Below are 57,671 nucleotides of genomic sequence, written 5' to 3' on the forward strand. Positions count from 1 at the left end.
TGAACGGCATTCTGGCATCCCGTACGCCGTCTGCCCTGCTGGGCGCGCTGAGCACGCAGGGTTATCAGTTTGGCCTGTTCTCCTCTGAGGGCTTTAATCCGCCGCTCTACCGACAGGCGCTGCTGACCGACTATTCACTGCCGGCGATGACCAGCCAGCCGAACGCCAGCACCGTCGCGCAATGGCAGAACTGGCTGGAGAAGCAGACAGGTTCCCAGGCGCCCTGGTTCTCCTGGATCGCGCTGAACGGCCCTGACGTCACCGGCGACAGCGCCAAAGCCCGTCAGCGCAGTTATCTGCGTCAGGCACCCGCCGTCGATCAGCAGATTCATGCCGTTCTGAGCAGCCTGCAGGCGCGTGATTTGCTGAAGAACACAGTGGTGGTGATCACCGCGCAGCGCGGTCTGGCGCTGGAGGGTAACCCTGACAGCGCAGGCAATCGCCAGACATTGCAGGTGCCATTAGTGATTCACTGGCCTGATACGCCCGCGCAGACCGTTGATCGTCTCTCCGATCATCAGGATGTGATGACGACGCTGATGCAGCGCCTGCTGCATGTGCGAACCAATCCGGTGAACTATTCGCAGGGTGAAGATCTGTTTGCTGCACGTCGTCGCCATGACTGGGTCGCCAGCAGCGAAGAGAACAAGCTGGTGATCACCACGCCGCAGGTGACGCTGGTGCTCAACAACAACGGCAGCTATCGCGCTTATGATGCCGCGGGCAATGCGCTGAAAGATCACAAGCCGGAACTGACGTTGCTGTTGCAGGTATTAACTGAGGAGAAGCGATTTATCGCTAACTGATTAATTATCAGGCAAATAGTCAGCTGGTATCTTGCATTCATGCCGATAACCAGTAGACTAATCCTCCAGTGTTCGGCACGTAGCGCAGCCTGGTAGCGCACGGTCATGGGGTGTCCGGGGTCGGAGGTTCAAATCCTCTCGTGCCGACCAAATTACTCTAAAAGCAGCCTCATCGGCTGCTTTTTTCGTTTCTGCTGTCAAATCCCCCTTTCCTCGCGTCCCCGCCAATCCGATCTATACTTAACAGCCTGTGGGTAACAAGAGGAGAGTTTATGACCTTTATTGAAAAAGACGATCCAACAGAAGCACCTGAGTCAGGCGATAAGCAACCTTCCCCGCCAGACCAGAAGTAACCCACCAGGGCCGCGCGTGACGCGGCCTTTTTCTTACAGCGTAGTCCCTGTTCGTATATTCAGATTAATCCTGCCAGCCGTTAACATTATCTCTGCAATCAGCCAGTTATGGCTTGCAGCAGAGGTGGATCCGCCTCACAGAAATTACCTCCCGCTACGCTTTTTCATCAAACTGAAACAAAAATGTCACAGAAACGCCTTACCCTGAATTCCCCTGAAACTGACGGATAATGTGTATGGCGATTAAAGCAAAGAGCCTGAAAGATGCAGAAACGTTATTGCACTCAGGCATCAGCAAAGTGGAACTGGCGTATGACATCGGCAGCGACGATTTCTTTCGCCTGGCAAGCCACTGGTGCGACCGCGGCGCGCGTATCAGCAAAGGTCATCACCATTTTGTTGTTTCTCTGAAGAGTTTTGCCATCCCGCCCAACGACTGATCCCGGCAGGCTGCTTGCCCTGTTTGCATGCACCTGATTTAATGCCGTTTTGGCATCCATTATGGTTCCGCATGCGCTATCCCGACCTGCCGCTGCCGCCTGTTGCAGGCGGCTTTATTCTCTCTTCGCACCTGAGCCACAGCGATCCACTGCTGGCGGTGAGTCACTTTAATCCGCACGCTTACGATGAGGCACTGGCTGCTGCCTGGGGCATCACGCTGCCTGCCCGCCTGCAACAGGCTGTCAGCAAACGTCGTGCCGAATACCTGGCCAGCCGGATGCTGGTAAGGTCGGTCATGGCAGAACTGGGCATCCCTGATTTTATCCTGAACAATGCCCCCGATCGCTCTCCCTGCTGGCCAGCGGGTATCCAGGCGTCGCTGTCACACAGCGCGGGTGTTGTGGTCGTCGCGGCAACGCGTCAGTCCTGCGCTGTCGGGGTCGATGTTGAACAGATCATGCCGGAGATGACGGCGAACGACATGGCCGGGCTGCTGATGAATGCGCAGGAGCAGCAACTGCTGCGGTCGCTGCCGGTCAGCTTCAGTGCCGCCGCGACCCTGCTGTTCTCTCTGAAAGAGAGTGTTTACAAGGCACTCTGGCCCCAACTGCATCAGCCGATGGACTTTCTTCAGGCGGCGCTGGTGTCGGTGGATTGTGCCCGACAGCGCGCCACGCTGCGGCTGACTCAGCACTTCAGTGAGCGATTTCCGGCGGGCACATTATTACAGGCGACATTTTTGTGGCGGGAGAATCTGGTGATAACGCAGGTGGTGCATCCGGTTTAAAAAACCGGCTAAACAACGCAGCTTAGCCGGGGGTAAACACAGACGAAAGAAGAAGTTTCAGGATCGCAGAAACCGCTGTTTCTGCTGTCCGCTACAGTAACCGCTTTCAGGCGCGGCCTGCCAATACGCTTTTTTGCTAAGTTTTGCCATCTGCCGCTAAAGGCCAGTGTCGGTGCGTTTTACCGAGTCGAGCGTGGCGAGGTCGCGCTCATTACCGGTCAGCTCGGTTAACTGCCCTTCGCGCATCTCCAGCAGCCGGTCAGCGTGAATGAAATAGTGATCGTCATGGCTGATGGCAAATACCGTTTTGCCCGCCTCCTGCAGCCACGGCAGCAGCTCACGATAGAAGATGCGACGGAAATGGGGGTCCTGATCGGCCGCCCACTCATCCAGCAGCAGCACATCCCGCTCTTCTGCCACCGCCAGCAGCAGTGCCAGGCGCTTGCTCTGTCCTTTGGACAGCCGGAGGTTCAGCACCTTATTACCGGCAAGTTTCAGCTTATCCTGCATCTTCAGCCTCTCCAGCCACTGCTGAACCAGCGCCGGATTGGCCGGACCCCCTTCCCGCCCGATGAGCCGATCAAACAGGTGCAGATCGGTAAAGACCGCCGAGAACTGACTGCGCCAGCGATCGAGTTCATCTGCCGTGATCGGCTGGCCATCCAGCAGCAGCGTGCCGGACTGTGGCTGATAAAGCCCGGTCAGCAGCATCGCCAGCGTCGATTTCCCGCTGCCGTTACCGCCAATCAGAAAGACCAGCTCTCCCCGGCGCAGCGTCAGGTTGATCGGCCCGACCTTAAAGCCGTTGTCGCCGTAGTGGAAGGAGACATCACGTAACTCCAGCGTCTGCCACGCCGCGGTGGCGGCTGGCGCGTGGAAGCCGGGCTGATAAGGAGCGAGATCGAAGGCGTTAAGCTTACGGAACGCCACCTGCGCGCTGAGCAGCGTAGGCAGCGCGCCGACCGCCGAGAGCAGCGGCGTGCGCAGAAACAGCAGCGTCAGGGAGAAGGTCGCGGCGACGGCGGTGTCAGCCCAGCCCAGGCTGTTGGCCATAAAAAAGACGATGCCGATAGCGCCTAAGGTCATGATGTTCGACCAGTTAACCGCACTGAGATGATAGGTGTCGGCCCGCACAATATGATGACGCCAGGCGCGGGCATCTTCCTGATAAACCGTGTCGTAGACCTGCTGAGCGCGCGACCGGTTAAGCTGCAGCTCTTTACGCCCTTCTATCACCGTCTGGTAATCGCGATAGAGGCTATCTTCGATGTCCCGCAGCTTCGCCATATGCTGATAGACCCGCGAGACCAGCAGCCAGCCGCCTACCAGCGTGACAGCCATCCAGAGACTGGTCACCAGTAACATCTCCGGCGAGAGCCAGGCGAGATAGATCGCCGAACCGAGGGTAATGATGACGCCCTGAAATAGCTCCGGCAGCCGCACAAAGGCCAGCGTAATGGCACGCACATCGCTGGTCAGCCCGGCCAGCAGCTGGGCACTGCCGAGTTGCTCAATGCGCTCGACCCGGGTGTCGAGAATACGTTTGATAAATTCACCGCGCAGCCGCCAGACAAACTGATGGCCGAGCGTTGTCAGCGCCAGCTGCGAGGCGAGCGTGACCGCCATCAGCACCACCAGCTGCAACAGGAACTGCGGCAGCACCGCAAAAGAGGTGTTAATGGCGACAATCATTTCGCGGTTGATGAAGGCGATCATCCCGATGCCCAGCACTGCGCTTAACAGCGTCAGGGCAATCACCCCAATGAAAGGCCAGCGGAACTGGCGAAAAACAACGTGTAGCAACGTCATGCAGGCAATCCAGCAGTCAAAAAACAGCCTGCAGTGTAATGGGATGCGGAATGATAGCAATAGTTATTCTCACCACGCCGTCCCGCGCCCAGGGCTCAGAAGGCGCGGCGGAACGTGAGGTTATAACGCCAGGCGCCCACCAGCGGATGCACGCCGGGCTTGAGCGGCAGGATACCGTGATAACGCAGGCGTGACGGCCCGCCCCACACCACAATGTCGCCATGTTCCAGCAGCACCCGCTGGGTAGCGTCGCCACGCTCAAAGCCGCCAAACTGAAACACGGCCGGTAGCCCCAGCGACACGGAGACAATGGGCTGGCGCATATCTTTTTCATCTTTGTCCTGATGCAGCGTCAGCTTTGCGCCCGGTTCATAGCGATTAAGTAAACAGGCATCCGGATTAAAGCCGGGAAAGCCCGCTTCAAGGGCGGCCTGTTGCGCCAGGGTGCGAAACAGGGGCGGCATCGGGGGCCAGCGGCGGCCATTAAGATTGTCCTGCTGCTCATACTGATAGCCGCGCGAATCCACCGACCAGCCAAAGTCGCCGCAGTTGGTCATCGCGACCGACATGCGGTGCCCGCCGGGCGTAATGCGATGGGCAAACGGATTCTGTTCTGCAATCGCCATCACCTGCTGATACAGCGTTTCTGCATCCTCACGCGCGCGGCGGCGCAGGATCACGGCGCCTTCTGCCAGCGGCTCCTGCCAGGGTTGCTCTTCACTAAAGAGATCTAACATCAGGGTTCTCCGGTCGTTTCAGCGGGGATCAGGAAAGCAGCAAACTGCGGCGACATCCAGCTGACAAATTTATCGCCCTGTTTGCTGATCAGATAGACCGCCAGATGCTGTTCGAGTGCCAGCGCTTTGGCTTTCTCCGTGCCGAGTACCATCAGGCCCGTATCCCAGCCATCCGCTTCCAGCGCCGTGGTGGCAATCACCGTGGCGGAAACCAGCTTATGCTCAATAGGCCGTCCGGTAACGGGATCGATGACATGAGAAATCCGTTTGCCGTCCAGTTCATAATAGTTGCGATAGCTGCCGGAGGTGCTGATGCCGTGCCCCTGCAGATCAACGCGCGCCTGAACGGCATTCTCGCGGTCAGTAGGTTTCTGGATCGCCACCCGCCAGGGCTGCTGCTGCGCATTCAGCCCGCGGCTCAGCACCGCGCCGCCCACCGACACCAGATAGTTGTTGATGCCGAGCTGCTCCATCAGTCGCGCCAGATGATCGGTCGCAAAGCCCTCGCCGACGGTTGAGAGGTCAACATAGAGCCCCGGCAGATCTTTCTGCAGCCACTGCCCCCCGGCACCCTGCACCACCCGCAGATGCTGCAGACCGGTCTCCGCCCGGGCGGCCGCGATCTGTGCAGCATCGGGCGTGTGGACGGGCTGTTTCGTCGGGCCGAAGCCCCACAGATTGACCAGCGGGCCGACGGTGATATCCATCGCGCCACCGGTTTTACGGCCAATCCGCAGTGCGGTGGTGACAATGTCTGCCATGTTTTCACTCACCAGCTGCGGTGTGAGATCGCGGCTTTGGTTAAAGCGTGACAGCGCGGAGTCCGGCTTCCACGTCGAGAGTTCCGCATCGTCAGCATCCAGCCGCTGCTGAATACGCTGCTGCAGTTCCGCCTTGCGCGCCTGATCGACACCCGCCAGGCTCACCCGCCAGACGGTTCCCATCGTTTTCCCTTCCAGCACCAGCGCCGGTTCAGCCGCAGGTTTATCGCAGGCCACTAATGACAGTGCCAGCACTGCTGTAAGCAGCAGATTAGTCTGATAACGCATCCTTCCTCACTTGTAACACTTTATTCCGACCTGCTACAAAGCATAAACTTCGGGTAAAGACGCTTAAAGAGAGTTGAATCTCTCTGTTAAGCCCCTCAAACTTGACCCGTCATCTATCCTCTGCCCGCCTTTAATCAGGCGATCGACATTCATTTAATAAAGGAGCAGCAGATGATCTATCTGATTCTCGCCATTGCCCTGGGGCTGTTTGTTTTCAGCACCTATAAAGTTCTGCATCAGCGTCGTCATCGTCACATGCTCCCTTCCCGGCCGCGCCATTAACAGGCTGCACTGCACCGGCGTGGGGCAATCTGCTCCCGTCGGGCGCAGCAAGTGTATCAAAGCAGGCGTAAAGTCTGTGGCTGTGAGAGCGGTTAAGCTGGCATGAATTCTGCACTGTTGAAACAGTGTTTATCTCTGATGAGAGGTGCAGAATGAAAAATTCCGGATGGCAGGCAGCCTGGCAGCACTGGCTGAGCTTTTCAGCTTTCACCCTGGCAGGTGTAGCCTTTGAAGGTGCGCGATTTGGCAGCGTGGTATCGCCAGAAACCACGGTGGCGGAACCGGCAAAATGGCGCAAGGCTGACGCGGTCAGCCCACAGGGTCACGCAGGAGCACAGCGGTAACTGCGCTCCCTGTTGACTCAGAACTGGTAAACCAGACCCAGTGCCACCACGTCGTCGGTATTGATACCGGCTGCGTCGGTGAAGTCGTTGTCGTCCAGCAGGTTGATCTGGTAATCAACATAGGTGGACATGTTTTTGTTGAAGTAGTACGTCGCACCGACATCAACATATTTTTTCAGGTTCTGTTTGCCCCAGTTCTGCACGTCGGTGCCGCGTGAGGTCACGTAGGCCAGAGAAGGACGCAGGCCAAAGTCGAACTGATACTGGGCAACCAGTTCCCAGTTGTCCGCTTTATCGGCATAACCGTAGGCTGAAGAGCTGTCACTGCTGTCGCCGAAGCGGGTGGCGTTGTAAGAGCGTGAGTACATGGCCGCCAGGTAGACGTTGTTGGCATCATATTTCAGACCACCGGTGTAAACTTCCGCCTTATCACCCCGTCCCAGGATACCCTCTGATCCGCCATTCTGGCGGTTCGTGCGATCGGACTGGAATGCGGCTGCACCGATACCGAAACCTGAGCCCAGATCATAGGTGGTGCTCAGACCCCAGCCGTCACCATTCTCACCCAGCACGTCGCGGCCACCAGCCGACTCGGTGTTGTTATCATTTTTGCCCTGATACTGAACCGCAAAGTTCCAGCCATCCACCAGACCAAAGAAGTTATTGTTACGGTAGGTCGCCATGCCGTTGCCGCGCTGGAACATGAAGTTATCAGCGCCATAGGTATCCCCGCCGAACTCTGGCAGCACGTCGGTCCATGCGCCGATATCGTAGGCGACACCGTAGTTACGGCCGTAGTCGAATGAACCGGCATCACCGAACTTCAGTCCGGCAAAGCCCACGCGGGTATAGCTGTCGGCGGTGCCTTCATCCTCGGAGTTGTTCAGCGCAGCCTGATATTCCCACTGACCATAACCGGTCAGCTCGTTGCTGATCTCCGTTTCACCTTTGAAGCCAAAACGAACGTATGACTTGTCACCGTCAGAGCCGTCGTTGTCAGAGAAGTAGTGCAGACCGTCAACCTTACCGAACAGATCCAGTTTGTTGCCGTCTTTGTTATAAATTTCAGCTGCGTTTGCTGATCCTGCTGCTGCCAGCAATGCAGGGATCACCAGGGAGAGAACGCGACGTTTCATTTTATTACCCTCTGTTATGTGCCTTTATAATTTGCCACTGCTAACTGAATGTTTAAAATTCAGCCGGCAGGCCATTGTTCTTTTATAACGGGTAATAATCCACCTGGAAAATGCTACTAAATTTCCAAAAGTGTTACACGAGTCGAAACAGTTATTTCATAATGTAAATTTCGGGGAACTAATAACCAGCACAGATCGATAAAAATTGCCGCACGAATCGCTAAACCCATTCAGATTCTTTGGTTATCAATGAGTTATTTCAGATCATTCCGAAGCACTGAATGATAAAACTTATGACGCATCTGAGAATAGAATAGTCCCCGCTATCATCATTTATTCCATTATTACCTTCATTCTCCCCGAATGAGATGTACAACTTATTATTTCCCGCCGGACAGTTTGTCCGGCTTTTTTTTTGCTGCGATTTACCGTTTCGCTATATCTGCGTAAACTTTCTTAAGTGGGTTAAATTAACATCCGGTGGTTACCGCACAGAGTGGTAAATTTCGCCCCCTTTTCCCGCCTGAATGCTGAAATAACCGCCATGTTAATTTATCACCGTAATTAAGCAGGCGGTTAGAGTGGCTTCAGAAAAGTCTCAGCGCTCCCGCAGCGATTCTTTGACTTTATTCAGGGGCTTAATCAGATAATCCATCACCGATTTCTGACCGGTTTTGATCTCCACGTTGGCCACCATACCGGGCACAATCGGGAATTTTCGCCCGGCCCGGTTGGTCAGCTCCGCTTTCCGGGTGCGCACGTAGACCCGGTAGTAATATTGATCGCGTTTTACCTCATCCTGCAGGGTGTCCGGCGAGACCGTCTCGACTTCACCCGGCAGGTCGCCATAGATAGAGGAGTCGTAGGCCGTCACCTTGACAATGGCTGCCAGGCCAGGCCGGATCCAGGCGATATCGCGCGGGTTGATGCGCGTTTCAATCAGCAGTTGATCCTCCAGCGGAACGATCTCCATCAGTTTGCCACCCGGCTCCAGCACACCCCCCACCGTCGTAACCTGAATATCTTTGACGATGCCGCGCACCGGCGAGTAGAGCGTGGCGCGGGTCAGCTGATCCTCTTTGCCCGCGGCCACCTGCAGTTGCGCATCCAGTTCCGCATTGTTTTTCACCTGCTCTTCGTGCGCACGAACCAGATAGTCATTGCGCGCCTCATCGATTTTGCCGCGCAGATCGCTGACCTGACGGCGCAGACGAATCACCTCCACCTGCCCGGCCGCGCCTTTGGCCACCAGCGGCTCCGTCAGCCGCAGCTCATCCTGCACCAGCCGCAGCGACTGCTGCAGATTGCTGATCGTTTCGGTGAGGTTGCGACGTCGCGACTCATAGAGCTGGCGTTCCCGCGTCACCAGCTGCGGCTCTTTAAGGGTCTCTGCGCTGAAGGTCAGCGGCGTGCCGGAGAGCTCCGCCTCCAGCCGCTCGGCAGAGGCGCGCAGCGTGCGCACCTTCGCCTGCGCCTCGCCGAAGTTCGACTGAAAGCGCGTAGGATCGAGCGTTGCCAGCACCTGCCCTTTCTCAACGATGTCACCCTCATGAACGTTAAGCTGCTTGACGATGCCCCCATCCAGGCTGTCGATCACCTGTGCGCGGCTGGAGGGGGTGACTTTGCCGGTGCCGACCGTGACCTCATCCAGAATGGCGAAGTGCGCCCAGATGAGAAAAAGGGCCAGCGCGGCGGTGCAGAGCCAGATAATCGCCGAAGTGCGGCGCTCATGGCGGGCAAGATCTTTATCAACAATCACCAGGCTCATGCGGCACCTCCTTTACCGGGCGCCGTTGGCGTCGCGCGGCGCAGAATGTCGTCGCGCGGGCCATCGGCCACAATCCGTCCGTTATCCATGACGACAATACGATCGACCATTTTCAGCAGCGCCGGACGGTGAGTCACCAGCACCAGCGTTCGCCCGCTGATCCAGCCCTGCAGCTGCCGGATCACCTGCTCCTCCAGCTGTTCATCCATCGCCGCGGTGGGCTCATCCAGCAACACCACCTGCGGCTGACGCAGGATCATCCGGCTCAGCATCACCATCTGTCTCTGTCCGCCCGACAGTCCGCGTCCCCCCTCATTGATAATGCGATCCAGGCTGGCGGCATCCTGCTGCACCAGCGACAGCGCGCCGCTGATGCGCAGCGCCTGCAGCATCTCCTGCTCACTGGCGTGGGGATTGCCCAGCATCAGGTTCTGCCGCAGCGTGCCAAAGAAGAGGCGGGAGTCGTGTGACAGCCAGCCGAGCTGACGGCGCAGGTCGACGGGATCGATGCGTTCGATGTCGACGCCATCCACAATCACCTTGCCCTGGGTCGCCAGTGCCTGACCCGCCAGGATCTTCAGCAGCGTCGACTTTCCGGCCCCCACCTTGCCGAGGATCGCCACCTTCTCGCCCGGCTTGATCTGCAGCTGCTGCACGCTGAGCACCGTTTTTTCATTCTCTTCGTCATAGCTGTAGTGCACGTTGCGCAGATCGTAATGGCCGGTCAGCGTCGGACAGTGCGCCAGCGTGCTGGCTTCCGGTTGATCCAGCGGCTTCTTCAGCAGCTCATCCAGCCCTTTCATCGCCATTTTGGCGTGCTGCCAGCGTGAGAAGACCATCGTCAGCTGCATCAGCGGGGCGATGGTCCGTGAGGAGAGCAGACTACAGGCGACCAGGGTCCCGGTGGTAATTTGCGAATCGAGCACCAGGTAGACGCCAAAGACCAGCATGCCCGCGTAGGTGAGCTGCTGCACGGTCGCCGCCCAGCCGGTCAGACGCGCGCCCCAGAGGCGCTGCTGATTGCTGATTGAAGCGCTGACTTCATGCGTCTGTTCCCACTGGCGCTGAAAATAGGGCTCGGCCTGCAGAGCCTTGATATCCTCAATGCCTTCGATGGTCTCCACCAGCACCGCGTTGCGCAGCGCCCCCTCACGCAGCCCCTCTTTCGCCAGCCGCGCCATCGGGATCTGCACCAGCAGACCGGGGATCACGATCAGCGGAATGGCCGCCAGCGGAATCAGAACCAGCCAGCCGCCGACAAACGACATGATAAACAGGAAGAGAATAACAAAGGGGAGATCGGCAGCCGCCCCCACGGTGGTGGAGGTCAGCAGCTCGCGCACCTGGTCAATCTCGCGCAGTTGCGAGATAAACGAACCGGTCGATTTTGGCCGCGCCTCATTGCGGATGCTCATCGCCCGGGCAAACAGCATGGCGGAGACTTTCAGGTCGATCCGTTTGCCCATCAGGTCCGACACCTGGGTGCGCATCAGCCGGATCAGATACTCGATAGCCGCCGCAATCAGCACGCCGACAAACAGCACCCAGAGCGTCGACTGCGACTGCGCCGGGATCACCCGATCGTAGACCTGCATCGAAAAGAGGATGCCGGCCAGCGCCAGAACATTGCTGACCACCGAGGCCAGTGAAATCTCCGTGATGCGGCGTCCCATGCCACGAAAATTTTTCCAGAACCAGTGCGGCTCATAGGGCTGGATAAACTCATCAATGCGCGCATCCCGGCCCCGCGCCGCGACGCCCGTGACCCCCACATCCCCCTGGGCACGCGCCAGCAGTTCAGATAACGGACTTTCCCGCACCACGTCGCCGCCTTCACTCAGCCAGTAGCGCGCGCTGCCCTCTTTATCGATGCTCTCCAGCACCGCCACGCTGGCATTTTCCAGCACCAGCACTACAGGGGTGATCTCCTGACGCCAGCGCAGTTTATTCTGGGGCACCATTGTCAGATGCAGTCCCAGCAGACCGGAGAGGCGCTCCAGCTGCTGGGACACCGGCAGATGTTCAAACCAGCGCATCTGCTGTCGCAGGGTTTTGCCATCGGCCGGTTTACCGAATCGCGCGGCCACGCGCAGCATGGCGGCAATCCAGTTTTCAGTGTTCAGGGTGGCTGTACTCATTATTATTGCCTTATCGCTATTGCAGCGAAGGAAGAAGATCGCCGCTGCTCTGCTGGCGATCGATACCCATAATATCCAGCAGATTGTCGACTGCGGCGGCGTAGCGAACGGTGGCATCCCAGCCATCATAAAGCGCGGTGATCCGCGAACTGTCGGCCTGGAACACATCCTGCTCCACACTCAGGAGATCGTTCAGGCTGCGCTTGCTGAGGCGATATTCGTCGGCGTAGACGGCGCGGGTATGATCGGCACTGGCCAGCTGTACTTCTCCGGCAGCCTGCCGCTGCTGCGCGCCGATCATATCCGCATAGGCCGTTGAGGCGTTCTGATTGATGGCGAGTTTGGCCTGCTGCACGGCCGCCTGCGCCGCCTCACGATCGCCCTCGGCTGAGGCCGTTTTCGCATTCACCATGCCCCCCTGGTAGAGGGGAGCTTCCACCTGAAGCTGCACTTCGTCATCCCAGTAGGACTGGCGATCGTTTTCATAACGGGTCCGGCCCGCCTGCACTTTGATCGTCGGCCAGTGACCCGACTGCGCCTGACGCACCCGTTCGCGGGCCGCTTCCTGCTTAGACTGGGCGCTGCGAACCGCAGCGCTGCTTTCATAGGCGATTTTGTCGAGGGTAATCTGCTGTTTCAGCAGCGCCTGCGGCAGTTCCGGCAGCGTGGCGGGCACCACGCCGGTCAGCACGGTCAGCTGGGCCGTGGCAGAGCGCAGCTGGGCGCGATACTGCTCCAGCGTGGCCTGCATGGCGGCGATGCGGGTTTCCGCCTGCAGCACATCGGATCGGGAGTTGAGTCCGGCGTCGGCGCGCAGTCCGGCAATATCCCGCACCCGCTGCAGTGAGGCAATATTGGTGTGCGCCGTTTCAGCCAGCGCCTGATAGCGTTTGACTTCGAGGTAGGCCTGCAGCGTATCTTCCGCCACGGTGGTCATTGCGTCGAACAGGCCGTAACGATAGGCATCCGACAGGGCATGCTGCTCGTCGATGGCACTGCCGGTGCGACCAAAGTCGTAGAGCAGCTGACTGAGCGTGATGCCGCCGGAGCCATTATTGTTCAGGCTGCCTGCGGAGTCGGTCTGATGCGAACGCCCCGCCGCGCCCTGCAGTGAGATTTGCGGATACCAGGCACTGCGGGCGGCGTCGAGATCGCCCTCACCGACATGGATTTGTGCCGCGGCTTCCGAGATTTTTGGATTACGGGCGAAGGCCCGGAGGATAGCGTCGCGCAGCGTTAAGCTGGCAATCTGCTCTTCGCTGGGCGCGGCGCGCCAGTTAAACTCCGCCTTCGGTAACGGTGCGGCCCAGGCCGCCGGGAGTGCCACGCCACTCAGGGCGCATATCAGAAAAGTTAATCGTGCTTTGTTCATTATCCATACCAACAGGCGTTCTTATGATCATGGTTTTTTTCCTGGTGAACAAAGCAGGCAGAAAAGGCGTTACGGTGCCCTTAAAGGTTTTATTGCGTTATTTTATTTATGTTTTACAAGCCGGAGCCTGAATAACCCTTAACATTATTAGATCATATTCTGCACCGAGTCCTGTTAAAAACTGATGAAATCTTTCATCTTTCTGCCGATTGCATAAAAAAACGCCATCTTAACAGCCTGAGCCACTCCAGACAGACTGAACAGACCTGTCCGGAAGGCCCTGCCTTTCTTAATGTTTCCGCATCAGGCCAGGGGATGCGCTGCCGGATGCTGTAACAGGTGATCGGCCAGGGTGTAGGGCATGCCAGAGACGATCACCCCTTCGGACGCAGAGGACGCCTGCGCCTCCGGCGCGTGCTCCGCCGTCACGCTGAAACTGTCGAGCAGCCGATCCACCGTCTGCGCAGGCAATGTGCCGGCGCTTTCCATATGGGAGGCCACCCGCACGCTCTGACTGGCCGTGGCCAGATTCCCGGCGCTGTCCTGGCCGCTGACCGTCATCGTGTAGTCACCCTCCTCCAGCGGAGCCAGCTGTCCGGCCAGAATGGTCAGCGCCCAGCCGCCATCGGCCTTCACACTGGCGCTGTAGTGCTGGTCACCAAGCGTCAGCTGCACCAGGCTGCCCGGCTGCAGATGGCTGGAACTGCCCTGAATCAGATGCCAGCTGTTCACATCGGCGGCATCAATGACGTTATCGCCAAAGGCGGTCTCCAGCGTCAGCGTCGGCCGCTGATGCACAGCGACGGTAAAGAGCGCATCCTGGGTCTGGCTGTCGCTGTTGCCATATTGATCCCAGCGATGAAACGTGGCGGCAACCGGGCCATCCGCCAGCGCCATCAGCTCGGCGGAAGTCAGCGTCACCATTCCCCCGCTATCGGGCTGGTAAGTTATGCCGTTGATCTCAACGGTGTTGCATCCCTCAACGTAGAAGCTCAGATCGTGCTGCGCCTCCTGATAGTTAAGCGTCATGTCACCGCCGATATTCATCTCGGTGTAAACCGGGATAAACCCGGTGTGGATATTCAGTACATGCGTGACGTCGGTGTAGTTGCTGGCCCCGTCGATCGACCAGGCGCGGATCTCACCCACGTTGATGAAAGCGTTCACCTCTGCAGCCGGGATCACCACCTGCCAGTGCCCGCTTTCGTCCAGTGTGGCAGCGTAATCTTTCTGATTCGCACCGGTGATCACCAGCCGATGACCCGGCATAACCGTTGAGAGAGTCCCACTAAGCAGCAGGTCCTGCTGGGTTTCCGCCAGATTGATCACATCATCCGGCGTCACGTTGTCGAACGTAATGAGTGGCAGGCTGCTCAGGTGCGTGATCAGCGTCAGATCGTGATAGTCGGTTGCGGTTTTCCCGTTGGGATCGGTCGCGGTCACTTTCAGGCTGTAGACGCCATCCTGCAGCGCCTGCATATCGCTTTCAGAAAATGTGCCAGACCACCTGCCATCCCTTCCCATGGTGGCGGTGGTCGTTTGCGTGCCCAGGGTTAATTTGAGCACGGACCCCACCGGCAGGTGGGTTGCGCTGCCGCTGATCTCAACGCCGTAGATGCTTTCAGCGATATTCACCGCATTGTCACCGCTGACCGTGTCGATGGTCAGGGTCGGACTGAGAGTGCGGTCAGTATAGAGACCAAAACCCACCTCAGTCGTGGTGCTGTGGCCTGCTTTATTGGTCAGGGTCAGCGTCAGCGTGTGATTGCCATCCGGCACCCCTTTCAGCGCCTCCGCCGGCATGGAGGCGTTCCAGTAGCCCCACTTGTTGACGGTGCTGTACCAGCTCTGGTCGTTGAAGGTGAGTGTGACGGTCGAACCCGCTTCGCCTTCAGCCCGGCCGCGCAGATGCACCCGCTTTTGCGCTTCCCAGCCAGCGATCACGCCATCGGCAGCGACAGGTTCGTAGGGCCGCAGGGCTGCGGGTGGCGCACTCTCAGCCGCACTGACGGTGCGGGCGCTGTCAGCGGTCGCCAGGGTATGGGGGGTTTCGGCGGGCAGCGGGTTTATGGGCAGGTTCAGGCGCGGCGTGGCCTCAGGCGGCACAGCGGGCACGGCGCTGTCGGCGACGGCAAAGTCGCTGACTGCCGCCTGGAAAATGGCGTCGAGCCGGGTGGTACGAAACGTATCGCGTGTTGACATCGGTCACCTCAGTTCATAACAGATCAGAAACGCAGAGCAAAACCGTCGGATAGCCCGATAGCTGACTCTGACAACGTGGTAGTGAGTCAGCCGAAGCTGCCCGTTTCCGCTGGTCTGAACCGGTTACCCGCAGGTAACAGGGCGTGATGAACAGGACGCGAATAACGCGTCAAATAAGATCAGAAGCGTGATTGACGGCGTGTCGCCGTTTGCTGCGCCTACCCTAAGCTTTCATTCCGCTAATGAATAGTGGCGAAAATCTGGAAAGTGAAATTATCACGGGGCTGACGCAAAAAAAGCGGGTGCTTTCGCACCCGCGCCTCAGAACCGCCTGACAGACAACGTCGTGGCTACATCACATGGACCTGCAGGTTCTGCTGTACCAGCACATCCCCCAGGGTGTTATCACTGGTCAGCGCCGAGTTGTGGTAGATCTCAAAGACTCTGCCATCCACCGTCCGTTCGCCGGTCACTTCCCAGATACCGCCATTGCTGTTAGCCAGAGTCACCTGACTGCCGTCCGCGCCTTTGATCAGCAAATCGTCACTCTGTTTATCCGTCAGATTGAGTGCCTCATTGAGATCGAGTTTCACCGAGTTGGTGCCGGTTTTACCCAAATCGAGCACTTCAATGTGTTCGACTTTCAGGCCCAGCGCGGTGAGATCCAGAGTGAGGTTCTCACCGTTCAGCACCAGGGTATCGGTGCCTGCGCCGCCATCAATATGGGTAAAGCTGAGGTCACTGACCGTCACGGTATCCGCGCCGCTGCTGCCGGTAACCGAGGCTCCCTGCGCCGTGCTGCCATCCGCCAGCGTAATGACTACCCCGCCGATGGTGTAACCCGCCTCTTCGGCCGGGGCTGCAGCCACCGCGGTGTCACTGACCACGGCGCTCTGGCTGCTGCTGACCGGCGTCGCAACATCCGCGTCGGTCACCAGCGTAGAGGCCACGGCCACATGGGCGCTGCCGTCATCGCTGCTGGTGCTGCTGTTGTGCTGCGTCTCCGTGCTGGCCACCGTGGCGCTGTCATCCACCACCGAGAACAGGGCCACGGACTCGGTAGCGGCCAGGGTGACCGGCAGGACAGAACCCAGCAGCAGGGTGTTGGTGGTGGTGTAGCTGTTACCCGCCACGTCGGTGATCGAGACTTTTGCCAGCGTGTTGAGCGACAGCAGCAGGCCACCCACCGACAGCAGTGACGGTGAGAAGTTGACGGCATAACGCCCCAGCGCGTCGGTGGTGGTATTCAGCGTTGGGCCGTTGCTGCCGTTGGCGAGCAGCAGCGTCACGCTGACTCTTGATCCCTGCGCCGCATTGAGCGATCCGCCCTGCACCACCAGACCGGTGAGCAGCGAACCGACGAGGCTGAGCACCGGATCGACCCCCACGACCGGCTGATTGTGCGACAGCGCGGTGAAACTGCTGGTGCTGGTGGCGGTGTTACCGCCAATATCCGTCACCGTCACCGTCAGAGGACGGCTGCCATCGGGGATGCTTTTCAGCGTCGCTGACGGCACGCTGACGCTCCATGCGCCATTGGCACCAATAGTGGTCGTGAGAATGTTACCCGCCACGTTTACCGTCACCGTGCCGCCCGCCGCGTTAGTGCTGGTGCCTCTGATGGTTTCTGCCGCACTGGCTTCCGCGATATTGAGGTAGCCATCACCGCCAAAGAAGCTGCTTACGCTGACCGTTGGCGTGGTGTGGCTGACGACACCCAGCGACGCGGAGATGGTGCCGCTGCTGCCCGCGCCGTTGGTGACGCTGGCCGTCACGGTCTGCAGACCATCCGCGATGGCGGCGAGGCTGGCCGCCGGAACCGACAGGCTCCAGTTACCGTTGCTGCTCACCGTGGTGCTGTAGGTCTGGCCGCCCAGCGTGACCCGCACCACCGATCCCTCGGCGTTACTCGCGGTGCCGCTGATGGTCTGTGCCGTTTTCACATCTGCCGCGCTGAGCGCACCGTCGCCAAACAGCGAGGTAATCGCCACCACCGGCGTCGACTGGCTGATGACGTTCAGCGAGCCGCTGGCATTCGCCACGTTGCCGTAGGCATCTGTGCCGGTCACCGTCACGGTTTTGCTGCCGTCCGTCAGCGCAACCAGATCCGCTTTCGGCACGCTGATGCTCCAGTTACCGCCGCTGGCCACCTTGGTGGTGTAGGTAATGCCATTCAGCGTGGCGCTGACGGTTGACCCCGCAGAGAGGCTGGAACTGCCGCTCAGCGTCTGGTTTGAGGCCAGATCGGCCGCGCTCAGCACGCCATCGCCGAATACCGTGTTAACTGAGAGGGTCGGCTGAACCAGTCCCAGCGAAACGCCTGCACTGGTGCTGCTGACGTTGCCGACCGGATCGGTGACCGAGGCGCTGACGGTGAAGTTACCGTTCAGCAGCGTCGAGAGCACGGCCGGTGAGACGGTGGTTGAGAAGGTGCCGTCGGCGTTGACCAGCGCGGTCGCGGTGGTGTTACCAATCGCCAGCCTGACGCTGCTGCCCGCGGCCACGCCGGAGACGGTGCCGCTGATGGTCTGCGTGACCAGCGACTCGGCCAGGTTGAGCACCCCGTCACCAAACAGCGGATTGAGCGTCACTTTCGGCACGTTGTGAATGCCGACCAGTGCCCCCGCCGTGGCGCTGCTGGTGTTACCGGCGCTGTCGGTAACGCTCACGCCCACCGTGAGATTGCCGTCCGCAATGCCCTGCAGCAGCGTCGGCGTCAGCGAGACGTTAAAATTACCGTTCGCATCGGTCGCCGTCACAAACTGCTGGGCGCCTACGGAGACCACCACGCGCGAGCCCGCTTCCGCGCCGCCCACCACGCCGCCGATCACCTGGGTGACCAGCGCATCCGCCACGTTCAGCAGACCGTCACCAAACAGCGGATTGACGGTGATGGTCGGCAGCAGCGTGTCGACGCGGATGCCGGCGCTGGTGCTGGCGGTGTTACCCGCCGCATCAGTCACCGATGCCCCTACCGTCAGGTTCCCCTGCGCCAGGGTGCCCAGGATATCCGGTGTGACCGTGGCGCTGAAGGCCCCGCCCGCGCCGACGGTAGCCGTCAGCTGGCTGTTCCCCACCGAGAGTGTGACGACACTGCCCTGGGCGACGTTATTAACCACCCCGCTGATCACCTGCCCGGTCGCGATATCCGCCAGATTAAGCACCCCATCCCCGAACAGCGAAGTCAGCGAGATGGATGGCGTCTGGGTGAAGATGCCGACCGTGGCACTGCTGGAAGCGACGTTACCCGCCACATCCCGGACGCTGACGCCCAGCGTCAGGTTGCCATCCAGCAGGGAGGTGAGATCGCTGGCCGGCAGGTTAACGCTCCAGGCACCGCCCGCCTGCACGGTAGTGCTGTAACTTCTGCTGCCCAGGGTCACGGTGACCTGTGAACCCACCGCCGCATTGTCGATGACGCCACCCACCACCTGTCCGGCTGCGGCTTCCGCGATGTTCAGCTGGTTATCACCGCCAAACAGCCCGGTGAGCGCGCCGACGACCGGCACCGCATCGACAATCGCGGTGACGGTTTCACCCACGGTACGGGTGTTGCCTGCCGCATCCGTCAGCGTGACGTCAACGTCCAGCTGACCATCGCTTAACAGACCCAGCACCGACGGCGGCACCACGATAGCCCATTTACCATCCTGCCCCACGGCTGCCGAGAGCGTCGTACCGCCCAGCACCACGGAGACCGTCGCACCGACGCCCGCCGAGGTCGCCACCCCGGAGATGGTCTGCGCCACCGTGGTATCCAGCGCGCTGAGTGTGCCGTCGCCGAAGACCGAATCGACGACCAGCGTCAGCGCACTGTTGACCACTTTGTTAACCGTCAGCGTGGCATCGGTCTGGTTCCCCGCGGTGTCACTGACCCGCACGCCAAAGACCAGCGCGCCCTCAGCGAGGTTCGTCAGCACCTCCGGCGTCAGATCGATACTCCAGCGGCCGTCGGCTCCGACAATGGCGGTGGCAATCGGCGCGGCATCGCCCAGATAGAGGCCGATGGTCTGACCTTCTGCGCCCTGCGCACTGCCGGTGAGCACCTGCGTGGTCACCAGGTCCGTGGCATTGAGGACGTTATCGCCCGCCAGGGCATCCACCTGCAACACGGGCGCCCCGGTATCCACCGTGACCGTCTGTGTCGCCGTAGTCACGTTGCCCGCCACATCCGCCAGCTGCGCGGTGATCTGCAGCGAACTGCCACTGGTGAGCGCCTGCATATCGCTGGCGGGCACCGTGGCCGACCAGCTGCCATCCCCCTGCACCACCGCGTTGTAGGTTTTGTTGTTAAAGGTCACCAGCACCGTGCGACCGGCTTCGCTGACATCGGCGCTGCCGCTGATGGTCTGACTGGTGGCACTTTCACTGCCGTTGACCTGATTGTCGCCTGCAAACGCATCCACGTTCAGCGTCGGTGGCGTCAGGTCAATCACGATGTTATTGCTGACGCTGACGGTATCCGTGCCGTTCGTCGCATTTACCGTGACGGTCGCGTTGCCATCTGTTTCGCCAAACGCGCTGACCGGCAGGGTCGCCGTTGACCAGTTGCCTGACGCATCCAGCGTGGTGGGGTAGCTCGTGCCATTGATCACCACCGTCACCGTGCCCCCGGTGCCGAGGTTGGCCGAGGTGCCACTCACCACCACGCCCCCCGCGACATCCTGGGTGCTGATGATGTTATCGCCCGACACGGTGCCCAGTGTCACCAGCGGGCCTGGCGGTGGGGTCAGATCGACCGTCAGCGGAACGGAGCCGGTGGCGAGGTTGCCTGCCAGATCGGTCACCGACAAGGCCAGCGTGGTGGAAGGCCCGAAGGTGGCCATCTGCTCTGGCGTCAGCGTCAGACTCCAGTTGCCGTTGGCCGCCACTATTGCCGTGCCAAGCGGGGTATCATTCAGCGAGACGGTGACCACTGCGCCCGTCCCTGCTCCCGTTGCGGTGCCGCTGAGCGTCTGCGGCTGAATGCTCTCCGCGTAGTTCAGTACGTTGTCGCCGGTGAACGCCGAGGCTGTGAGCACGGGTGGGGTTTTGTCCAGCACAAAGGCGCTGTTAAGCGTCGTGCTGTTACCCGCCGCGTCCGTGGCCGTGATGATGACCGGATAGGTGCCATCCGTCAGCGCGGAAAGCTGCGCCGTCGTCAGCGGCACCGACCAGTTGCCGTTCTCATCCGCAGTCGCGGTATAAACTGTGCCTGCCAGCGTGAGCTGCACCGTCTCATTGACACCCGCGGTGCCGCCCAGAGTAATGCCGTCTGCCACATCAGCCGCATTAACATAGCCCCCGAAGTAGTCCGGATTGAGCGTGGGCTGAGGTGCGCTGAGATCGGCGGTGAACGGCAGCTGCGCCGAGGCGCTGTTGCCTGCCGCATCCACCACGTTCACCGTCAGCGTCTGCGCGCCATCATCCAGGGCACTCAGCGCGTTAGCAGGGATCGTGACGCGCCAGTTCCCGTTACTGTCGACGACACCCGAATAACGGCTGCCATTGAAATCCACGGTAATGCTGGCCGCCTGGTTTGCCCCGACGCTGCCGGTGGTGCCGGTCAGGGTCACGCCAGCCGCCGCTTCACTGATGTTGAGCAGGCCGTCGCCGCCAAAGGCATCCGGGCTGAAGGTCGGCACCGGCACCGCCACTTCCGTTACCACACTCAGCGCCGTCGTGTCGCTGTTACCGGCGACATCGGTGGCGGTCACGGTGATGGTGTGCGCCCCGCTGGTGAAGGTGCTTAACTGCGCAGGCGACAGCGCCAGAGACCAGCTGCCATCGTCCTGCACCGTGGCCGTCAGCGGCGCATCGCCGTTAAAGCCTGAAATCAGTACCGAGACCGTCTGCCCGGCACCGGTAATGCCGGTGGTGCCACTGAGCGTCTGTTCACTGAGCGCTTCTTCAGCATTCAGCGCACCATCCCCGAACGGCAGGTTCAGCGTGACGTCCGGCAGCGCGTTAACGGCGACCAGCAGGCTGCCACTGGTGCTGGCAATGTTGCCGACCTCATCGGTGACGGTCACCGTCACCGGCCAGCTGCCATCCGGCAGGGACTGCAACAGCGCCGGTGACAGCGCCAGCGACCAGCGCGTCCCATCCTCGCTGAGCTGGGCGGCGTAGACGGAGCCATTCACATTTACCGTCACCGACGCCGCGTTATCAATGCTGACCGCGCCGCTCAGAGCCCCCCCTGCGGCCGCCTCATCCGCATTGAGCCTTCCATCGGTAAAGGGCGTGTCCAGCGTGGGCGCCGCAATCGGCGTAATCGCCGAGACAAATGTCTGGGTCGTGACGCTGGTATTGCCTGCCCGATCGGTGGTGGTGAGGGTCAGCGTCTGTTCACCCGCCCCCAGGCTGGCGATCACCTCTGGCGTCAGGCTGGCCGTCCAGTTGCCACTGGCATCCACCGTTACGGACAGCGGGATGTTCTGATCGCCCACCGTCACGCTCAGGGTCTGGCCCGGGAGAGGGTCCGATGTCCCGGTAACAAGCTGAACGACACCCGCTTCACTGATGTTAATGATGTTGTCGCCGAACAACGTGCTGTCAAAGGTGGCGTTATCCGGCGCAGCCTGCAGGATCTCAACCCCGGCGGTCACCTGGGCCGGATTGCCTGCTGCATCGGTGGCAGTCACTACCACGTCGGTCACGCCATCGTCCAGCCCTGACAGCGCGCCCGCGGCCAGATTCAGCGTCCAGTTGCCGCTGGCATTGGTCGTGGTGCTGAAATCCAGCCCGCCAATGGTGATGCTAATCAGGCTGCCCTCCGGCAGATTGGTGCTGTCGCCGCTCAGCGTGAGCGCGCCCGCAGCGTCCGCAGCACTGACCAGCGCATCGCCAAACGGCGTATCCAGCGTCAGCGCAGGCAGCGTATTAAACGCCACGTCCAGCGAGGTGGTGGTATCCGTGGTGGTATTGCCCGCCGCGTCGGTGACGGAAACCGCGATCGCGTTAGCACCATCTGCAAGCTGCTGCAGATCGGCTGACGGGATGGTGACGGACCAGTTACCGTCGGCATCGGCCGTGGTGCTGTAGCTGACATTATTCAGCGTCACCGTCACCGGCAGGGCCCCCGTGGTGGAACCGCTGACGCTGATATCCTCCAGCGACTCCGCAAAGTTCAGGGTGTCACCCGTACTGACGGTGATCGCCGTCAGTGCTGGCGGTGTGGTGCTGAACGTCACCGTCTGGCTGGCGGTGGCCGGATTCCCGGCAATGTCGCTGGCGGTCACGGTAAGGGTCTCCGTGCTGCCCGCCGTCACGCCGGCAAAGGCGGTGGAGGGAAGAGTCACCGTCCAGTTGCCGTCAGCGTCCAGCGTCGTCTCATAGTCCGTGCCGTTAAACGACACGGTCACCGGGGTGCCCGCGGCCAGCTGGGTGCTGCTACCGCTGACCACCACATCCGCGGCGGCCTCGCTGGCATTGATCACATCATCCCCTGCCACCACGTCCAGGGTCAGCGTTGGCTGCGCCTGGGCGCTGGCCAGCACCACCAGTGAGGCGCTGCTGCTGGCCGGGTTGCCGGAGGCATCCGCAGAGACCACCACCAGCAGCTGATCGCCATCCGGCAGCGCGCCCAGATCGGCGGCCGGCACGGTCACCGTCCAGCTGCCATCCTGTGTCACCGTGCCGCTGTACTGAACGTTGTTCAGCGTCACTGTGACCAGCTGGCCCTCGGCCAGATTGGTGCTGCTGCCGCTGATGCTCAGATCCTGCAGCGACTCAGCCTGATTCAGGAAATTGTCGCCGCTGATCGGCCCGATCGTCAGGGTCGGCAGGCCGGCACTGTCTGCATCACGCGTCAGGGTGGCGGTCGCGCTGCTGCTGTTGCCTGCCGCGTCCGTCAGCGTCACGCTGACCGGGTAGCCGCCATCGGTCAGCCCCTGCATCACACTGGCCGGCAGCGTCACCTGCCAGCTGCCATCAGAGAGCACCAGGGTGGTGTAATTACTGTTCTGGAAAGTGACGGTGACCGTCTGTCCGGCATCCTCCGCTGACGCGCTGCCGCTGATGGTGACGGCTTCCAGCACTTCCAGAGCGTTAACAATATTATCGCCACTGATCGGATCCAGGCTCAGCGCAGGCGGCGTCCGATCCACCGTGACCGCACTGGTCAGCGAACCGCTGTTTCCGGCCCCATCGCTGGCATTCACCACCAGGGTATTCACCCCTTCGTCCAGCGTCTGCACCGCCTCCGGCGTCAGGGTCAGCGTCCAGTTGCCCTGTGCATCCACCGTGGCGGGATAGTCTTCGCCACCCAGGGAGACGGTGACCGTCTGCCCCTCACCGGTGACGCCGGTGCTGCCACTCAGGGTCTGACTGACGCCGGTCTCACTCTGGTTCAGATAACCGTTGCCGAACGGGGTATCAATCGTCACCGACAGCGCGCCGGTCGCCAGCGTAATGTCACGGGTTTCCGTCACCGGATTACCCGCCGCATCACTGACCGTTACCGTCAGGGTATAGGCCCCGGCCGGGATACCGGCCAGCGCACCGGCTGGCAGCGTCAGGCTCCAGTCGCCATCCTGAGTCACGGTGGTGGTATAGCGCTGGTTGTTGAGAATGATGGAGACCGTCTGTCCGGCTTCGGCACTGGTCGTCCCGCTGAGCACGATCGGTCCGGTGCTCTCTGCGATATTCACGATGTCATCATCCGCGACGGCCGCCAGCGTCAGCGTCGGTGGCGTCAGATCCACCGTGACGCTGCCCTGGGTGCTGCCTGTGTTACCGGCGGCATCCTGCACCGTGACGGTGTAGCTGAGAGTCTCTTCCGGCAGATCAGCCAGCGCCGTCGCGGGAACGGTCACCAGCCAGTTGCCATTGCCGTCGACGGTGCCGGTGTAGGTCACGCCATTCAGCAGCACGCTGACGCTCTGTCCGTCGCCCGTTACGCCGGTGGTGCCGCTCAGGCTCTGTGCCGCGGTAACGTCGCCGCTGTTGAGCGCGCCATCACCAAACGCCGAGACGATGAGCGGTTCCGGCAGGCCGGTCGCCAGTACGCTGAGCGTGGCTTCACTGCTGAGGGTTGCTCCGCCGCTGTCGGTCGCGGTGACCGTCAGCGTGTAAGGTCCATCGGCGAGCGCCGTCAGTGCCTCCGCCGGAACGATAACGCTCCAGCGCCCGCTGGCCGAAACCTGGGAGGTGTAAGCGGTGTCGTTGAACAGCAGCGTGACGGTACTGCCCGCCGGCACGTTTACCGCGGTGCCGGTGACAATCAGCGGCTGACTCAGCTCCTGCGCATTGAGGTAGTTATCTTCGCTGATGGCATCCAGCGCCAGACCAGACGCGTTGCTGTTGACGTCAAAAGCAAGGTTGCTGGTGGTGGTGTTACCCGCCACGTCGCTGACCGCCACGGTAAATGTGGCGCTGCCATCGGCAAGCGCAGCCAGCGCGCCGGCTGGCACAATCAGACTCCAGGCCCCGCTGGCCTGTACGGCGGCGCTGTAGACCGTTCCGTCAAGCGTGACGGTCACCAGCTGGCCCGCCTCGACATTGGTTGTCGTGCCGCTCAGCCGCTGGTCGGTGAGGCGTTCCGCGCCATCGACCACATTGTTGCCGGCAAAGGCATCCAGGGTCAGCGTCGGCAGCGTGCCCGCCTCCACTTTCAGCGCCAGATCGCGGCTGGTGGTGGTGGCGTTGCCGGCCGCATCGCTGGCGGTAACCGTCAGTGGATAGCTGCCGTTAACCAGCCCGCTGTAGACGGTGGCGGGCAGCGTCAGCGACCAGTTGCCGCTGGCGTCAGCGGTGGTGCTCAGGCTGGTGCCGTTGAAGCTGGCCACAATCAGTGCATTGGCTTCGCTGCTGCCGTTCAGCGTCAGCGGCTGCTGACTTTCAGCGGCGTTGATGATGCCGTCGGACGGCGTGACAACGGTCAGCACCGGCGGCAGCGTATCGACCCGCAGCGTGCCTGTCGCCTGGCTGCTGTTGCCCGCCACATCACTGACCACGACGTTGTATGCCGTGTCGCCCTGCGGCAGCGCAGCGAGTGCGCCAGCCGGAACCGTGACCTGCCAGTTACCCGCAGCATCGACCGTGCCGCTGTAGCTGACGCCATCCAGCGTAATGGTGACCGTCTGACCGTCACCCGTTACGCCGGTGTTACCGGTGATAGCCCCCCCGGTTGCGGCTTCGCCGCTATTCACAATGCCATCATCAAAGGCCACGCCCGGTGTCGCGACCGGCAGCGCGCTGGCCACGACCGTCAGGGTGGTGTCAGTAGTCGCCAGCGGCTGGCCGTTTGCATCGCTGACGGTGGCAGTCAGGGTCTGCGGCCCATCCGCCACGCCGCTGAAGGTGCCTGCCGGTAATGTCAGGCTCCAGCTGCCATCGGCGTTAAGCGTGGTGGTGAACGGCGTCCCGTTGGCGTCAACGGTGACCAGGCTTCCCGCAGGCAGACCGCTGCTGCTGCCGCTGACGACGACGGGGCCGTTCAGCTCGCCTGCATTCAGATAGTTATCGTCGCTGACGGGTGCCAGCGCAATCGCGGGCAGTGTGTTGTCCACACTGAAGTTAAGCGGCGCGCTGGCGCTGTTTCCGACGGCATTGTTCACGCTGACAATCAGCGTCTGACTACCCTCGCCCAGATCCGCCAGCGCGCCCGCGGGCAGAATGATGCTCCAGTTGCCACTCGCCTCAACCACCCCGCTGTAATCGGTGCCGTTCAGTGAAACTGTGACCTGCTGACCCGGCTCGACGTTGAGGCTGCTGCCGCGCAGGGTAATCGGCTGTAACTGCTCCGCGGCGGTGACGATACCGTCACCGGCAAAGGTGCTGCTGTCGACGCTCAGTTCCGGCTGCACCGCTGGCGAGGTGGCTACATTGAGATCCACCACCTGGCTGCTCTGATTTCCGCTGGCGTCCGTTTCGGTCACCGTGACGGGATTCGGGCCGGACGGCAGCGCTGCCAGATCGCCAGACGCGATCTCCAGCGTCCACTGACCGTTCACTCCGACGGTGGTGCTGTAAGTCTGACCATTAAGCTGAACCGTCACGAGGTCGCCGTTCTGTCCGCTGCCGCTGACCACCAGCGGCTCTGCCAGTTCGCCGACGCTCAGCGCGTTATCCTCGCTGATCGGCGCAACCACCAGCGGAGGCGGCGTCGTGTCGACGGTCAGCGAACTGTTCTGGCTGCTGCTGTTACCGGCTGCATCGGTCACCGTCACCACAACCGGATAGCTGCTGCCGCTGGCCAGACCGGCCAGTGCCGCAGGCGGCACGGCCAGAGTCCAGAGACCGTCTGCGCCGACGGTGCCGGTGTAGGTCACGCCATTCAGGGTCAGGCTGACCTGGTCGCCCTCACTGCCTGCCCCACTGAAACTGAACCCGGCCGCCTGTTCAGCAAGGTTCAGCACACCATCGCCCGCTGGCGGATTGATGCTGAAGTCCGGCACGCTGGTGTCGACGGTAACCGGCACCGGCGTGGTGGCGACGTTGCCGCCCACGGTGGTTACGGTGACGCTGAGATCGTAACGGCCATCGGCCAGCTGACTCAGATCGTCGGAGGGCAGCGTTGCACTCCAGCTGCCATCGGCGGCCACGACGGCGTTATAGGTTTCGCCGCCCAGCAGAAGGCTGACGCTGCTGCCCGGCGCAGCGGTACCGCTGACGATCAGGTCGGCGGCGGCTTCCGCCGCGTTAATGACGCCATCGGTGGCAATCGGGTTCACGGTCAGCGCCGGTGTGCCGGTATCCACCGTCAGCGGTTCACTGATGCTGGTGCTGTTACCCGCGCTATCGCTCACCGTTACGGTAATCGGGTTGCTGCCCTGAGCAAGGGCCTGCAGCGCTTCCGGCGGCAGCGTGACGCTCCAGGTGTTATCCGCCGCGACCGTTGCCGGATAGCTGACGCCGCCCAGAGTGACGCTGACGGCCTGGCCTTCCGTGACGGAACCGGTCAGGGTCTGCGGCGCAGTGACCTCGTTATTGCTGAGGATGCCGTCAGTGAAGGGGGTATCAATCTGCGGGGCTGCCAGCGGTGTGGTTGCCACCAGCAGCGTCTGGCTGCTCTGCACGTCGCCGGAAGTAACGGTCACCGTGGTGTCACCCTGCGACAGGTTCGCCAGATCGGCGGCGGGCACGGTAACCGTCCAGTTACCGTCCGGATCGATGGTGGTGCTGTAAACGGTCCCGCCCGGCACCAGCGTCACGCTGACCGGGCTGCCTTCAGGCAGGCTGGCGGAACTGCCGCTGAGGATCAGATCGCTCTGCGCTTCCAGTGCATTCAGCGCGTTATCTTCACTTATCGGCGCAATCGACAGCAGCGGCGTGTCGCTGGTGACCACGGTGATCAGCCCCTGCGCGGGCTGCGCCGGGTTGCCGGCCACATCGGTGATCGCCACGGTAAAGGGCTTGTCGCCCGCGCCTCCCAGCGATCCGGCAGGCAGCGTCACGCTCCAGCTTCCGTTTGCCTGCACCACGCCCTCATAAGACTGGTTATTGATGGTTACCACAACCGGCTGGCCTGCCGGTACGCCGGTCACACTGCCGGTAATGAGTGTATCAACACGCTGTTCCGCGCTGTCGATCTGGTTGTCGCCGGTCACAGGATCCAGGGTCAGGACCGGCGATGCGGCCGCCAGTACCGTCACGCTGGAGGCGACGCTGCTGCTGTTGCCATACGCGTCGCTGAGCACCACCTCCACCGGATAGCGGGCATCGCCCAGCTGGCTGACGACCGCCGCAGGCACCGTAACCTGCCACGCGCCGCTGGTATCCACGGTGGCAGTGTAGGTTTCACCATTGAAACTCACCGAAACCGTGTCGCCCTGCACGCCTCCGCGCCCGTCAATCGTCAGATCCTGGCTATGTTCCGCGATATTAATGTAACCATCACTGCCCGGTGTGGAGACGGTCAGCTGCGGCGGCGTGGTCGCAAAGATCGGAGCACTGTTGATGAGCGTGGTATTCCCGTCACCATCCGTTGCCACCACTGCCAGCGGCTGTGTTCCGTCAGGAACAGCGGCCAGGTCGGATGCCGGAATGGTCACACTCCAGCGGCCCCCCTCCGCCACGACGGCGGTGTAGGTCTGGTTATTCAGCGTCACGCTGATCGTATCGCCCGCGTCGCCGCTTCCGCTGACGATCAGCGGCTGTTGTGCATCGATGACGTTGATGACGCCATCGTCGCTGATCGCATCCAGCGTCAGCGCAGGCACTGCGCTGGCAACCCGCAGTGACGTGTTCTCTACGCTGCTGTTGCCCGCCGGATCGGTCACGGTGACCGTCACCGGATAGGTCTGACTGGTCAGCGTGCCCAGATCGGCCACCGGCACCTGCGCACTCCAGTTGCCATTTTCGTCAACCAGCGCGCTGTAGGTTTTGTCGTTTAACTCAACCGTGACCTGATCGCCCGGGGTGCCGGTTCCGCTGATCAGCAGCGGCTGGGTCAGTTCATTACTGGTCAGCACACCGTCACCGCCCGGCGCGTTAACTGAGACATCCGGCGACAGGGTGCTGACGGCCAGCGTCTGCGACTGGCTGACCGTATTGCCGCTGGCATCCGTCAGGGTGACCACCAGCGTATAACTGCTGCCCTCAGCCAGCGCCTGCAGATCCTCCGCGGGCAGATCCACCGTCCAGTTGCCCTGTGCATCTGCCGTGGCGCTGTAGATCAGGTTATTCAGCGTGACCGAGACGACGTCGCCCGGCGCGGCACCTGAACCACTGACCGGCACGCCCGCCGCCACTTCAGCGCCGTTAAGAATGCCATCTCCGCCTGCCACCGCCGCCACAATCAGATTCGGTGGCAGGGTATCGACGCTGAAGTCCAGCGTCTGGTCAACACGGTTACCCGCCTCATCGATCGCGGTCAGTGTCAGCGTGTTAGCGCCCTGCGGCAGTAAGGCGAGATCGGCGGCGGGCAGCGTCAGGCTCCAGCTGCCGTCCTCATTCACCGTGGTGCTGTAGGTTTTCCCGTTGAGTTCCAGGGTGACCTGCTGGCCCGGCACGGCTTTACCGGTGTTTCCGCCGATCGTCAGGTCGCTGCCCGCTTCCGCCTGATTCAGAATGCCATCGCTGATCGCACTCTCATCCAGGGTGATTTGCGGCAGCGTGTTCACCACCACATTGAGCTGTGCGGCGTCGGTCAGCAGCGCTCCGCTGGCATCGGTGGCCGTCGCGGAGATCAGTTTTGTCCCGTCGGTGATGCCGGTGAGGTCGCTGGCCGGAACGGTGACGCTCCAGAAGCCGTTGCTGTTTACCACCGCGCTGTAGGTGTTGTCGTTGAAGGCTACCAGCACCGTCTGGCCGGGGTTAACGCCCACAGCCGAGCCGCTGATGATCAGATCGCTGGCGGCCTCCTGCTGGTTAAGGAAACCGTCGAGACTGAGTGGCTCAGCGATGGTGAGCACGCCCGGTTCGCCTGCGGCAGGCGCGACGTTGATATCCCGGCTGCCGCTGGCTGAAACGCCCGCCGCCGTGGTCACGCTGGCGACCAGGGTGGTGGTGCCCGCCGCCAGTGCGCTCAGCGCAGCGGACGGGATCGGCAGACTCCAGCTGCCATCCGCCTGAACGGTGGTGCTGTAGGTCTGCCCGTCCAGCGTGAGGGTGACCGTCTGGCCCGCCTCTACGTTGCTGGTGCTGCCTGACAACGTCTGGTCCAGCGCTTTTTCGCTGTTGTCGAGCAGGTCGTCGCCGGCAAAAACAGCGATCGTCAGCGTTGGTGCGCCCGGCTCCGGTGAGGCTTCCACCACAATGACCCGATCTTCACTGGCGACCACACCCGCCTGGGTGGTTACGCTGGCGCTGAAGGTCGCGTTGCCCGCCGACAGGGCAGCCAGGGCGCTGGAGGGGATGGTCAGGCTCCAGCTGCCATCGGCCCCGACGGTGGCGCTGTAACTCTGGTCGCCCAGCGTCACCGTCACCACCTGGCCCGCCTCAACATTGCTGGTGCTGCCGCTCAGCAGCTGGTCGCTGGCTTTCTCGTCGTTGCTCAGCACATCATCACCGGCGAACTGATTGAGTGTGATGACCGGCTGGCCCGGTTCGGTCACCGGGGCTTCAACGACGATGCCCAGCGTGTCGCTGACAGTTGTACCGGCCGCATTGCTGACCGTCACCACCAGTGAGGCCGGGCCTGCTGCAAGTGCGCCCAGCGCATCGGCCGGAATCGCAATATTCCAGCTGCCGTCAGCGCTGACCGTTCCGCTGTAACTCTGTCCACCCAGCGTGACCGTCACAATCTGGCCCGCCTCGACGTTGGTGGTGCTGCCGGAGATGGCCTGCGCCTCCAGTTTCTCCTCATTGCTTAACACGTTGTCTTCCGCAAAGGCATTCAGGGTCAGCGTCGGGTTGCCTGGTGCGGTGCCCGAGGACTCCACCAGGAAGTCACGCGTTTCGCTGACCGGGTTCCCCGCCTGATCCGTTACCGTGGCGCTCAGGGTGGCGCTGCCTACCGCCAGTGCTGCCAGCGAACTGGCCGGAACCGTGAGGCTCCAGCTGCCATCCGCGCCGACCGTGGCGGTAAAGGTTTCCCCGTTCAGGGTGACGGTAACCTGCTGGCCCTCTGCGATATTGGTGGTGCTACCGGTCAGCAGCTGGTCGCTGGCTTTTTCGCTGTTGCTGAGGATGTCATCCCCGGCAAAGGCGTCAAGGGTCAGCGTGGCGGCTCCCGGCTGCGTCGCCGGGGCGTCTACCGTGATCGGCTGCGTTGCGGTCACGCTGTCGCCCGCCGCATTGCTGACGGCAACCGTCAGCGTGGTCGTGCCTGCTGCCAGCGCGGAGAGCGCCGTGGCGGGCACCGTGACGCTCCAGCTGCCATCCGGCTGCACGGTGGTGCTGTAGGTCTGGCCGCCCAGTGTGACCGTGACCACCTGCCCGGCTTCGATATTGGTGGTGGTGCCACTGACCGCCTGGTCGACCGTCTTCTCGTCGTTGCTCAGCAGGTTATCGCCGGCAAAATCATTCAGGATCAGCCCCGGCACGCCAGGTTCTGTAGCAGGCGCTTCCACCGCAATATCGCGGGTTTCACTGCTGGTTGCCCCCGCGAGGTTGCTGACCGTGACGCTAATGGCATTGCTGCCCGCAGGCAGGCTGCTCAGGGCGGCGGCCGGGATAATCACACTCCAGTTTCCGCTGCCATCCACGGTGCCGAGGTAAGTCTGTCCCCCCAGGGTAACGGTTACCGTCTGACCCGCTTCGACATTGGTGGTGCTGCCTGAGAGAGTCTGCGCCGTGCCTTTTTCGTCGTTGCTCAGGATGTCATCCCCGGCGAACTGATCGATGGTCAGGGTAACGTCGCCCGGCTGTGTCACCGGGGCCTCTACCGTAATCGGCAGGCTGCTGGTCACGGTGTTACCGGCTGCATCGCTGACTGACACCGTCAGCGTGGTTTCACCGGCCGCCAGGGCGCTCAGGGCCGCCTGGGGCAGCGTGACACTCCAGTTGCCCTGCGCATCCACGCTGCCGCTGTAGGTCTGACCGCCCAGCGTAACGGTGACAATCTGTCCGGCTTCAATATTGCTGGTGCTGCCGGTCACGGTCTGATCGCTGGTTTTTTCTGCGTTAGTCAGCTGATTGTCGCCGGTAAAATCATCCAGCGTGAGGGCGGGCGCGCCCGGGACGGCGGGCGTATCGACGCTGATCGCGCGGTTTTCGCTGGCTTCAATGCCAGCCTGGGTGGTGACTACTGCGGAGATCGTGACCGTTCCGGCGGCCAGGGCATTCAGCGCGGCAGGCGGCAGCGTAATGCTCCAGTTGCCCTGGGCATCGACCACAGCGCTGTAGGTCTGGTCGCCCAGCGTCAGCGTGACAACCTGTCCCGCTTCCACATTGGTGGTGGAACCGCTCAGCGTCTGGGCGCTGTTTTTCTCCGGATTACTGAGAATGTCATCGCCGGCAAACTGATCGATGGTAATGACCGGCGTCCCCGGCTGGGTCAGAGGGGCTGCAACACTGACGCTCAGGCTGCCGCTGGCGGAGGCACCCGCCTGATTCGCGACCGTGGCCGTCACCGTGGTGGTGCCTGATGCCAGCGCTGCGAGCGCATCAGCAGGCACGGTCACGCTCCAGCTGCCATCACCGGCAACGGTGCCGCTGTAGGTCTGACCGCCGAGCGTAACGGTAACAATCTGTCCGGCTTCGACATTGCTGGTGCTGCCGGATAAGGCCTGCGGCGTGGTTTTTTCCGTGTTATCCAGCACGTTATCGCCGGCGAAAGGATTCAGGCTGATGGCGGGCGTCGCAGGGGTGCCCGGATCGGCAGCAGCCACGGTAATGGGCAGCGACCCGCTGGCGGCGGTGCCTGCTGCGTTTGTCACGCTGACCGCGATCGTGGCAGAGCCGGCGGCCAGGGCCGCCAGCGCGGCAGCAGGCACGGTCACGCTCCAGCTACCGTCAGCGCCCACCGTCGTGTTGTAGGTCTGGCCGCCCAGGGTCACTGTGACAACCTGTCCCGCCTCGACATTGCTGGTGGAACCGCTCAGCAGCTGATCGGTGGTTTTTTCGGCATTATCCAGCACATTATCGCCGGCGAAGGTGTTGAGCGTGATGGCGGGGCTGCCTGGCGTACCTGGCGTGCCGGGGTCAGTGCCAGGGTCGGTACCGGGATCCGTGCCGGGATTCGTACCGGGATCGCTGCCGCCGTCATTTCCGCCGCCACCGCCTCCGCCGCCACCCCCCAGACCCACGGCCAGCCCGGCTAAGCCAAGTACGCCGAGACCGCCCGCGGTGATCACACCCATCGAGGCGTTGGTGTTATCGGCCAGCAGCAGTGGCTCGACGCTCTCCAGTGATTCGTAGGTTGGTGTGACGGAACCGGAGGCCAGTTCAGTGCCTTCTGCGGTCTGCGGGAACAGGGCATGTTCCGGTGGATTGACCCCATCATCGAACACCAGCTCACTGTGATTACCCTCGGCATCATCAACAAAAAATTTCTGATAGCGGACGGTGCTGCCGTCACGCATGTGCAGGACCAGGTCATTTCCCTGGCGCTCATATTGCGTGACCAGTTCGCGGGTGCCATTGATGCGCACGACGCTGGGCTCGGTGAGGTTAATGGATTGTGATGAACCGGGAGTGGCCTGCGAGATGAGCGTGCCGTTTTCGCGAGAGATGATGTCTACACGGCCTTGCGTGAGTTCTGCCATTTGTAACCTCTACTCCACCAGATTAGCTAATATACTGAATCCGTAAACATAAATTTATTTTACGTTTACGATATTCACACTTAGTTCCACCCACTGAAAAACAGCGGGCGCGTTAACCTGGTGTATGTAGTAAGGGCAAAGCCAAGCGGCGCCGCAGATCCTGGTCCGGGCAGAAAACAACGCTTTTATTGTTAGATTAAGTTGTACAGACGGACGCGAAACGTAGCGGTTCTGACAAAATAACTTTTATCCTAAACGTGCTGAAAATCAACACCAATGTACAGATTTAATTATGATTTAATCTTTATTACATAAGTCAGTCTTGCTATAAAACGTTCATGAAATAACGCTTTGCCCTTGATTTTTCATGTCAATTTGTGGCGGGATGTTTCCACAAATGTCACAAAACGGCTAAAATATCGCCATTCTGAGAACTTCAGGGCGCTGAAAAGATTTTTTTAGTTATGCGATTCAGCCAGCATTTCCCACCGAGACGACAGCTTCGTTTAAGCAGACAACCCGTTGAAAACGGCACTGAAATTTGAGTTAAGTCGACCTGCGCGGCGTCCCGTCCTGCCAGGAAAGTTCTGGAAAAAATCCGCAGCGCATTAAAAATCGGTAAACTCCCGGTTTTGTCATATTGATGAGGGTGCTGCACCCCTGCTGATAAGAGGCGCGACGGCCACAGATTGCCGGCCGGTGCTACACTTTTTCGCTTTATCACTGATGAATCTGACCTATGACCGCACTGGACGCTGCACAACAACATCAACAGCAGAGCCGCCTGAACTGGGGCACCCGCACCATCTTCCTGATCAACGGGTTAGGCATGTCAGCCTGGGCACCGCTGGTGCCGTTTGCCCGTGATCGTCTGCAGCTGAGCGGCGCCTCACTGGGTGCGTTGCTGCTCTGTCTCGGCATCGGTTCACTGGCGGCGATGCCGGTCACCGGCACGCTGGTTGCGCGCTTTGGCTGCCGTCGGGTGATGTGTTTCTCCACTCTGTTGGTGCTGGTCATGATGCCGCTGCTGGCCACGGCGGACTCGCATCTGCTGATGGCGGCCGCGCTGATGCTGTTTGGTGCCGGGCTGGGCATGCTGGATGTCGCCATGAATTATCAGGCGGTTCAGGTTGAACAGGCGGCGGGTCAGCCGATGATGTCCGGCTTTCATGGCTTCTTCAGCCTTGGCGGCATTCTGGGTGCAGGGACGGTCAGCCTGCTGCTGAGCCAGTCGTTCTCACCGCTGGCCGCCACGCTGGTGGTGATGGCCGTGATGCTGCTGCTGTTACTGTGGCGCATCCCGGTATTAATGAATGAGCGTCTCCATCAGCCCGACCAGCCCTGGCTGGTGATCCCCCGTGGCTGGGTGGCGTTTCTCGGCCTGCTCTGCTTTATTCTCTTTCTGGCAGAGGGTGCGGTGCTCGACTGGGGCGCGCTGCTGCTGCTGCAGAACCCGGCGATGTCAACGGCCTATGCCGGCCTCGGCTATGCCACCTTCTCCGTGGCAATGACGCTGGGGCGGTTCAGCGGCGATAAAATCATCCAGCGCTTTGGTCGCTATCCGGTGATGATAACCGGGGCGCTGACCGCCGCCGCGGGCATGACGCTGGCGGTGTGGCTGCCGTGGCCGGAGATCGCCCTGCTGGCTTTCCTGCTGGTCGGCTTTGGTTTATCCAATACGGTGCCGATGTTGTTCAATGCTGCCGGGAATCAACAGGATATGCCCGCGAACCTGGCGATTTCTGCCATGACAACGCTGGGATATGCGGGTATTCTCTCAGGTCCGGCTTTAATCGGATTCATTTCGCAATGGATCAGCCTCAGCGGCGCGTTTTTAGTGATCGCCCTGCTGCTGTTAGTGGTAGCCGCCAGTGCGCGAAGAGTTGCGCGATAATTCAGGTACCTGACACGCTATGTTGTATAAGTTTCCACTGACATCCGGCAATGTCACCCGCTTTTTTGTGGTTTTCAATCTGGTGCTCCTGCTGGCGCTGGGCTTTATGGTGCAGAACTCCGTGAATGCCTGGCTCACCGGAAAACGCTATGCCATGGACGATCTGGCCCGCGACGTTCAGAAGCGTATCGACGCCTATCGCTTTGCCACCTGGCAGATCTATGAAAACCTCTCCACCAGTGCGGCAGGAACGCCTCCGGGCAGCAGCCTGCAGGAGACGCGCCTGCGTCCTGACGTCTACTATCTGGAAAAAACCCGCCGCAAGACCGAAGCACTGATCTTCGGATCGCATGACAGCAGCACGCTGGATATGACCATGCGGATGTCCAACTATCTGGATACGCTCTGGGGCGCAGAAAACCCGACCTGGTCGATGTACTTTTTAAATGGTCAGGACAATAGCCTGATCATGATCTCCACGCTGCCGCTGAAGGATATGGCGACGCGCTACAAAGAGAGCGCCATCAGTTCAATGGTGGACAGCCGTCGCGCTGAAATGCTGCAGCAGGCGAACGCGCTGGACGAGCGTGAGAGCTTCTCGCCCCTGCGTCACCTCGCCTTCCAGAACGATCACTATTTCACGCTGCGCACCACCTTTAATCAGCCGGGCCACCTGGCCACTGTAGTTGCCTTTGATCTGCCGGTGAACGATTTGGTGCCGCAGAATATGCCGCTGGAGAATTTCCAGCTGCGTCAGGACAGCTCACTGCCCTCTGCCAGCAGTGAACAGCAGGAGGTGGAAAATACGCACATCTCGCTGGTTAACCCGAACGTCGAGATTGCCGCCACGCTGCCCAGCACCCCGCTGCAGCTGGTCTATCAGGTGCCGATTACCCGCCTGATCGTCGACACGCTGCACAACCTGCTCTGGCCGCTGCTGATCAACCTGCTGCTGTTCCTGCTGTCGCTGGGCGGTGTGATGCTGCTGCGTCAGCAGTCCCTGCGCCCCAGTGAGAACCAGAGCGCGGAACTCGACTCGCTTCGGGTACTGAATGAAGAGATTGTGGGCAGCCTGCCGGTGGGCCTGCTGGTCTATGACTTTGCCAGCAACCGCACCCTGCTGAGCAACAAGATTGCAGAGCATCTTCTGCCGCACCTCAATCTGCAGAAGATTATTAATATGTCCGACCAGCATCAGGGCGTTCTGCAGGCTACCATCAATAACGAAGTGTATGAGATCCGCCACGCCCGTAGCGTGCTCTCACCCCATACCCAGCTGTTTATGATGCGTGACCAGGATCGCGAACTGCTGGTGAACAAGAAGCTGCAGAAAGCGCAGCAGGTTCTGGATCGCAACCATCAGATGCGTCAGCAACTGCTGCACAATCTTGGTCATGCGCTGAATCAGCCGCTGGAGAAGATCGTGGCGCAGCTGGTGCAGCTCAGCCAGCGGGATGCCGATGAATCCGTACTCGACCTGCTTGATGAGAGCCAGGGGCTGGCGCGGCTGGTGGATGATATCGTGCTGCTGAACCGGCTGGAGGCGCACGACTGGTCACCGGATGCCACCATCTTCAACCTGCAGGAACTGCTGGATGAGATCGCACTGGAAAGCCTGCCGCTGATGCGTCGCAAAGGGTTGTCACTGGTGGTGAATAACCATCTGGCCAATGATGAGATGCGCTTTGGCGACCGTCGCGCCCTGCGTAAGGTGCTGACCACCCTGATGCACTATGCGCTGACCACCACCCGCTGGGGAAAAATCACCCTGGAAGTTAAGGTTGCGAATAAACAGGCCGATAGACTCATCATCGAACTGGTTGATACCGGCGCGGGCCTGACCGTGGATGAGCTGGCGAATGTCGATTTCCCGTTCCTGGGCGACACCAGCCAGGATCGATATGGTCAGGCGTCAGGCATGGCCTTCTTCCTCTGTAAACAGCTCTGCAAGCAGATGGGGGGCAGTCTGGATATCGTCGCGAAAGCGGATATCGGCACCCGCTATAATATGCAGCTGCCGATGGCACTGGAGCAGAAGCAGGAAGAAGAAGAGGAAAAAATTCTGGATGGGGTTACCGCCCTGGTGGAGATCACCGTGGAGGATGTCCATAAAATCATCTGCCGCCATCTGGAAAACTGGGGAGCGCGCTGTCTCACTCCGGACGAGCGTATTTCCGGACAGGATCACGACGTGCTGGTAACCGACGATCCGTCGAAGCTGAGCGGCTGGGCACTGCTGCTGGCGGAAGATGAGCTCGGTCATCATGCACTGAACGACCAGCAGTATCGGGTCAATTTCAATCTCAGTAATGCGCTGCTGGATGCATTGCTGGCCCTGATTGAGAAGCAACTGTCGCATGATGTGATGGATAATGACAGGGAAGACGACACAGCCACGCCATTGATGAGCGGCGGCTATTTCCAGCTGTTTACCGAGACAGTACCGGTTGATGTGAAGAGACTGTATACTGAGTCAGCAGAAAAGGACTACGACTCGCTTGCTCAGACAGCGCATCGCCTGAAGGGCGTGTTTGCCATGCTCAACCTGTCTCCCGGCAAACAGCTTTGTGAAGAGTTAGAACACCACATTAAAGCGTGTGACGATTCAAACATTACAAATACCACCAGTGATATTGACGCTTACGTCAATCAACTGCTGCAGCAAGGTAACCAATAAGATGAATAACTTAAATGTAATTATTGCCGATGACCATCCAATTGTCCTTTTCGGTATCCGAAAGTCTCTGGAACAAATTGAATGGGTCAACGTTGTAGGTGAGTTCGAAGACTCAACAGCACTGATCAACAATCTGTCCAAGCTGGATGCTAACGTCCTGATCACCGACCTCTCTATGCCTGGTGAGAAGTATGGCGATGGCATCACGCTGATTAAATACATCAAACGCCACTATCCGGATCTCTCCATTATTGTTCTGACGATGAACAATAACCCGGCGATCCTGAGCTCTGTGCTTGATCTCGACATCGAAGGCATCGTGCTGAAACAGGGCGCGCCAACCGACCTGCCGAAAGCGCTGGCAGCCCTGCAGAAAGGCAAGAAATATACGCCGGAAAGCGTGGCGAAACTGCTGGAGAAAATCAGCGCGGGCGGTTACGGCGACAAGCGCCTGTCACCGAAAGAGAGCGAAGTGCTGCGTCTGTTCGCAGAAGGTTTCCTGGTGACAGAAATTGCCAAGAAACTGAACCGCAGTATTAAAACCATCAGCAGCCAGAAGAAATCAGCGATGATGAAACTGGGCGTGGATAACGATATTGCCCTGCTGAACTACCTCTCCTCTGTCAGCCAGACCCAGGTCGAAAGAGACTAATCGATCGCTGAGGCGGTGCAGCCTGCACCGCCTCCCCTCTGCCCTACTTCATGCGCGTTTTACGCACCCGCTCAGCATAGATTGCCAGCGTACTTTTCAGCACATCTAACGTCACCGGTTTCGACAGGCAGTTATCCATGCCCGCGTCCATACAACGCTGCTTCTCTTCGGCCAGCGCATTTGCCGTGACGCCGATGACCGGGAAGAGATGCCCCAGCTGACGTAACCGCTGCGTCAGGCGATACCCATCCATGTTCGGCATGTTCACGTCGGTCAGTACGATGTCGATCTCATTGCGGCTCAGCACGTTAAGCGCATCGACGCCATCCTGGGCGGTTTTCACCTGATACCCCAGCGTGCCGAGCTGTTCTGAAAGCAGCATGCGGTTAATCGGATGGTCATCGACGATGAGAACCATGATGTCATCGTTGTGAATCTTCTCTTCCACCGGGCCAGCCAGCAGCAGCGCATCTGCCGCGTCGTGGCCGAGCGAGATGCGATAGATACGCGCCAGCAACGCCGGTACCTCATGCAGTGTGGCGGTCGAGTGAACCCAGCGTCCAGGCTGACGTTCACGCGGCATATCCACATGCGATCCATCAAATGTGACCAGCGCCCGCAACGGTAGATCGAGCTCCAGCTCGTAATCGGTCATCACCACATCGTCGGGGCCCGGTCTGCCGTTATAATCCGCAACCTGAATCCCCTGCTGCTGCATCTGACGCGTGATAAACGCCGCCAGGTAATCATTGCGCATCGCCAGCCAGATTTTCTTCTCCTGCAAATCCTCCAGCAGCATCAGCGACGGCTTCTGCCCTTTGTAGACGGGAATACGCACAATGAACTGACTGCCCATGCCCGGCTCTGAGTCGACCTCAATGTCGCCGTCCATCATATTGATCAGCTTTTCACAGATCGCCAGTCCCAGCCCGGTGCCCTGGAAATTACGCTGCACGCCATTCCCGACCTGGAAGAAGGGATCAAACAGGCGCGGCAGCTCTTTCGCCGGAATTCCGACCCCGGTATCGCGCACCCGGAAAGCCAGATAGCCCTGCGAGACGTAGGCGTGCAGGATAATACAGCCGGTGTGGGTGAACTTAATGGCGTTGTTCAGCAGGTTGGAGATCACCTGTTGCAGACGCAACGGATCGCCATCCAGCACCTGCGGAACGTCATGTTCGATAAAGCAGTAGAGCGTCAGTCGCTTCTTCACCACCAGCGACAGATAGTTGCCGACGATGTGGGTCACGATTTCACGCGGTGCAAACGGACGCGGCTCGATCTTCAGCTGCTCTGACTCGATTTTAGAGAAGTCGAGGATATCGCTGATGATTTTCAGCAGCAGGCTGGAGGAGTTGTTCATCGCCGTCACCAGCGAGTCGATCCCGCTGGGCAGTTGCCGGGTCTGCAGCAGATCGAGGTTACCGATAATCCCATAGAGCGGCGTGCGCAGCTCATGGCTGACGGTGGCAAGGAACATCGACTTCGACTGGCTCGCCTGCTCTGCCGCATGGGCCATCTCCTGCAGCGACTGCTCCATGCGGACACGGGCCGACACGTCCACCAGTACACAGATCGCCACGTTTTCATTGCGATAGCGCGAATGGACAAAGCTGATTTGCAGGTTGGTGTTGCTGCCGGTGAGCACATCAACAAAGTTAACCTGCTGGCCGCCGATAATCTCATTCAGCCGCAGGCGATCTTCCTGGGTCAGCAGGGTCAGGTAATTGTGCGCCAGCTCGTTACTCAGAATATTGGTGCCGTCGCTGGTGCGTAAAATACAGATCCCCACCGGCGCCGAGGCCACAATCTTACGGTTGAACTGTTCATGCTCTTCCAGCCGGTGCGCATTCTCCTCGGCGGGCAGGAACATCCGGCGCTCAAACAGCCAGGCGAGCGTAAACAGAATGATGGCGCTGAATACATTAAGCAGCAGCGCATTGATGATCATCAGCTTCAGCTGATCCATCATCACGTCAGTGGGTATCGACCACACCACGTTGAGATCGGAAGGCGGCAGCGGCTTTTTCAGCACCAGCTGACGGTAACCATTCAGATAACCGAACCAGGTTTTGTCATCGGGCAGGCTGTCGAGCGAGAAGCCCAGCCCGCCACGGCGCGAATTGAGCAGTGGACGATAATTTTCGTCGGTAATCGAGGCGATGATCGGCAGACTGCCCGGCTGAATAAACTCATCCAGGCGGATATTCTGCTCGACACCCAGCAGCGCCTGCAACTTGTTGGCCACGTAGACCGGCACCACCATGTAGAAGGTGCCGACACCCGGCTGAGCACTGCTGTTGATCCAGTACATCGGGTTGCGGCGCTCTTCTTCGTTGCTGTTACGGTAGCGCAGCACATTCTCACGCAGCGATTTCAGGCTGCGCTCCCGATCGGCGGTGCTGCTGCCAATCGTAAAGTCAGCCAGACACTGGCTTTCCCCTCCGATAAAGAACACCCGGTTCAGCTCATACGAGGAGGCGAAGTTGCTTTTCCAGTAGTTGATGTAATAACTGAGGGAGTCGAGCGAGTTGCGCCAGGTGTTGCTCATGGCGGTGCAGTCGCCATCTGAAAACAGCGGCGTAAACTGCGGCTGGGTCGTTTTACCCGGGATCATGCCGGTCAGCGCATCCATGCCGTTGCTGGCATTCGTCAGCCGGTTCTCCGTGATATATTTCAGCTCCCGCATCATGTCGGCGGAGTGCCGCACATACCACTGTATCGTGCCGTAGTTGCTGGCAAACTCCTGACGAACCTGCGTCTCTTTATTGTGCAGCACGCTGATGATGTAAAACGCGGTAAGAACAGCGCCCAGCGTCCAGATTAGCAGCGCCAGCGCTCGGAAAAGATAGCGCGAGATGCGAAGCGTAGTGCGGAAAGAGACAGGATATTTCAAAGGGAACTCGCAGTTGGCAAGGTTAGTCGCATCATCAATTTTTATTGCCCATACACTAGCTTCATCGGGCGAAAAAAGCCAGCCAGCGGAAGGCCCGGCAGGCAGTTTGGGACGCTTTTCGGACAGCTTTTACCGCCACGCCTGACGTCTCCCATCACCCGCCTGAAGCGAAACCGTTTTCCAGCCAGAAAGAGCTGAAGCGACACCACATCCCGGCCAGAAAGAGCTGAAGCAACACCCTATCCCGGCGAGAAAGGTCTGCCATGCCCGAAGAGCAAAGCGTCCACGCCAGGGATGGCGTGGCCGATCCGCAGGGATGCGGGAATCCTTTGCGATCGGGCATGGCGGGCCTTTCGTTCGCAGCGGCCTCACCGCCACACCCACAAGAATCCGCATCCTCCCGCCCGCGCACTCACCCGCCTGAAGCAACCCCCCTATCCCGGCGAGAAAGGCCTGCCATGCCCGAAGAGCAAAGCGTCCACGTCAGGGATGGCGTGGCCGATCCGCAGGGATGCGGGAATCCTTTGCGATCGGGCGTGGCGGGCCTTTCGCTCAAAGCAGCCTCACCGCCACACCCACAAGAATACGCATCCTCCCGCCCGCGCACTCACCCGCCTGAAGCGACACCGCATCCCGGCGAGAAAGGCCTGCCATGCCCGAAGAGCAAAGCGTCCACGCCAGGGATGGCGTGGCCGATCCGCAGGGATGCGGGAATCCTTTGCGATCGGGCGTGGCGGGCCTTTCGATCGCAGCGGCCTCTCCGCCACACCCAAAAGAACCCGCATCCTCCCGCCCGCGCACTCACACGCCTGAAGCGACACCACATCCCGGCGAGAAAGGCCTGCCATGCCCGAAGAGCAAAGCGTCCACGCCAGGGATGGCGTGGCCGATCCGCTGGGATGCGGGAATCCTTTGCGATCGGGCATGGCGGGTCTTTCGATCGCAGCGGCCTCATCGCCGCCACAGGCTACCTTGCACACCGCATAAAAAAACGGCAGGCCGGGTTTCCCCTGACCTGCCGTTTCTGCAACGAACCTCAGCTTATGCCAGACAACTTACTCGTCGTCTTCAGCCGCGTCGTCTTCGTCTTCCGCTTCCGGTGCAATCTCTTCATCGTCAGAATCCGCTTCAGGCGCGATATCATCCTCGCCTTCCGCCACGCTGCCGTCGATTGAATCCAGCTCTTCCTCTTCAACCGGCTCGGCGACACGCTGCAATCCGACCACATTCTCATCCTCTGCGGTGCGGATCAGAATCACACCCTGGGTATTACGACCCACGACGCTGACTTCTGAAACGCGGGTACGCACCAGCGTACCGGCATCGGTGATCATCATAATCTGATCGCTATCCACCACCTGAACAGCGCCAATCACCGGACCGTTACGATCGGTCACCTTGATTGAAATCACACCCTGCGTCGCACGCGACTTGGTCGGGTATTCGCTGTTGGCGGTACGCTTGCCGTAACCATTCTGCGTCACGGTAAGAATCGCACCCTCTTCACGCGGCACAATCAGAGAAACTACGCGATCGCCTTCGGCCAGCTTGATACCGCGAACACCTGACGCGGTACGGCCCATGGCACGCACAGCGCTCTCGGCGAAGCGCACCACTTTACCGGCGGCGGAGAACAGCATCGCTTCGTCATTACCGTTGGTCAGCGCCACACCGATCAGCTCATCGTCGTCACGCAGATTCACGGCAATAATGCCGGCGCTGCGCGGACGGCTGAACTCTTTCAGCGCGGTCTTCTTCACGGTGCCCAGCGCGGTCGCCATAAAGATATTAAAGCCTTCGGTATACTCGCGAACCGGCAGAATCGCCGTAATACGCTCGTTCGCTTCCAGCGGCAGCAGGTTGACGATTGGACGTCCACGCGCACCACGGCTCGCTTCCGGCAGCTGATAAACCTTCATCCAGTAGAGACGGCCACGGCTGGAGAAGCAGAGAATCGTATCGTGGGTATTGGCTACCAGCAGACGATCAATGAAGTCCTCTTCCTTGATGCGTGCCGCTGACTTGCCTTTACCACCACGACGCTGCGCTTCGTAGTCACTTAGCGGCTGATACTTCACATAGCCCTGATGCGACAACGTCACCACCACGTCTTCCTGATTGATCAGGTCTTCGATGTTGATGTCCGCGCTGTTCGCGGTAATCTCGGTGCGACGATCGTCACCAAACTGATCGCGCATCAGCTCCAGCTCTTCGCGGATCACTTCCATCAGACGCTCAGCGCTCGACAGAATCAGCAGCAACCCGGCGATCTGATCCAGCAGCGCTTTATACTCATCCAGCAGCTTCTCGTGCTCAAGGCCGGTCAGTTTCTGCAGACGCAGATCCAGAATCGCCTGAGCCTGCTGCTCGGTCAGGTAGTACTGACCGTCGCGGATGCCAAACTGCGGCTCCAGCCACTCCGGACGGGCGGCGTCATCACCGGCACGCTCCAGCATCGCTGACACGTTACCGAGATCCCACGCCTGCGAAATCAGACCCGCTTTTGCTTCTGCCGGCGTTGGCGCACGGCGGATCAGCTCGATGATCGGATCGATATTCGCCAGCGCAATCGCCAGACCTTCAAGGATATGCGCACGGTCACGGGCTTTACGCAGTTCAAAAATGGTACGGCGCGTCACCACTTCACGACGATGGCGAACAAAGGCTTCCAGAATTTCCTTCAGCGCCATAATCTTCGGCTGACCCTGATGCAGGGCAACCATGTTGATACCAAACGAAGTCTGCAGCTGAGTCAGTGAATAGAGATTATTCAGCACCACTTCGCCGACCGCATCACGCTTAATCTCGATCACGATGCGCATGCCGTCTTTGTCAGACTCATCGCGCAGCGCGCTGATGCCTTCGACACGCTTCTCTTTCACCAGCTCTGCAATCTTCTCGATCAGGCGGGCTTTGTTGACCTGATAAGGCAGCTCGTGAATGACGATGGTCTCGCGGCCCGTTTTGGCATCCGCTTCCACTTCGCCACGCGCACGAATATAAATCTTCCCGCGTCCGGTGCGGTACGCTTCTTCAATGCCACGGCGGCCGTTGATGATGGCGGCGGTCGGGAAGTCAGGTCCCGGAATGTGCTCCATCAGCCCTTCAATGCTGATGTTCTCATCTTCAATGTAGGCCAGGCAGCCGTTAATCACTTCGCGCAGGTTATGCGGCGGAATATTGGTTGCCATCCCCACGGCGATACCGGAGGAACCGTTAACCAGCAGGTTAGGGATTTTGGTCGGCAGAACTTCAGGGATCTGCTCTGTGCCGTCATAGTTCGGCACAAAATCGACGGTCTCTTTTTCCAGGTCAGCTAACAGATCGTGGGCGATTTTTGACATGCGGACTTCGGTATAACGCATCGCCGCGGCGGAGTCGCCATCGATGGAGCCGAAGTTGCCTTGTCCGTCCACCAGCATGTAACGCAGGGAGAAAGGCTGGGCCATACGTACAATGGTGTCGTAAACGGCGGAATCACCATGCGGGTGATATTTACCGATAACGTCACCGACGACGCGGGCAGATTTTTTATAGGGTTTGTTCCAGTCGTTACCCAGTTCGCTCATCGCAAAGAGTACGCGACGATGCACCGGCTTCAGGCCGTCACGCACATCGGGTAAAGCTCGGCCAACGATGACCGACATGGCGTAATCGAGGTAAGAAGTCTTTAATTCTTCTTCGATATTGACCGGTGTAATTTCTCTCGCAAGGTCGCTCATGGAGCCGCTATCCCTCTACTTAATCCCGGATTTTAAAGGTGCGAAAGTATATCACACTGCAATGCTCTGGTGAACGTTAACCACCGATTTCACCCGCTTTTCCTTGTGCCTGAAAGGTGTGCCATCGGCGGTTAAGCGTTTATACTGTGGGGACATTTTGTCAGGAGTTACGATTCAATGAATGCACAACCGCAGAATCATCAGCAGAACGTCGATGCACAGGAAATTGCCAAGTTTGAGGCCGTTGCCTCGCGCTGGTGGGATCTGGAGGGTGAATTTAAACCGTTGCACCGCATTAACCCGCTGCGCCTGGGCTATATCGCGGAGCACAGCAACGGTTTGTTCGGTAAAACCGTGCTCGACGTCGGCTGCGGCGGCGGCATTTTAGCCGAGAGCATGGCGCGCGAAGGTGCGGTAGTGACCGGACTGGACATGGGAGCGGAACCTCTGGCGGTCGCACGTCTGCATGCCCTTGAGAGCGGCGTCACGCTGGACTACGTGCAGCAGACCGTAGAAGCGCATGCGGAAGAGAACGCCGGAAAATATGATGTGGTGACCTGCATGGAGATGCTGGAGCACGTTCCGGACCCGCGCTCGGTGGTGCACGCCTGTGCGCAGCTGGTTAAGCCGGGCGGCGAGGTCTTCTTCTCCACGCTGAATCGCAATCCCAAAGCCTGGCTGCTGGCGGTGTTCGGCGCAGAATATGTGCTGCGCATGGTGCCACGCGGCACCCATGACGTGAAAAAGTTTATCCGTCCTTCTGAGCTGCTCGGCTGGGTCGATGAAACCACGCTGCGTGAACGCCACATCATTGGTCTGCACTACAACCCGGTGACCAACCGCTTCAAACTGGCACCCGGCACCGACGTCAATTATATGGTGCACACGCACCGCGCCCGCTAAGTCTCTGGCCCGCCTCTTTCTCCGGCGGGCCTTCTCCCCGCTCAGCCTCTCAGACCACCACACCATTCTGATATCTGCCAGTCACTTAGCTCAGGCTGGCCCTGACAGATTTCTCCTGCCCGCCCGTCTTTTCTGCCAGAGCCGCAGAGCGCTAGCGGCTTTTGCGCAATTTTCATCCCTTTTTCTGCGCAAATCTGAGGATTGAATAAGAAATACGCGTCCGATCAAATTAACAAAAAAAAGTGTGATCGGGTTGACAGGGTGTCAGGCCTTATAAGGCGTGGGCTAAGAATTTTCGCCAGAATTACAACCCCTCCCGTCATCATTTTTTGCTCTTGTTAACCCGCCGCAAAATACTAAAATATGCCCCCATGTAGTTGCAGGTTTTCCCATCACCCCCTAGATGTTGTGTTTATCCACATATTATTCACAATGAATATGCTGTGTATAAACCGGGATTTCTTTTAATTTTTGGATACTCACGCAAAGGTAAAAACGCGACATGAACCAGAGTCTGCTCGTTACTAAACGCGATGGCCGCCAGGAGCGCATTGATCTCGACAAAATTCACCGTGTGCTGGACTGGGCAGCTGAAGGGCTGAACAACGTCTCAGTGTCACAGGTGGAGCTGCGTTCCCATATTCAGTTCTATGATGGCATCAGGACCTCTGACATTCATGAGACCATCATCAAGGCCGCAGCAGACCTCATCTCTCGCGATGCCCCTGACTATCAGTACCTGGCTGCCCGCCTGGCAATCTTCCACCTGCGCAAAAAGGCGTATGGTCAGTTTGAGCCACCGAAGCTCTATGACCAGGTCGTCAAAATGGTGGACCTCGGCAAATATGACCGCCACCTGCTGGAAGATTACAGCCCGGAAGAGTTTGCACAGATGGACGAGTTCCTCGACCACTGGCGCGACATGAACTTCTCCTATGCTGCCGTGAAGCAGCTGGAAGGCAAATATCTGGTGCAGAACCGCGTCTCCGGTGAAATTTACGAGAGCGCGCAGTTTCTCTACATTCTGGTCGCCGCCTGCCTCTTCTCTGGCTATCCGCGCGACACCCGCATGGATTACATCAGACGTTTCTATGATGCGGTTTCGACCTTTAAGATCTCCCTGCCGACGCCCATCATGTCGGGCGTGCGTACCCCGACGCGTCAGTTCAGCTCCTGTGTCCTGATCGAGTGCGGCGACAGCCTGGACTCAATCAACGCCACCTCCAGCGCGATCGTGAAATATGTCTCTCAGCGTGCCGGTATCGGCATCAACGCCGGTCGCATCCGTGCGCTGGGCAGCCCGATCCGCGGCGGTGAAGCGTTCCACACCGGCTGTATCCCGTTCTACAAACATTTCCAGACTGCGGTGAAGTCCTGTTCTCAGGGCGGCGTTCGCGGCGGTGCCGCCACGCTGTTCTACCCGATGTGGCACCTGGAAATCGAAAGTCTGCTGGTACTGAAAAACAACCGTGGTGTTGAAGGCAACCGCGTGCGCCACATGGACTATGGCGTGCAGCTCAACAAACTGATGTACCAGCGCCTGCTGAAAGGGGAAGAGATTACCCTGTTCAGCCCGTCTGATGTCCCGGGGCTGTATGACGCCTTCTTCGCCGATCAGGATGAGTTTGAGCGCCTTTACACCAAATATGAGCAGGATCAGAGCATCCGCAAACAGCGTGTCAAAGCGGTCGATCTCTTCTCTCTGATGATGCAGGAACGCGCCTCAACCGGCCGTATCTACATTCAGAACGTCGATCACTGCAACACGCACAGCCCGTTTGATGCCAGCATCGCGCCGGTTCGCCAGTCTAACCTCTGCCTGGAGATCGCGCTGCCGACTAAGCCGCTGGAAGATGTGAACGACGAAAACGGTGAGATCGCCCTGTGTACGCTCTCTGCGTTCAACCTGGGTGCCATTGACAGCCTCGACGATCTGGAAGAGCTGGCAACCCTGGCGGTGCGTGCGCTTGACGCCCTGCTCGACTATCAGGATTACCCCATCCCGGCAGCGAAGCGTGGCGCGATGGGTCGTCGTACCCTGGGTATCGGCGTGATCAACTACGCTTACTACCTGGCGAAGCATGGTGTGCGCTACTCCGACGGCAGCGCCAATGGCCTGACGCACAAGACCTTTGAAGCCATTCAGTATTACCTGCTGAAAGCCTCAAACGCGCTGGCGAAAGAGCAAGGTGCGTGCCCGTGGTTCAACGAAACCACCTATGCGCAGGGCATCCTGCCTATCGACACCTACAAGAAAGATCTGGACGCGATCAGCAACGAACCGCTGCATCTCGACTGGGAAAGCCTGCGTGAAGAGATCAAAACTCACGGCCTACGCAACTCGACGCTGTCAGCGCTGATGCCGTCTGAGACATCGTCGCAGATCTCTAATGCCACCAACGGCATTGAGCCGCCACGCGGTCACATCAGCATCAAAGCGTCGAAAGATGGCATCCTGCGTCAGGTGGTGCCGGAGTATGAGCGCCTGAAAGATCAGTATGAGCTGCTGTGGGAAATGCCGAACAACGATGGCTATCTGCAGCTGGTGGGTCTGATGCAGAAATTCATCGACCAGGCGATTTCGTCTAACACCAACTACGATCCATCCCGCTTTGCCAACGGTAAAGTGCCGATGAAGCAACTGCTGAAAGATCTGCTGACGGCGTACAAGTTCGGCGTGAAAACGCTCTACTATCAGAACACCCGTGACGGTGCGGAAGATGCTCAGGATGACCTGGCACCTTCTATCCAGGATGATGGCTGCGAGAGCGGCGCCTGTAAAATCTAATGGCCAGGCGGGAGATTCTCCCGCCTCATTCATTTCACGAGGCCACTTCGCTTCCTCTTTTTTTGGACAACTTTTATGGCTTACTCCACCTTCTCACAGAACAAAAATGATCAGCTGAAAGAGCCGATGTTTTTCGGTCAGTCGGTCAACGTGGCGCGCTTCGACCAGCAGAAATATGACATCTTTGAAAAGCTGATCGAAAAGCAGCTCTCTTTCTTCTGGCGTCCCGAAGAGGTCGACGTGTCCCGCGACCGTATCGACTATCAGGCGCTGCCGGAACATGAAAAGCATATCTTCATCAGCAACCTGAAGTATCAGACGCTGCTGGATTCGATTCAGGGCCGCAGCCCGAACGTCGCGCTGCTGCCACTGATCTCGATCCCTGAGCTGGAAACCTGGATCGAAACCTGGGCCTTCTCCGAGACGATTCACTCCCGTTCTTACACCCACATTATCCGTAATATCGTGAACGATCCGGCGCTGGTGTTTGACGATATCGTCACCAACGAGCAGATTCTGGCGCGCGCTCAGGATATCTCACGCTATTACGACGACCTGATTGAGATGACCAACTACTGGCATCAGCTGGGCGAAGGCACGCATCAGGTCAACGGCAAAACGGTTGTCGTCAGCCTGCGTGCCCTGAAGAAGCAGCTTTATATCTGTCTGATGAGCGTCAATGCGCTGGAAGCCATCCGCTTCTATGTCAGCTTCGCCTGTTCATTCGCCTTCGCAGAGCGTGAACTGATGGAAGGCAACGCCAAAATCATCAAGCTGATCGCCCGCGATGAAGCGCTGCATCTGACCGGCACCCAGCATATGCTGAACCTGCTGCGCAGCGGTGAAGACGATCCGGAGATGAAAGAGATTGCGGCAGAGTGCCGTGATGAGTGCTTCGAGCTGTTTAAGAAGGCCGCCGAGCAGGAGAAAGAGTGGGCAGACTATCTGTTCAGCGGCGGCTCAATGATCGGCCTGAACAAAGATATTCTCTGCCAGTACATTGAGTACATCACCAATATCCGTATGCAGGCAGTAGGCCTTGATTTGCCGTTCCAGACGCGGTCAAACCCGATTCCGTGGATCAACTCCTGGCTGGTGTCTGACAACGTTCAGGTTGCGCCGCAGGAAGTGGAAGTGAGCTCCTATCTGGTGGGTCAGATTGACTCTGAAGTGGGCGCTAATGACTTCGACGACTTCCAGCTGTAATCATGAGCCGCGACGTTGTTATTCTGCGCAGCTCCGGCACCCGGCTGGAATGCACGGACGAGCACACGAATCTGCTGACGCTGCTGGAAGCCAACAATCTCTGCGTGGAGTTCCAGTGCCGTGAAGGTTACTGCGGTTCCTGCCGGATGCGGCTGCTGAAGGGTGAAGTGCACTACCCGCAGAAGCCGCTGGCCTTTGTGCAGCAGGATGAGATCCTGCCCTGCTGCTGCAAAGCCAAAGGCGAGATTGAGCTTGAGTTGTAACTGAGACGAAAAAAGTCTGACTTGATTTGCTTTGAGATCGCGTCAGCTCAGGGAACACGGTCAGATCGGAAAGACGCAAAAAGCGTCATCCCTGACAGCTCGGCCCGCGCCGTCCATGGCGCGGGACGCTTTCCTCCTCTGCCCGTGTTCCCTGCGCTTTAAGCCTATTTATTGCTGTCAGACTAACCCTGTATGGGTTGAATCCGTAGTCTGATCCAGACGGGCGCCTCAGGCGCCCGTTTTATTTTCCCTGTTCTCACTGTCTGATAGTTTCAAGCACATCAATCCAGCCGTGACCGGTGCTGACTTCGCTGCCGTGCAACCAGCGGCGCAGCATGTTCATCGCCATCATTGCCACCACCTTCTGCCGCGTCTCCAGGTTATGACGGCCGGTGCTGAATTTCACCCGCTGTCCGACACTGCCTTCCGGAGTATGCAGGGCAATCGCTATCTCTTCCTGATCCAGACTGCCGACAGAGAGCGCCAGCGCCGCCTGCTGCTGCGCGGCGAGCTGGCCGGTGCGGGTAACCTGCTGCTCAAGCGTCTCAGGGCGGGAAGGCAGAATGTCTGCACCGCGCAACGGCACACTGGCAGCAGCCAGTTGCCAGTAGAGCAGTCCGGCGGTGTACTGCTCACTGATCGCCAGCGCTGCACCGCGCTGCGTCAGTTCACGGGCCAGCAGGGCCGGTAAACCTTCGGTGCCTTCAAAAATGGTGCATTCCGCCAGCAGCAGCCGAACCTGCTGCCACGCCTGCTCCATCGCCACACGCTGACTTGCCGGGCCGGTGAGTTTGATCTCGATAATCGGCATGGAGGAGCGATAACCCATCACCACACCCTCGGGCAGCGGCAGCGACTCCAGTTCGGCGGCGATATCACTTTCGCCGCGACCAAAGGTTGTCAGTCGCAGACAAACCGGCGGCTCGGGCGGCGTAAACTTCGCCTTCAGGCGCGGAATGATCTGCTGCTCCACCATGACTTTAAACTCAGAGGGAACGCCGGGCGTGAAAAACATCCAGCAGCGATTGAGCTGCAGGGCAAAGCCACAGGCGGTGCCGACCGGATTATCAATCAGTTCTGCATTGGCCGGGATCTCGGCCTGCTTGCGATTACTCGCCGCCATCACCCGTCCCCGGCTGGCAAACCAGGCTTCCATCTGCTCCAGCCACCCCTGCTGCATCTCCAGTTCCACGCCACAGGCCTGAGCCGCGGCCAGCGCACTGAGATCGTCACTGGTCGGCCCCAGCCCGCCATTCACGATCAGCACATCCGCCTCGTGACTGCGCGCCTGCAGCGTCGCGATCAGCGAATCGAGAGAATCCCCGACCGTGGTGCGGCTGGTCATCGGCAGCCCGTGCTGAAATAGCACATCCGCCAGCCAGGCCGCGTTGGTATCGACGATTTGGCCATGCAGCACCTCATCCCCGGTTGACAGCATCTCTACTCTGATCACGTCGCATTCTCCTTTTTAACGTTTGCTTTACTTTAGGAACTCCATCAGAGAAACACAATGCGCATTCCCCTGTGAGAGCACAGGGCGCTTCAGGCCGGAAGGAGAAAAATGAGGGTTTACGGAGGCGGGCCGTGCGTTCAGGAAAAACAAAAACGGCGGGTGAGACCCGCCGTTTGATGACTGTCAGGCCGTCGCGATTAACGACGCGCCAGCAGCAGCCCCAGGATCAGACCGGCGGTAGCGCCGATGCCAACACCCTGCCAGGGTTTTTCGTGCACGTAATCGTCGGCACGGTAAGCGGCCTGTTTTGCACGATAGTAGTAGCTATCGGACGCCTGGCTGACACGGGATTTCACATCGTGCAGCGCCTGTTCGGCTTTGCTTTTAAGCTCGATGTACTTCTGGTCAGCCGGATCACCGGATGCCTTCAGTACTTCTTCCAGCGTTTCCGTCAGTAACGCAATATCGTCATCGAGGCCCGTTTCGAATTGATTTGTCTGGTTTACCATCGTTTCCTCCGTGTGAATTGCAAAGCAGTTCATTAACTATAGCCACAATCTGACGCTCTGCCGATTTCCTGCGCCAGGAATCACCTGATTTTTCATTTGTTAACCGGGGCAGCGTCAGGCAGCGCGCCCTTCCCTGTGCAAAGATGCGTAAGACGCAGCGGCAGAGACGCAATTTCGCTTCGCTTCTTTGATTAATCTGATAAATTTTAACGGAACTGAATTTTCCAGTTACCCTGCTGTCGTACCCCTCTGTTGCCTGTGATTATCGGGCCATGAAAGTGCATTTTGCACGACAGTCACGACACCCTCGAACAGCTAAGGAATGATCTCTGGCATGAATCGAAGAATGTTTATGAAAGCGTCAATGGCCTTCTCCGCCGTCAGCGGCATGACCGGCCTGTCAACGCTGTTTGCGCAATCCGCCTGGGCAGAAGATGGCATTGCTGACGGAACCGCAGTACGCTTCGATTTCGACGTATTGAAGAAAAAAGCGGCCGCGCTGGCGAAGCAACCCTGGGGCGGCGCGCCAGGCGCACTGCCGGAGACACTGGCAACGCTGACGCCACAGGCGTACAACGAAATTCAGTATGACGCGAACCACTCGCTCTGGAACAACCTGCCCGACCGTCAGCTGGACGTGCAGTTCTTCCACGTCGGCATGGGCTTTAAGCGCCGCATCCGCATGTTCTCGGTTGACAGTGCCAGCCGCGAGGCGCGCGAAATCCACTTCCGTCCTGAACTGTTTAACTATAACGATGCGAAGGTCGATACAAAGCAGCTGGAGGGTAAAACCGACCTGGGCTTTGCCGGTTTCCGCGCCTTTAAGAAACCGGAACTGGCTCGCCGGGATATCGTCTCCTTCCTCGGCGCAAGCTACTTCCGTGCGGTTGACGATACTTACCAGTACGGCCTCTCGGCACGTGGCGTGGCGATCAACACCTTCAGCAACGGTCAGGAAGAGTTCCCCGATTTCACGGCCTTCTGGTTTGAAACGCCAAAAGCGGAAGATACCACCTTTACCTGCTACGCCCTGCTGGATGGCGCGAGCGTCACCGGTGCCTACAAGTTCATCATCCATTGCGAAGAGAAACGCGTGGTGATGGAGGTGGAAAACCACCTGTTTGCCCGCAAAGAGATCCGCCAGATTGGCATCTCGCCCATGACCAGCATGTTCAGCTGCGGCACGAATGAACGCCGCATGTGCAACACCTACCATCCGCAAATCCATGACTCCGATCGCCTGGCGATGTGGACCGGTAAAGGGGAATGGATTGCCCGTCCGCTGAACAATCCGCAGCGACTGCAGTTCAACGCCTATGAAGATGAGAATCCGCGTGGCTTTGGCCTGCTCCAGCTTAATCACGACTTTAAAGATTATCAGGATGTGATTGGCTGGTATGACAAGCGTCCGAGCCTGTGGGTGGAGCCGGTCGGCAAATGGGGCAAAGGTGCGATTAACCTGATGGAGATCCCGACGACCGGCGAAACGCTGGATAACGTGGTCTGCTTCTGGCAACCCGCAGAACCGGTCAAAGCGGGCAGCGAGCTGAACTTCTCCTACAAGCTCTACTGGAGTGGTCTGCCGCCGGTGCGCAGCGGTCTGGCGCGCGTTGACGCCACCCGCACCGGTATCGGCGGTTTCCCGGAAGGCTGGGCGCCTGGCGAACACTTCCCGGAAACCTGGTGCCGTCGCTTCGCCATTGATTTCATCGGGGGTGATTTGCAGGCTGCCGCGCCGAAAGGCATCGAGCCGGTCATTACCGTGTCATCCGGTAGCGTGAAACAGGTCGAGATTCTGTATGTCGACCCGCTAAAGGGTTATCGCATTCTGTTTGACTGGTATCCGAACAGCGACTCGACCGCCCCGGTCGAGATGCGCCTCTTCCTGCGCACCAAAGAGGAGACGCTGAGCGAAACCTGGCTCTATCAATATTTCCCGCCTGCGCCGGATCAGCGGAAATATGTCGATGACCGCCAGATGACGGTCGGCTGATGTCAACAGGCGAGGCTCCGGCCTCGCCTTTTTTATGGCGCGACCTTCAGCATATCGACGTGGGGGATCCCATCTTCCAGATAGACCTCCCCTGTCGCCACAAAACCATGCTGCCCGTAGAAGTTCTCCAGATGCGCCTGCGCAGAGAGAAACAGGTCGCGTCCCGGCCAGTGCTGCTGACAACGGCTGACCGCCTGCTCCATCAGACGACGTCCCAGCTGCGCACCGCGCACCCGATCGGACACGATCACCCGACCGATTTTTACCGGGCCAGAGGCCTCCTCCGGAGACAGCAGGCGCGCATAGGCCACCAGCTGTTCACCGGCCATCCCCAGCAGATGGCGGTTTTCTGCCTGTAAATCTCTGCCATCCACATCCAGATAGGCGCACTGCTGCTCCACCACAAAGACCTGACTGCGCAGCGCCAGCAGCGCATAGAGTTCGGCGGGCGTGAGTTCACGATGGTGTTTATCGAGCCAGCAAATATCCATGATTTCTCCTGAGAAGGCCGGATGGGTTATAGCGACGAGGTCATAACGTCGCGGTTTACAGATGACAGGTCAATGGCAGACAAAAAAAATCAGGCCCGAAGGCCTGATTCATCAGAGCGTCATTCCGCTTACATCAGCGGCTGAGCCATCATCACCAGTCTGATCAGTGGCTGCGGGTAGACCCCTAACAGCAGCACCAGAATGGCGGAGATCAGCACGACCACACCACCGGCGGTAAACGCCCAGTTAGCTGGCGTATCACGGGTGTGCAGCTCCGGCGGGCTGAGGTAAAGACTGACCGTGACGCGCAGATAGTAGTAAAGACCAATCGCACTGCCCGCCACCACGGCGCCGGTCAGCCACCACAGGTGTGCACTGACGCCGGAAGCGATGACGTAGAATTTACCGATAAAGCCCAGCGTCATCGGGATACCCGCCAGCGACAGCATCATCACCGTCATGACCGCAGAGAGAATCGGACGATGCCAGAACAGGCCACGGTAAGAGTAGAGCGAGTCCGCATCCGGGCCACGGTACGGGCTGGACATCAGACTGACCACACCAAACGCGCCCAGGCTGCTGAACAGGTAACCGGCCAGATAAACCCCGGACGTTTCCATCGACAGCTCATGATCTTTCACCGCAATCAGCGCCACCAGCAGATAACCCAGGTGGGCGATGGAAGAGTAACCCAGCAGACGCTTAATGTTGCTCTGCGAAATCGCCATCAGGTTACCGAACAGGATCGATACGAAGGCGATCAGGCCCAGTACCGTGCGAACGGCCTCGCTGTCGGTCACCGGCGCATACATGAAGAGACGCATGATGACACCGAAGATGGCGATCTTGCTGGCGGTCGCCAGGAAGGTCGACACCGGCGCGGGCGCACCCTGATAGACATCAGGCGTCCAGAGGTGGAACGGAACCAGCGAAAGTTTGAAGCCCAGACCGATGATCATCATGCCCAGCCCAACCAGCAGCAGGGGTTCCTGAATCATGCTGTCGGTCAGACTCTGACCCAGCGCAACGAAGCTCAGGTTGCCGGAGTCGGCGTAGATCAGCGCGATACCAAACAGCAGGAACGAGGAGGCCGCCGCGGAAAGAATGGTGTATTTCAGCGCTGCTTCCAGCGAACGTTTCTGGCGGAACGCATAGCCAATCAGACCAAACAGCGGCAGCGACAGCAGTTCAATCCCGATGAACAGTGCCGCCAGATGGTTGGCACTGGCCAGCACGATGCCACCCAGGGCCGCAATCAGCACCAGCAGGTAGAACTCATCTTTGTTGTCCGGGAAACCGGCCAGCCACGGATAGGCAAAGGTGCAGGTCGCCAGACTCGCCAGCATCACCAGCGCGGTGTAGAACATCGAATAGCCATCGACACGCAGCAGCGGCGTGACATCCATTGCGCCGACCTGACCGACAAAATAGAGCGACAGCAGCGCCAGGTTCAGGCCAACGACCGTTAGCGTGGCGTTAACGAAGTGGTTGCGTCGCCAGGCAATGGACAGCATCACAACCACCACCGTCAATCCGACGATTAACAGCGGCAGCAACGCAATCAATTGGTGAGGAGTTATTGTCATGGCGAATTACGGCCTTGTAGTTGAAATTGAAGCGGTAAACCACTGCTGAATATTGCTCATGGCAGCGTGCGAAGTATCCAGAATCGGCTGTGGATAGACGCCCAGCAGCACCAGCAGGACCACCAGAACCCCGATGGTCATGAACTCACGCGGTGACATGCCTGGCAGCGGATCTTTTGATTTCGCTTCGCCGTAGTAGGCGCGCTGCATCATGACCAGCGAGTAAACGGAGGCGAACACCAGACCAAAGGTGGAGATGATGATAATCGTCGGCACCACCTGGAAACTGCCCGTCAGGATCATGAATTCGCCGACGAAGTTACCGGTACCCGGCATCCCCAGGTTGGCGACAGCAAAGAACAGCGACAGGCCCGGAATCCATTTGATGCGTGACCAGAGTCCGCCCATCTGGCGCATATCACGGGTATGCAGACGCTCATACAGCTGACCACACAGGATGAAGAGCGCGGCAGCCGAGAGACCGTGTGCAATCATCTGGATCACCGCACCCTGCAGCGCCAGCTGGCTGCCGGTGTAGATAGCAATCAGCACAAAGCCCATGTGTGAAATCGATGTATAGGCAATCAGACGCTTGATATCGGTCTGCGAAAACGCCATCCAGGCACCGTAGAAGATCCCGATGATACCCAGCCACATGGCAACAGGCGCAAATTCCGCCGAGGCGTTCGGGAACAGCGGCAGGCTGAAACGCAGTAAGCCATATGCTGCGGTTTTCAGCAGGATGCCTGCCAGGTCAACAGAACCCGCCGTCGGCGCCTGACTGTGCGCGTCCGGCAGCCAGCCGTGCAGCGGCACCACCGGCATTTTCACCGCGAAAGCGATAAAGAAGCCCAGCATCAGCAGATATTCAACACCATGTGTCATTGGCGTCTGCAGCAGCTGCTCATAGTTGAACGTCCAGACGCCGGTTGCGTTGAAGTGGACAAACACCAGTCCCAGAATCGCAATCAGCATTACCAGACCTGACGCCTGGGTATAGATGAAGAACTTGGTTGCAGCGGTAATACGGGTTTTGCCGTCGGAGGCTTTATGACCCCAGAGCGCGATGAGGAAGTACATCGGCACCAGCATCATTTCCCAGAAGAAGAAGAACAGGAACATATCGATGGAGAGGAACACACCGATGACGCCGCCCAGGATCCACATCAGGTTGAGGTGGAAGAAGCCCTGATACTTTTCAATCTCATTCCAGGAACAGAGCACCGCCATCAGACCGAGCAGGCCGGTCAGCACCACCATCAGCAGCGACAGACCGTCGATAGCTAAATGGAAGCTGATGCCGAAGCGTGGGATCCACGGAACGGAGAAACTTGACTGCCACT

29 protein-coding genes and 1 tRNA gene (2 of these 30 cut by a window edge) are annotated in these 57,671 nt (G+C 59.5%); 14 read left to right on the forward strand and 16 right to left on the reverse strand.

Annotation, left to right across the window (positions count from 1 at the left end; genetic code table 11):
* The 4 genes from yejM to FJW00_RS02585 form a co-directional block, all read left to right on the forward strand.
* Positions 1-806, forward strand: the end of a protein-coding gene (gene yejM, locus FJW00_RS02570) for an LPS biosynthesis-modulating metalloenzyme YejM (RefSeq protein ID WP_058956728.1). 949 nt of this gene lie to the left of the window's left edge; the window shows 806 of its 1,755 coding nt (coding positions 950-1,755); its start codon lies off the left edge, out of view; the stop codon is at positions 804-806.
* 73 nt (positions 807-879) lie between these two features.
* Positions 880-956: transfer RNA gene (locus FJW00_RS02575), tRNA-Pro, on the forward strand.
* A gap of 439 nt (positions 957-1,395) precedes the next feature.
* Complete coding sequence (locus FJW00_RS02580) at positions 1,396-1,599, forward strand: hypothetical protein (protein ID WP_009089095.1); 204 nt, start codon at positions 1,396-1,398, stop codon at positions 1,597-1,599.
* A 71-nt stretch (positions 1,600-1,670) separates the two neighbouring features.
* On the forward strand, positions 1,671-2,387 hold the full coding sequence (locus tag FJW00_RS02585) for a 4'-phosphopantetheinyl transferase family protein (RefSeq protein WP_140923002.1): 717 nt from the start codon (positions 1,671-1,673) through the stop codon (positions 2,385-2,387).
* A gap of 156 nt (positions 2,388-2,543) precedes the next feature.
* Here FJW00_RS02585 and FJW00_RS02590 read toward each other — a convergent pair whose 3' ends face one another.
* The 3 genes from FJW00_RS02590 to apbE all read right to left on the reverse strand — a co-directional run bounded on the left by FJW00_RS02590 (position 2,544) and on the right by apbE (position 5,982).
* On the reverse strand, positions 2,544-4,196 hold the full coding sequence (locus tag FJW00_RS02590; RefSeq protein WP_140923003.1) for a multidrug ABC transporter permease/ATP-binding protein: 1,653 nt from the start codon (positions 4,194-4,196) through the stop codon (positions 2,544-2,546).
* 95 nt (positions 4,197-4,291) lie between these two features.
* Complete coding sequence (gene alkB / locus FJW00_RS02595) at positions 4,292-4,933, reverse strand: DNA oxidative demethylase AlkB (RefSeq protein ID WP_009089090.1); 642 nt, start codon at positions 4,931-4,933, stop codon at positions 4,292-4,294.
* Positions 4,933-5,982: an FAD:protein FMN transferase ApbE gene (gene apbE, locus FJW00_RS02600; RefSeq protein ID WP_140923004.1), complete on the reverse strand. Its 1,050-nt coding sequence runs from the start codon at positions 5,980-5,982 to the stop codon at positions 4,933-4,935. Before apbE ends, alkB begins: the two co-directional genes overlap by 1 nt.
* Positions 5,983-6,153: 171 nt before the next feature.
* Between apbE and FJW00_RS22430 the strand changes: the two genes are divergently transcribed.
* Positions 6,154-6,264: a hypothetical protein gene (locus FJW00_RS22430; RefSeq protein WP_009089087.1), complete on the forward strand. Its 111-nt coding sequence runs from the start codon at positions 6,154-6,156 to the stop codon at positions 6,262-6,264.
* Positions 6,265-6,416: 152 nt separating this feature from the next.
* Entirely contained in the window at positions 6,417-6,608 is a 192-nt protein-coding gene (locus tag FJW00_RS02605; protein ID WP_009089085.1) for a hypothetical protein, read from the forward strand.
* A 17-nt stretch (positions 6,609-6,625) separates the two neighbouring features.
* Here the strand turns inward: FJW00_RS02605 and ompC are convergent, their stop codons facing one another.
* The 6 genes from ompC to FJW00_RS02635 form a co-directional block, all read right to left on the reverse strand.
* Positions 6,626-7,744 (reverse strand): porin OmpC, encoded by a 1,119-nt coding sequence (ompC, locus tag FJW00_RS02610; RefSeq protein ID WP_058957776.1) that lies wholly within the window; start codon positions 7,742-7,744, stop codon positions 6,626-6,628.
* Positions 7,745-8,342: 598 nt separating this feature from the next.
* The gene (locus FJW00_RS02615; protein WP_046102252.1) at positions 8,343-9,512 is read right to left on the reverse strand and encodes a beta-barrel domain-containing protein; all 1,170 of its coding nucleotides are present in this window, start codon (positions 9,510-9,512) and stop codon (positions 8,343-8,345) included.
* On the reverse strand, positions 9,509-11,650 hold the full coding sequence (locus tag FJW00_RS02620; RefSeq protein ID WP_009089080.1) for a type I secretion system permease/ATPase: 2,142 nt from the start codon (positions 11,648-11,650) through the stop codon (positions 9,509-9,511). The genes FJW00_RS02615 and FJW00_RS02620 overlap by 4 nt, the downstream gene beginning before the upstream one ends.
* A gap of 16 nt (positions 11,651-11,666) precedes the next feature.
* The gene (locus FJW00_RS02625) at positions 11,667-13,022 is read right to left on the reverse strand and encodes a TolC family outer membrane protein (RefSeq protein ID WP_009089078.1); all 1,356 of its coding nucleotides are present in this window, start codon (positions 13,020-13,022) and stop codon (positions 11,667-11,669) included.
* A 303-nt stretch (positions 13,023-13,325) separates the two neighbouring features.
* Complete coding sequence (locus FJW00_RS02630) at positions 13,326-15,224, reverse strand: Ig-like domain-containing protein (protein ID WP_140923005.1); 1,899 nt, start codon at positions 15,222-15,224, stop codon at positions 13,326-13,328.
* Positions 15,225-15,574: 350 nt separating this feature from the next.
* Positions 15,575-33,295 carry an Ig-like domain-containing protein gene (locus FJW00_RS02635; RefSeq protein WP_140923006.1) on the reverse strand — a complete coding sequence of 5,907 codons (17,721 nt, stop codon included), beginning with the start codon at positions 33,293-33,295 and terminating at the stop codon, positions 15,575-15,577.
* A gap of 739 nt (positions 33,296-34,034) precedes the next feature.
* On the opposite strand from FJW00_RS02635, the gene FJW00_RS02640 reads away from it, so the two are divergent.
* The 3 genes from FJW00_RS02640 to rcsB are packed head-to-tail and all read left to right on the forward strand — an operon-like array spanning position 34,035 to position 38,518.
* Positions 34,035-35,189 (forward strand): MFS transporter, encoded by a 1,155-nt coding sequence (locus tag FJW00_RS02640; RefSeq protein ID WP_111207495.1) that lies wholly within the window; start codon positions 34,035-34,037, stop codon positions 35,187-35,189.
* 19 nt (positions 35,190-35,208) lie between these two features.
* On the forward strand, positions 35,209-37,866 hold the full coding sequence (gene rcsD, locus FJW00_RS02645; protein WP_140923007.1) for a phosphotransferase RcsD: 2,658 nt from the start codon (positions 35,209-35,211) through the stop codon (positions 37,864-37,866).
* Between the two features lies 1 nt (position 37,867).
* The gene (gene rcsB / locus FJW00_RS02650) at positions 37,868-38,518 is read left to right on the forward strand and encodes a response regulator transcription factor RcsB (RefSeq protein ID WP_009089068.1); all 651 of its coding nucleotides are present in this window, start codon (positions 37,868-37,870) and stop codon (positions 38,516-38,518) included.
* Between the two features lie 43 nt (positions 38,519-38,561).
* On the opposite strand, the gene rcsC is transcribed toward rcsB, so the two are convergent.
* Positions 38,562-41,414, reverse strand: coding sequence for a two-component system sensor histidine kinase RcsC (rcsC, locus tag FJW00_RS02655; protein WP_140923008.1), 2,853 nt, complete (start codon positions 41,412-41,414; stop codon positions 38,562-38,564).
* Between the two features lie 1,055 nt (positions 41,415-42,469).
* Entirely contained in the window at positions 42,470-45,136 is a 2,667-nt protein-coding gene (gyrA, locus tag FJW00_RS02660) for a DNA topoisomerase (ATP-hydrolyzing) subunit A (RefSeq protein ID WP_111207499.1), read from the reverse strand.
* A gap of 177 nt (positions 45,137-45,313) precedes the next feature.
* Between gyrA and ubiG the strand changes: the two genes are divergently transcribed.
* From ubiG to yfaE, 4 genes are all read left to right on the forward strand, one after another.
* Entirely contained in the window at positions 45,314-46,039 is a 726-nt protein-coding gene (gene ubiG, locus FJW00_RS02665) for a bifunctional 2-polyprenyl-6-hydroxyphenol methylase/3-demethylubiquinol 3-O-methyltransferase UbiG (protein ID WP_009089062.1), read from the forward strand.
* Positions 46,040-46,541: 502 nt separating this feature from the next.
* Positions 46,542-48,827, forward strand: a complete 2,286-nt coding sequence (gene nrdA, locus FJW00_RS02670; RefSeq protein ID WP_009089060.1) for a class 1a ribonucleoside-diphosphate reductase subunit alpha — start codon at positions 46,542-46,544, stop codon at positions 48,825-48,827.
* A 75-nt stretch (positions 48,828-48,902) separates the two neighbouring features.
* Positions 48,903-50,033 carry a class Ia ribonucleoside-diphosphate reductase subunit beta gene (gene nrdB / locus FJW00_RS02675; RefSeq protein ID WP_009089058.1) on the forward strand — a complete coding sequence of 377 codons (1,131 nt, stop codon included), beginning with the start codon at positions 48,903-48,905 and terminating at the stop codon, positions 50,031-50,033.
* Positions 50,034-50,035: 2 nt separating this feature from the next.
* Positions 50,036-50,296, forward strand: coding sequence for a class I ribonucleotide reductase maintenance protein YfaE (gene yfaE, locus FJW00_RS02680; protein WP_009089055.1), 261 nt, complete (start codon positions 50,036-50,038; stop codon positions 50,294-50,296).
* 256 nt (positions 50,297-50,552) lie between these two features.
* Here the strand turns inward: yfaE and FJW00_RS02685 are convergent, their stop codons facing one another.
* Together FJW00_RS02685 and elaB are read right to left on the reverse strand one after the other, a co-directional pair.
* Positions 50,553-51,749, reverse strand: coding sequence for a nicotinamide mononucleotide deamidase-related protein YfaY (locus FJW00_RS02685; protein WP_111207503.1), 1,197 nt, complete (start codon positions 51,747-51,749; stop codon positions 50,553-50,555).
* Positions 51,750-51,946: 197 nt separating this feature from the next.
* A complete protein-coding gene (gene elaB, locus FJW00_RS02690; protein ID WP_009089050.1) occupies positions 51,947-52,258 on the reverse strand; it encodes a stress response protein ElaB in 312 nt (103 codons plus the stop codon).
* 334 nt (positions 52,259-52,592) lie between these two features.
* On the opposite strand from elaB, the gene FJW00_RS02695 reads away from it, so the two are divergent.
* Positions 52,593-54,251, forward strand: coding sequence for a glucan biosynthesis protein D (locus tag FJW00_RS02695; protein WP_033736167.1), 1,659 nt, complete (start codon positions 52,593-52,595; stop codon positions 54,249-54,251).
* 32 nt (positions 54,252-54,283) lie between these two features.
* On the opposite strand, the gene FJW00_RS02700 is transcribed toward FJW00_RS02695, so the two are convergent.
* From FJW00_RS02700 to nuoM, 3 genes are all read right to left on the reverse strand, one after another.
* Positions 54,284-54,742 carry a GNAT family N-acetyltransferase gene (locus FJW00_RS02700; protein ID WP_140923009.1) on the reverse strand — a complete coding sequence of 153 codons (459 nt, stop codon included), beginning with the start codon at positions 54,740-54,742 and terminating at the stop codon, positions 54,284-54,286.
* 128 nt (positions 54,743-54,870) lie between these two features.
* Positions 54,871-56,328 carry an NADH-quinone oxidoreductase subunit NuoN gene (gene nuoN / locus FJW00_RS02705; RefSeq protein ID WP_046102270.1) on the reverse strand — a complete coding sequence of 486 codons (1,458 nt, stop codon included), beginning with the start codon at positions 56,326-56,328 and terminating at the stop codon, positions 54,871-54,873.
* Positions 56,329-56,334: 6 nt separating this feature from the next.
* On the reverse strand, positions 56,335-57,671 hold the 3' portion of the coding sequence (gene nuoM / locus FJW00_RS02710; protein WP_009089040.1) for an NADH-quinone oxidoreductase subunit M. Its footprint extends 184 nt past the window's final position; only the last 1,337 of its 1,521 coding nucleotides appear in the window; its start codon lies off the right edge, out of view; it ends in the stop codon at positions 56,335-56,337.

Source organism: Pantoea anthophila (assembly GCF_006494375.1).
Taxonomy (GTDB): Bacteria; Pseudomonadota; Gammaproteobacteria; order Enterobacterales; family Enterobacteriaceae; genus Pantoea; species Pantoea anthophila.

What these genes read in the sequence shown, in the direction of transcription:
- nrdB (WP_009089058.1), top strand. Translation starts at nt 48,903, where the DNA reads ATGGCTTACTCCACCTTCTCACAGAACAAAAATGATCAGCTGAAAGAG.
- FJW00_RS02700 (WP_140923009.1), bottom strand. Translation starts at nt 54,742, where the DNA reads ATGGATATTTGCTGGCTCGATAAACACCATCGTGAACTCACGCCCGCC.
- FJW00_RS02695 (WP_033736167.1), top strand. Translation starts at nt 52,593, where the DNA reads ATGAATCGAAGAATGTTTATGAAAGCGTCAATGGCCTTCTCCGCCGTC.
- FJW00_RS02580 (WP_009089095.1), top strand. Translation starts at nt 1,396, where the DNA reads ATGGCGATTAAAGCAAAGAGCCTGAAAGATGCAGAAACGTTATTGCAC.
- yfaE (WP_009089055.1), top strand. Translation starts at nt 50,036, where the DNA reads ATGAGCCGCGACGTTGTTATTCTGCGCAGCTCCGGCACCCGGCTGGAA.
- rcsB (WP_009089068.1), top strand. Translation starts at nt 37,868, where the DNA reads ATGAATAACTTAAATGTAATTATTGCCGATGACCATCCAATTGTCCTT.
- FJW00_RS02620 (WP_009089080.1), bottom strand. Translation starts at nt 11,650, where the DNA reads ATGAGTACAGCCACCCTGAACACTGAAAACTGGATTGCCGCCATGCTG.
- FJW00_RS02640 (WP_111207495.1), top strand. Translation starts at nt 34,035, where the DNA reads ATGACCGCACTGGACGCTGCACAACAACATCAACAGCAGAGCCGCCTG.
- apbE (WP_140923004.1), bottom strand. Translation starts at nt 5,982, where the DNA reads ATGCGTTATCAGACTAATCTGCTGCTTACAGCAGTGCTGGCACTGTCA.
- FJW00_RS02630 (WP_140923005.1), bottom strand. Translation starts at nt 15,224, where the DNA reads ATGTCAACACGCGATACGTTTCGTACCACCCGGCTCGACGCCATTTTC.
- gyrA (WP_111207499.1), bottom strand. Translation starts at nt 45,136, where the DNA reads ATGAGCGACCTTGCGAGAGAAATTACACCGGTCAATATCGAAGAAGAA.
- FJW00_RS02585 (WP_140923002.1), top strand. Translation starts at nt 1,671, where the DNA reads ATGCGCTATCCCGACCTGCCGCTGCCGCCTGTTGCAGGCGGCTTTATT.
- rcsD (WP_140923007.1), top strand. Translation starts at nt 35,209, where the DNA reads ATGTTGTATAAGTTTCCACTGACATCCGGCAATGTCACCCGCTTTTTT.
- ubiG (WP_009089062.1), top strand. Translation starts at nt 45,314, where the DNA reads ATGAATGCACAACCGCAGAATCATCAGCAGAACGTCGATGCACAGGAA.
- elaB (WP_009089050.1), bottom strand. Translation starts at nt 52,258, where the DNA reads ATGGTAAACCAGACAAATCAATTCGAAACGGGCCTCGATGACGATATT.
- FJW00_RS02625 (WP_009089078.1), bottom strand. Translation starts at nt 13,022, where the DNA reads ATGAACAAAGCACGATTAACTTTTCTGATATGCGCCCTGAGTGGCGTG.
- FJW00_RS02635 (WP_140923006.1), bottom strand. Translation starts at nt 33,295, where the DNA reads ATGGCAGAACTCACGCAAGGCCGTGTAGACATCATCTCTCGCGAAAAC.
- FJW00_RS02615 (WP_046102252.1), bottom strand. Translation starts at nt 9,512, where the DNA reads ATGAGCCTGGTGATTGTTGATAAAGATCTTGCCCGCCATGAGCGCCGC.
- FJW00_RS02605 (WP_009089085.1), top strand. Translation starts at nt 6,417, where the DNA reads ATGAAAAATTCCGGATGGCAGGCAGCCTGGCAGCACTGGCTGAGCTTT.
- nuoN (WP_046102270.1), bottom strand. Translation starts at nt 56,328, where the DNA reads ATGACAATAACTCCTCACCAATTGATTGCGTTGCTGCCGCTGTTAATC.
- ompC (WP_058957776.1), bottom strand. Translation starts at nt 7,744, where the DNA reads ATGAAACGTCGCGTTCTCTCCCTGGTGATCCCTGCATTGCTGGCAGCA.
- alkB (WP_009089090.1), bottom strand. Translation starts at nt 4,933, where the DNA reads ATGTTAGATCTCTTTAGTGAAGAGCAACCCTGGCAGGAGCCGCTGGCA.
- FJW00_RS22430 (WP_009089087.1), top strand. Translation starts at nt 6,154, where the DNA reads ATGATCTATCTGATTCTCGCCATTGCCCTGGGGCTGTTTGTTTTCAGC.
- FJW00_RS02590 (WP_140923003.1), bottom strand. Translation starts at nt 4,196, where the DNA reads ATGACGTTGCTACACGTTGTTTTTCGCCAGTTCCGCTGGCCTTTCATT.
- nrdA (WP_009089060.1), top strand. Translation starts at nt 46,542, where the DNA reads ATGAACCAGAGTCTGCTCGTTACTAAACGCGATGGCCGCCAGGAGCGC.